This is a genomic window from Arthrobacter sp. YAF17 (assembly GCF_052113365.1).
GTDB lineage: Bacteria > Actinomycetota > Actinomycetes > Actinomycetales > Micrococcaceae > Arthrobacter.
Genome location: NZ_JBFRDB010000011.1, coordinates 1 through 57,671, shown reverse-complemented (window position 1 = coordinate 57,671; position 57,671 = coordinate 1). Strand labels below are relative to the sequence as shown.

Annotated in this window: 52 protein-coding genes, 1 pseudogene and 1 riboswitch (1 of these 54 running past the window's edge); of the genes and pseudogenes, 19 read left to right on the top strand and 34 right to left on the bottom strand. The window is 67.1% G+C overall.

The window, feature by feature from the left end:
• From AB4Y67_RS10710 to AB4Y67_RS10610, 21 genes are all read right to left on the bottom strand, one after another.
• Positions 1–1,146, bottom strand: partial view of an NAD(P)/FAD-dependent oxidoreductase gene (locus AB4Y67_RS10710; protein ID WP_441405753.1) — the 5' portion only. 324 nt of this gene lie to the left of the window's left edge; 1,146 of the gene's 1,470 nt are visible here — the first part of the coding sequence; it begins with the start codon at positions 1,144–1,146; its stop codon lies beyond the left edge, outside the window.
• Between the two features lie 38 nt (positions 1,147–1,184).
• On the bottom strand, positions 1,185–2,573 hold the full coding sequence (locus AB4Y67_RS10705) for a S8 family serine peptidase (protein WP_441405752.1): 1,389 nt from the start codon (positions 2,571–2,573) through the stop codon (positions 1,185–1,187).
• Positions 2,574–2,714: 141 nt separating this feature from the next.
• Positions 2,715–3,662, bottom strand: coding sequence for a Ppx/GppA phosphatase family protein (locus AB4Y67_RS10700; protein WP_441405751.1), 948 nt, complete (start codon positions 3,660–3,662; stop codon positions 2,715–2,717).
• On the bottom strand, positions 3,659–4,426 hold the full coding sequence (locus tag AB4Y67_RS10695; RefSeq protein WP_441405845.1) for a DUF501 domain-containing protein: 768 nt from the start codon (positions 4,424–4,426) through the stop codon (positions 3,659–3,661). Before AB4Y67_RS10695 ends, AB4Y67_RS10700 begins: the two co-directional genes overlap by 4 nt.
• Positions 4,427–4,521: 95 nt before the next feature.
• Positions 4,522–5,211, bottom strand: a complete 690-nt coding sequence (locus AB4Y67_RS10690) for a septum formation initiator family protein (protein ID WP_441405750.1) — start codon at positions 5,209–5,211, stop codon at positions 4,522–4,524.
• A 206-nt stretch (positions 5,212–5,417) separates the two neighbouring features.
• Entirely contained in the window at positions 5,418–6,698 is a 1,281-nt protein-coding gene (eno, locus tag AB4Y67_RS10685) for a phosphopyruvate hydratase (protein ID WP_441405749.1), read from the bottom strand.
• Positions 6,699–6,856: 158 nt separating this feature from the next.
• Positions 6,857–7,474, bottom strand: a complete 618-nt coding sequence (locus AB4Y67_RS10680) for a MazG nucleotide pyrophosphohydrolase domain-containing protein (RefSeq protein ID WP_441405844.1) — start codon at positions 7,472–7,474, stop codon at positions 6,857–6,859.
• Between the two features lie 67 nt (positions 7,475–7,541).
• The gene (locus tag AB4Y67_RS10675; protein ID WP_441405748.1) at positions 7,542–8,696 is read right to left on the bottom strand and encodes an adenosine deaminase; all 1,155 of its coding nucleotides are present in this window, start codon (positions 8,694–8,696) and stop codon (positions 7,542–7,544) included.
• Positions 8,697–8,810: 114 nt separating this feature from the next.
• Positions 8,811–9,566 carry a DedA family protein gene (locus AB4Y67_RS10670; RefSeq protein WP_441405747.1) on the bottom strand — a complete coding sequence of 252 codons (756 nt, stop codon included), beginning with the start codon at positions 9,564–9,566 and terminating at the stop codon, positions 8,811–8,813.
• 114 nt (positions 9,567–9,680) lie between these two features.
• Entirely contained in the window at positions 9,681–10,316 is a 636-nt protein-coding gene (locus AB4Y67_RS10665; protein WP_441405746.1) for a DedA family protein, read from the bottom strand.
• A 220-nt stretch (positions 10,317–10,536) separates the two neighbouring features.
• Positions 10,537–11,859 carry a thymidine phosphorylase gene (locus tag AB4Y67_RS10660; RefSeq protein WP_441405745.1) on the bottom strand — a complete coding sequence of 441 codons (1,323 nt, stop codon included), beginning with the start codon at positions 11,857–11,859 and terminating at the stop codon, positions 10,537–10,539.
• Positions 11,856–12,260: a cytidine deaminase gene (locus AB4Y67_RS10655; protein WP_441405744.1), complete on the bottom strand. Its 405-nt coding sequence runs from the start codon at positions 12,258–12,260 to the stop codon at positions 11,856–11,858. The genes AB4Y67_RS10660 and AB4Y67_RS10655 overlap by 4 nt, the downstream gene beginning before the upstream one ends.
• A 2-nt stretch (positions 12,261–12,262) precedes the next feature.
• Positions 12,263–13,588, bottom strand: coding sequence for an ABC transporter permease (locus AB4Y67_RS10650; protein WP_441405743.1), 1,326 nt, complete (start codon positions 13,586–13,588; stop codon positions 12,263–12,265).
• Positions 13,585–14,988, bottom strand: coding sequence for an ABC transporter permease (locus AB4Y67_RS10645; protein ID WP_441405742.1), 1,404 nt, complete (start codon positions 14,986–14,988; stop codon positions 13,585–13,587). Before AB4Y67_RS10645 ends, AB4Y67_RS10650 begins: the two co-directional genes overlap by 4 nt.
• Positions 14,981–16,660 (bottom strand): ABC transporter ATP-binding protein, encoded by a 1,680-nt coding sequence (locus tag AB4Y67_RS10640; RefSeq protein ID WP_441405741.1) that lies wholly within the window; start codon positions 16,658–16,660, stop codon positions 14,981–14,983. The genes AB4Y67_RS10645 and AB4Y67_RS10640 overlap by 8 nt, the downstream gene beginning before the upstream one ends.
• A 167-nt stretch (positions 16,661–16,827) precedes the next feature.
• Entirely contained in the window at positions 16,828–17,937 is a 1,110-nt protein-coding gene (locus tag AB4Y67_RS10635) for a BMP family lipoprotein (protein ID WP_441405740.1), read from the bottom strand.
• 269 nt (positions 17,938–18,206) lie between these two features.
• Positions 18,207–19,238 carry an NADP-dependent oxidoreductase gene (locus AB4Y67_RS10630; protein ID WP_441405739.1) on the bottom strand — a complete coding sequence of 344 codons (1,032 nt, stop codon included), beginning with the start codon at positions 19,236–19,238 and terminating at the stop codon, positions 18,207–18,209.
• The gene (locus AB4Y67_RS10625) at positions 19,235–19,666 is read right to left on the bottom strand and encodes an organic hydroperoxide resistance protein (RefSeq protein ID WP_441405738.1); all 432 of its coding nucleotides are present in this window, start codon (positions 19,664–19,666) and stop codon (positions 19,235–19,237) included. The genes AB4Y67_RS10630 and AB4Y67_RS10625 overlap by 4 nt, the downstream gene beginning before the upstream one ends.
• Positions 19,667–19,823: 157 nt before the next feature.
• Complete coding sequence (locus tag AB4Y67_RS10620; protein ID WP_441405737.1) at positions 19,824–20,288, bottom strand: MarR family winged helix-turn-helix transcriptional regulator; 465 nt, start codon at positions 20,286–20,288, stop codon at positions 19,824–19,826.
• A 307-nt stretch (positions 20,289–20,595) separates the two neighbouring features.
• The gene (locus tag AB4Y67_RS10615; RefSeq protein ID WP_441405736.1) at positions 20,596–21,795 is read right to left on the bottom strand and encodes an amidohydrolase; all 1,200 of its coding nucleotides are present in this window, start codon (positions 21,793–21,795) and stop codon (positions 20,596–20,598) included.
• Between the two features lie 134 nt (positions 21,796–21,929).
• Positions 21,930–23,087 carry a mannose-1-phosphate guanylyltransferase gene (locus tag AB4Y67_RS10610; protein WP_441405735.1) on the bottom strand — a complete coding sequence of 386 codons (1,158 nt, stop codon included), beginning with the start codon at positions 23,085–23,087 and terminating at the stop codon, positions 21,930–21,932.
• Positions 23,088–23,381: 294 nt separating this feature from the next.
• Here AB4Y67_RS10610 and sdhC point away from each other — a divergent pair, with 294 nt between their 5' ends.
• The 5 genes from sdhC (at position 23,382) to AB4Y67_RS10585 (ending at position 27,837) form a co-directional block, all read left to right on the top strand.
• Positions 23,382–23,762, top strand: coding sequence for a succinate dehydrogenase, cytochrome b556 subunit (sdhC, locus tag AB4Y67_RS10605; protein WP_082492811.1), 381 nt, complete (start codon positions 23,382–23,384; stop codon positions 23,760–23,762).
• Positions 23,763–23,764: 2 nt separating this feature from the next.
• On the top strand, positions 23,765–24,262 hold the full coding sequence (locus AB4Y67_RS10600) for a succinate dehydrogenase hydrophobic membrane anchor subunit (RefSeq protein WP_441405734.1): 498 nt from the start codon (positions 23,765–23,767) through the stop codon (positions 24,260–24,262).
• Between the two features lie 126 nt (positions 24,263–24,388).
• Positions 24,389–26,188 (top strand): succinate dehydrogenase flavoprotein subunit, encoded by a 1,800-nt coding sequence (sdhA, locus tag AB4Y67_RS10595; protein ID WP_441405733.1) that lies wholly within the window; start codon positions 24,389–24,391, stop codon positions 26,186–26,188.
• Between the two features lies 1 nt (position 26,189).
• Positions 26,190–26,972 carry a succinate dehydrogenase iron-sulfur subunit gene (locus AB4Y67_RS10590; protein ID WP_441405732.1) on the top strand — a complete coding sequence of 261 codons (783 nt, stop codon included), beginning with the start codon at positions 26,190–26,192 and terminating at the stop codon, positions 26,970–26,972.
• A gap of 100 nt (positions 26,973–27,072) precedes the next feature.
• The gene (locus AB4Y67_RS10585; protein ID WP_441405731.1) at positions 27,073–27,837 is read left to right on the top strand and encodes an alpha/beta hydrolase family protein; all 765 of its coding nucleotides are present in this window, start codon (positions 27,073–27,075) and stop codon (positions 27,835–27,837) included.
• Here AB4Y67_RS10585 and AB4Y67_RS10580 read toward each other — a convergent pair.
• The 11 genes from AB4Y67_RS10580 to glyA all read right to left on the bottom strand — a co-directional run bounded on the left by AB4Y67_RS10580 (position 27,800) and on the right by glyA (position 37,512).
• Complete coding sequence (locus AB4Y67_RS10580) at positions 27,800–28,966, bottom strand: YihY/virulence factor BrkB family protein (protein ID WP_441405730.1); 1,167 nt, start codon at positions 28,964–28,966, stop codon at positions 27,800–27,802. The genes AB4Y67_RS10585 and AB4Y67_RS10580 overlap by 38 nt on opposite strands.
• Positions 28,911–29,576: a 2'-5' RNA ligase family protein gene (locus tag AB4Y67_RS10575; RefSeq protein WP_441405729.1), complete on the bottom strand. Its 666-nt coding sequence runs from the start codon at positions 29,574–29,576 to the stop codon at positions 28,911–28,913. Before AB4Y67_RS10575 ends, AB4Y67_RS10580 begins: the two co-directional genes overlap by 56 nt.
• A 4-nt stretch (positions 29,577–29,580) precedes the next feature.
• Complete coding sequence (gene trpS / locus AB4Y67_RS10570) at positions 29,581–30,696, bottom strand: tryptophan--tRNA ligase (RefSeq protein WP_441405728.1); 1,116 nt, start codon at positions 30,694–30,696, stop codon at positions 29,581–29,583.
• A gap of 17 nt (positions 30,697–30,713) precedes the next feature.
• Complete coding sequence (locus tag AB4Y67_RS10565) at positions 30,714–31,547, bottom strand: exodeoxyribonuclease III (protein ID WP_441405727.1); 834 nt, start codon at positions 31,545–31,547, stop codon at positions 30,714–30,716.
• A gap of 10 nt (positions 31,548–31,557) precedes the next feature.
• Entirely contained in the window at positions 31,558–32,133 is a 576-nt protein-coding gene (locus AB4Y67_RS10560; protein WP_441405726.1) for a hypothetical protein, read from the bottom strand.
• Positions 32,134–32,246: 113 nt separating this feature from the next.
• Positions 32,247–32,390 carry a VOC family protein gene (locus AB4Y67_RS10555; RefSeq protein ID WP_441405725.1) on the bottom strand — a complete coding sequence of 48 codons (144 nt, stop codon included), beginning with the start codon at positions 32,388–32,390 and terminating at the stop codon, positions 32,247–32,249.
• 25 nt (positions 32,391–32,415) lie between these two features.
• Positions 32,416–33,249 (bottom strand): ABC transporter permease, encoded by an 834-nt coding sequence (locus tag AB4Y67_RS10550; protein WP_441405724.1) that lies wholly within the window; start codon positions 33,247–33,249, stop codon positions 32,416–32,418.
• Positions 33,246–34,109, bottom strand: coding sequence for an ABC transporter permease (locus AB4Y67_RS10545; protein ID WP_441405723.1), 864 nt, complete (start codon positions 34,107–34,109; stop codon positions 33,246–33,248). The genes AB4Y67_RS10550 and AB4Y67_RS10545 overlap by 4 nt, the downstream gene beginning before the upstream one ends.
• Positions 34,110–34,119: 10 nt before the next feature.
• Positions 34,120–35,070, bottom strand: coding sequence for an ABC transporter ATP-binding protein (locus AB4Y67_RS10540; protein ID WP_441405722.1), 951 nt, complete (start codon positions 35,068–35,070; stop codon positions 34,120–34,122).
• A gap of 224 nt (positions 35,071–35,294) precedes the next feature.
• Positions 35,295–36,206 carry a bifunctional methylenetetrahydrofolate dehydrogenase/methenyltetrahydrofolate cyclohydrolase gene (locus tag AB4Y67_RS10535; RefSeq protein WP_441405721.1) on the bottom strand — a complete coding sequence of 304 codons (912 nt, stop codon included), beginning with the start codon at positions 36,204–36,206 and terminating at the stop codon, positions 35,295–35,297.
• 4 nt (positions 36,207–36,210) lie between these two features.
• Positions 36,211–37,512, bottom strand: coding sequence for a serine hydroxymethyltransferase (glyA, locus tag AB4Y67_RS10530; RefSeq protein WP_441405720.1), 1,302 nt, complete (start codon positions 37,510–37,512; stop codon positions 36,211–36,213).
• A gap of 171 nt (positions 37,513–37,683) precedes the next feature.
• Positions 37,684–37,769: riboswitch (ZMP/ZTP riboswitch) on the bottom strand.
• Between the two features lie 98 nt (positions 37,770–37,867).
• On the opposite strand from glyA, the gene purU reads away from it, so the two are divergent.
• The 13 genes from purU (at position 37,868) to AB4Y67_RS10465 (ending at position 52,879) form a co-directional block, all read left to right on the top strand.
• Positions 37,868–38,728, top strand: coding sequence for a formyltetrahydrofolate deformylase (gene purU, locus AB4Y67_RS10525; RefSeq protein ID WP_441405719.1), 861 nt, complete (start codon positions 37,868–37,870; stop codon positions 38,726–38,728).
• Positions 38,729–38,787: 59 nt separating this feature from the next.
• The gene (locus AB4Y67_RS10520) at positions 38,788–39,201 is read left to right on the top strand and encodes a class I SAM-dependent methyltransferase (RefSeq protein ID WP_441405718.1); all 414 of its coding nucleotides are present in this window, start codon (positions 38,788–38,790) and stop codon (positions 39,199–39,201) included.
• A 139-nt stretch (positions 39,202–39,340) separates the two neighbouring features.
• The gene (locus AB4Y67_RS10515) at positions 39,341–39,859 is read left to right on the top strand and encodes a gamma carbonic anhydrase family protein (protein ID WP_441405717.1); all 519 of its coding nucleotides are present in this window, start codon (positions 39,341–39,343) and stop codon (positions 39,857–39,859) included.
• Between the two features lie 129 nt (positions 39,860–39,988).
• Positions 39,989–41,179 (top strand): ROK family transcriptional regulator, encoded by a 1,191-nt coding sequence (locus tag AB4Y67_RS10510; protein ID WP_441405716.1) that lies wholly within the window; start codon positions 39,989–39,991, stop codon positions 41,177–41,179.
• A 130-nt stretch (positions 41,180–41,309) separates the two neighbouring features.
• Entirely contained in the window at positions 41,310–42,866 is a 1,557-nt protein-coding gene (gene mmsA, locus AB4Y67_RS10505; RefSeq protein ID WP_441405715.1) for a multiple monosaccharide ABC transporter ATP-binding protein, read from the top strand.
• A 48-nt stretch (positions 42,867–42,914) separates the two neighbouring features.
• Positions 42,915–44,183 (top strand): multiple monosaccharide ABC transporter permease, encoded by a 1,269-nt coding sequence (gene mmsB / locus AB4Y67_RS10500; RefSeq protein ID WP_441405714.1) that lies wholly within the window; start codon positions 42,915–42,917, stop codon positions 44,181–44,183.
• Between the two features lie 60 nt (positions 44,184–44,243).
• Positions 44,244–45,347, top strand: coding sequence for a substrate-binding domain-containing protein (locus AB4Y67_RS10495; protein ID WP_441405713.1), 1,104 nt, complete (start codon positions 44,244–44,246; stop codon positions 45,345–45,347).
• Positions 45,348–45,535: 188 nt separating this feature from the next.
• On the top strand, positions 45,536–46,981 hold the full coding sequence (locus AB4Y67_RS10490; RefSeq protein ID WP_441405712.1) for an ABC transporter permease: 1,446 nt from the start codon (positions 45,536–45,538) through the stop codon (positions 46,979–46,981).
• 2 nt (positions 46,982–46,983) lie between these two features.
• Positions 46,984–47,691 (top strand): ABC transporter ATP-binding protein, encoded by a 708-nt coding sequence (locus AB4Y67_RS10485; protein ID WP_441405711.1) that lies wholly within the window; start codon positions 46,984–46,986, stop codon positions 47,689–47,691.
• A gap of 235 nt (positions 47,692–47,926) precedes the next feature.
• Positions 47,927–48,997, top strand: a complete 1,071-nt coding sequence (locus tag AB4Y67_RS10480; protein ID WP_441405710.1) for a Gfo/Idh/MocA family protein — start codon at positions 47,927–47,929, stop codon at positions 48,995–48,997.
• Positions 48,998–49,732: 735 nt separating this feature from the next.
• Entirely contained in the window at positions 49,733–50,467 is a 735-nt protein-coding gene (locus AB4Y67_RS10475) for a hypothetical protein (protein WP_441405709.1), read from the top strand.
• A gap of 622 nt (positions 50,468–51,089) precedes the next feature.
• Positions 51,090–52,358, top strand: a complete 1,269-nt coding sequence (locus tag AB4Y67_RS10470; protein WP_441405708.1) for a serine/threonine-protein kinase — start codon at positions 51,090–51,092, stop codon at positions 52,356–52,358.
• Positions 52,355–52,879: a mucin-associated surface protein gene (locus AB4Y67_RS10465; protein WP_441405707.1), complete on the top strand. Its 525-nt coding sequence runs from the start codon at positions 52,355–52,357 to the stop codon at positions 52,877–52,879. The genes AB4Y67_RS10470 and AB4Y67_RS10465 overlap by 4 nt, the downstream gene beginning before the upstream one ends.
• Before the next feature lie 93 nt (positions 52,880–52,972).
• Here AB4Y67_RS10465 and AB4Y67_RS10460 read toward each other — a convergent pair whose 3' ends face one another.
• A complete protein-coding gene (locus AB4Y67_RS10460) occupies positions 52,973–55,192 on the bottom strand; it encodes an NADP-dependent isocitrate dehydrogenase (protein ID WP_441405706.1) in 2,220 nt (739 codons plus the stop codon).
• A 246-nt stretch (positions 55,193–55,438) separates the two neighbouring features.
• Between AB4Y67_RS10460 and AB4Y67_RS10455 the strand changes: the two genes are divergently transcribed.
• Complete coding sequence (locus AB4Y67_RS10455) at positions 55,439–56,440, top strand: trypsin-like serine peptidase (RefSeq protein WP_441405705.1); 1,002 nt, start codon at positions 55,439–55,441, stop codon at positions 56,438–56,440.
• Between the two features lie 411 nt (positions 56,441–56,851).
• Here AB4Y67_RS10455 and purH read toward each other — a convergent pair.
• A pseudogene (purH, locus tag AB4Y67_RS10450) lies at positions 56,852–57,671 on the bottom strand (bifunctional phosphoribosylaminoimidazolecarboxamide formyltransferase/IMP cyclohydrolase); the annotation flags it as partial.

Genomic DNA, 57,671 nt, shown 5'->3' with positions numbered 1-57,671 from the left:
CCACTCGCCGAAGCCGGCGACGGCGCCCAGGTTCTTGTGCTTGTAGTCCTTGAGCGGCTTGTCCCAGCGGGAGGCCCACAGGTTCTTGGCGAGGCGCTTGGCCTGGCGCAGCGCGTGCTGGGCGTTCGGGACGCAGGTGCCGTCCGGCAGGCCGCTGCCCGTGAGGTCCGGCACGGCCGCAATGTCGCCGGCTGCCCAAGCGTTGTCGATGATGCCTTCGTCGCCTGCGATGCGCAAGTCCGGGAGGACGCGGACGCGGCCGCGGGGCTCCAGCGGGAAATCGGTGGAGCGGATCATCGGGTTGGCCTGCACGCCGGCAGTCCAGACCAGGGTGTCCGACTCGAATTCCTGCGCCGGCGTCTTGTCCGGGAGGTTGATGAGCTTCAGGGAGCCCTCGGCGTTGTCCAGCGAGGTGTTGAGCAGGACCTCGATGCCGCGGCTGCGGAGGTGTTCCACAACCCATTCGGCCTGGCTGGCCGTGACCTCGGGCATGATCCGACCCATCGCCTCGACCAGGACGAAGCGGACTTCCTCCTGCTTGATGCGCGGGTTGTTCTTGACCGCGGCGCGGGCCAGGTCTTCCATTTCGGTGATGCACTCGATGCCGGCGAAGCCGCCGCCGACGACGACGAAGGTCAGTGCGCGGGCGCGTTCCACCGGATCGGTCATGAGCGAGCCGGCTTCGATCCGCTCGAGCACGCCGTTGCGCAGTGCGACGGCTTCCTCGATGGTCTTCAGGCCGATGCCCTTGTCAGCGAGTCCCTTGATCGGGAACGTGCGGGTGATCGCGCCTGCGGCCACCACGACGTCGAAGTACGGAACCTCGAAGGTCGCGCCGCCGTCGGCCGGGGCAACCACGGCAGTGCGGTTGGCGTGGTCGATCGAGGTGACGCGGCCCTGGATGAGCTCGGTCTGCTTGAGGTGCCTGCGGTGCGAGACGACGGCGTGGCGTGCCTCGATGTTGCCGCCGGCAACCTCGGGAAGGAAGGGCTGGTAGGTCATGTAGGGCAGGGGATCAACGAGGGTGACGATGCCACCGGCGTTCGCGATCTTCTTCTGCAGTTTGAGGGCTACGTACAGGCCGACGTACCCGCCGCCGACGACGAGTACCCTGGGACGGTCCTGGAGCTGAGGGGAGGATGCCATGCCCCAAGAATACCGTACTTTGTGAAAAACTTCACTAACTACGGTTTCCGGGTGGAATCCACCGAATCGAGCACTCCGGTTTCCGGGTTTCCGGGCCCGTCGGGGCCTCCCTTGGGGCTCGTCCGCACTGCGCGGCGGAGCTGGAAGACCGCGGCTCCCACGATGCACAGGAACAGTCCGCCGAAGCCGAGCACCACCATGGCCGGCACGGCGCTGTCCAGCCCGGACGGGGGCTCCGCGACCGGGACAGTGGCCTCCGGCAGGGTGGGCGCCGCGCTGGACGGGACCGCCGACGTGGCGGGCGGCGTCGTGGCGGGGTTGCCCCGCCGGTGGACCCGGATCCAGTCCGAAATCGAACCCAGCGGATTGATCCGGGTTTCGGGGACGTCGGCCTTGAGCGCCGCCTCGGCGTTGAGGATCCCGAAGCCGTACAGCGGGTCCTTGCCCGGGGCGCCGGCGTCCTTCGCGGTGCTGACAATTCTGTTGATGACCTGGCTGGCCGTCATTTCAGGCCATTTGGAGCGGATCAGGGCGGCGACGCCGGCGACGATGGGGGTGGCGCCCGAGGTACCGGCCCATTCCGCGTAGCCGCCGCCGGGGAGCCCGCCTATCAGGTTCTCCGCCGGGGCCGCGACGCCGATGCTGATGCCCTGGGACGAGGAATCGATACTGGCGGTCCCTTTGCGGTCCAGCCCTGCGACGGTCAGCACGCCGGGAATGGTGGCGGGGGCCCCGACCTGGACGTTGCYGCCCCCGCGGTTGCCCGCGGCGGCGACGATCACAACGTCTTTCTGCTCGGCGTACAGGAACGCCGCGTCCCAGCTCTGCGGCCATTCCGGTGAGGTGCTGCCGAGCGAAATGTTGATGACGCGGGCGCCGTTGTCGACCGCCCAGCGGACAGCCTGGGGTATCTGGTCCTGGTCACTCTTGCCGCCGGGGTTCGGCGACCCGAGCCAGGTGGAGACGGACAACAGCTGCGCTTCGGGGGCGACGCCGACAATTCCGTCCGGCCCGACAGTCGGTCCGGCACTCGGGCTGGGCTTTGCCGTCGACCCCCCAGGCTGGTGCCCGCGGCCCGCCAGCATGGTGGCGACAAGGGTTCCGTGCTCGGGCTTTGCCCCGATGCTCTGCTGGCCGTCCGCGGTCCCTGCGCCGGAGACGTCGACGCCGCCGGTCAGCACGCCGGCAAGGTCCGGGTGCTTGCCGTCCACGCCGCTGTCGATCACGGCGACCTTGACGTTGGCGCCCTTGGAGACTTCCCAGGCCTTGGTGATGCCGGATTCGGCAAGCCAGTACTCCTTGTCCCGCCACTCGTCGGCGTGCGCAGCGGGGGCTCCGGTCAAAGCGGCCGTCAGGCTGCCGCCGGCAAGGGCCAAGGCCATCAACGCGGAGGCGGTCCGGCGGCGCCGGTCTGTTGCTCTGGTCATTCGGGTCCTATCGGCAGGACAGCTGGTGGCGCTGCGGAACGCGGAGGGATCTGGGCGGGGTTCTGGAATAGACGCTGGCTGGCCGGGCGTCCGCCGGGCACGCAGTCCAGCCGGCCTGAGGCCAAGCTGATGCCCTGCTGCCTAGCTGATACTCAGGGCAATTCCGTCAAGAATATCGTGTTCACTGGTGACCGCCGTAACGACCCTGCCGTCCGTGGCTTCGGCCAGCCGTTCCAGGACGCGCCGCCAGACGAGTGCGCCTGCCCCGATCACGTCCACCCGGCCGGGATGCATGTAGGGCAGCGCGGCACGTTCCGCGTGTGACATCGCGAGCAACTCGGAGCAGGCCCTGCTCACGTCGTCCAGCGAAAGTTCCGTGCCGTGGATGGCCTCAGCGGAGTATTCCGGCAGCCGCAGCGCGTGGGCTGTGATGGTGGTGATGGAACCGGCCACCCCGACGACGGCGGCGCTGCGGTCCAGCGGGACGGTCCGGGCCGCCTCATCAATGGCGGCGTCGACGTCGGCCTCCGCCGCGGCGATTTGTTCCGCCGTCGGCGGGTCGCTGCGCAGGTGGCGTTCCGTCATCCGGACACAGCCAATGTCGACGCTCCGGGCGGCGATGACGCCGTCGGCGTTACCCAGTACGAACTCCGTGCTGCCGCCGCCGAGATCGACCACGAGGACGGGATCCTCGCCCCGGGAGGGCAGGACGCTGCTGGCGCCGGCGAAGGACAGTGCGGCTTCCTCGTCCCCGGTGATGACTTCGGGTTCAACGCCGAGGATCTCGCGGATGCCGTCGACGAAAACCTGGCGGTTGCCGGCGTCGCGGGTGGCGGAGGTCGCGACGAAGCGCACGTTGGCGGCCCCGTGCCGGCGGATCTGCCCGGCGTAGTCCGCGGCGGCCGCGAACGTCCGGTCCAGGGCCTCCTGGGCGAGTTCGCCGGTGGCGTCCACACCCTGGCCGAGCCGGACGACGCGCATTTCGCGCACGACGTCGGCCAGCCGCGGCGTCGCGCCGTCCGTTTCCGCGTCGGCGATGAGCAGGCGGATCGAGTTGGTGCCGCAGTCGACGGCGGCCACCCGGGTCACTGACCGGCCCCGCTGCCGCCGTCGTCGGTGGTCCTGCCGGCGTCGGTGGTGCTGCCGGAGTCGGTGGTGCTGTCGGGGTCTACGGTGCGCGGTTTCCGGACCGGGGCCGGCCGGCCCACGATCTCCGGAAGACCCTGCGGGCCGTGCCTGCTGAGGTCCTGCGAGGGGGCTTCGCCGCCGGTGTCCCATGCGCCGTCGCAGTAGCACCTGTCCTGGGTCCACCACTCGCTGATTGCTGCGATGGCCTCGTCGCCGAGGGGGTTCACGCCCGGTCCGGCGGCGAGCGAATGGCCCACCAGGACGTGCAGGCATTTGACGCGCGTGGGCATTCCGCCGGCGGAGATGCCGTCAATTTCAGGCACGGCTCCGATCCCGGACCGGGCGCCGATCTCTGCGCGGGAAGCCAGGTAGGCCTCGTGGGCGGCGCGGTAATCCGCGGCCAGGTGGCCGTCTCCCCCGAGCCGTTCGTTCATCTCGTTCATCAGGCCCGCCGCCTCCAGCCGCGACACGGCCGAGGTGATGACGGGGTGCGTGAGGTAGAAGGTGGTGGGAAAAGGTGTGCCGTTGCTCAGCCGCGGGGAGGTGGCCGCCACGAGCGGATTGCCGCAGACGCAGCGGGCAGGGATCTCGACGACGTCGCGCACCGGGCGCCCCAGCTGCCGGCTCAGGACATCGAGGTCGCGGGACGAGGGCCTGCGGGATTCCCCCGGGGAGCGGGAGGGATCCGGGGTGCCGGGGGTCTCTGCGCTCGGGTCCACTGACATGGGGGTCTCGTCCACTCGGTTCTCGTCCACGGGGGCGGCACCTTCCTGCCCTGTCTGGTTTGTCCGGCGGACATTCCTGCGGCGGGCGCCGCTGCTTAGTCTGTTGCCGAGCGCCGGATGGATTCCCAAAGGGAGTCCACCCAGGGCAGCTCGGCCGGGTCTTGGGCTGATCCTGCACCGGCAGCGCCACCGGACGATCCGGCAGGTAGATCGCTGCCGAAAACCCAGTAGCCCGTTTCGCCGGGCATAACCATGTTAATGCGGTCGCGGGCCTGTTGCTTCACGTAGTTCGGATCCTGCCACCGGGAGACCTGCCGCCGGAGATCATCCTGCTGGGACTGTTTAGCGGCAATGTCCGCCTGAAGCGCGGCGATTTCGGCACGCTTCTCGAAGAAGATCTTGACCGTGGGCGCCAGCATGATGGTGATGGCAATCATGACGACGAGCAGCGCCAGCATGCGGCCCGAGAAGGCCTTGGCGGGAACGGGGTGCTCTTCGGCCGGCGCGGCGCTGTCCCCCGCGGCCGTGCTGTTCCTGGTCGGGTTTTGCTTTGCTTTCGCCTGCCCGGGACCGCCCGGCGGCGTTGCGGCGGACGTGGCCGTTGACTGACGGGAGGCGACGGTGTTGCCGGTCCGGGATTTTGGGGCTGCCCCACCGGCTGGTTCCTGCTGGATACCGCGGGAACTGCCGAAATCAGCCTGGATGACGTCGCCGCCGTCGCCGCTGTCCGGAGACTTCGGGGCGGCAGGCGTGGCCCGGGGAACCTTGGGTCGGCGGGTAGCCATGTCACTCCTGTAATGCCCGGTGCCCACCGGGCTGGCTTGCGGCTTGCTGGTTCAGTGCTGTTTGGTTCTGCTCAGTGTTGATCGGGGCTGCTCAGTGCTGGTCGCCGTGGCCCAGGCCGGGCACAGGCACGGAACGAGATCCCAAAAAAGAAACCGGCGGCCATGGTCTTTCAACCATAGCCACCGGTTCGCGGTTCGTGCGGTTACTAGCCGTTGAAACGCGGGAAGGCGCTGCGTCCGGCGTAGCGTGCGGCGTCGTCGAGTTCCTCTTCGATGCGCAGCAGCTGGTTGTACTTGGCRACGCGCTCGGAGCGGGCCGGKGCRCCGGTCTTGATCTGGCCSSMGTTGGTSGCMACGGMGAKGTCGGCGATGGTGRTGTCCTCGGTCTCGCCGGAGCGGTGCGAGGTGATGGTGGTGTAACCGGCGCGCTGGGCGAGGGAGACGGCATCCAGGGTTTCGGTCAGGGAACCGATCTGGTTGACCTTCACCAGCAGCGAGTTGGCGGTCTTCGAATCGATGCCGGTCTGCAGGCGTTCCGGGTTCGTGACGAAGAGATCGTCACCCACGATCTGGACCTTGTCGCCGATGGCGTCGGTGAGGGTCTTCCAGCCTTCCCAGTCGTTTTCGTCCAGCGGATCCTCGATGGAAACCAGCGGGTAGTCGGCAACGAGCTCGGCGTAGTAGGCACTCATCTCGGAGGAGCTGAGGGACTTGCCTTCGAACTGGTAGGCGCCGTCCTTGAAGAACTCGGAGGAGGCCACATCCAGGGCGAGGGCAATGTCCTGACCCGGGGTGTAGCCGGCGTTCCGGATGGCTTCCTGGATGAGGTCCAGGGCTGCGCGGTTGGACGGCAGGTTCGGCGCGAAGCCGCCTTCGTCGCCGAGGCCGGTGGACAGGCCCTTGGCCTGCAGGACAGCTTTGAGGGCGTGGTAGACCTCGACACCCCAGCGCAGGCCCTCGGAGAAGGTCTCGGCACCCAGCGGGACAACCATGAATTCCTGGATGTCGACGTCGGAGTCGGCGTGCGAGCCGCCGTTGAGGATGTTCATCAGCGGCACGGGCAGGACGTGCGCGTTCGGTCCGCCGAGGTACTTGTAGAGCGGCAGGTCGGCGGAGGCCGCGGCTGCGTTGGCGACGGCCAGGGATACGCCCAGGATGGCGTTGGCGCCGAGCTTGCTCTTGTTGGCGGTGCCGTCCAGGTCGATCATCGACTGGTCGATGCTGCGCTGGTCGGTGGCGTCGAAACCGATGAGGGCCGGGGCGATCTGGTCGATGACGGCGTCGACGGCCTTCTGGACGCCCTTGCCGAGGTAACGGCCCTTGTCGCCGTCGCGGAGCTCCACGGCCTCGTGCTCGCCGGTGGAGGCGCCGGAGGGAACTGCTGCGCGGCCGATCTGGCCGTCCGAAAGCAGGACTTCAACTTCTACGGTGGGGTTGCCACGGGAATCGAGGATCTCGCGGGCGTGGATGGCATCGATAAGCGCCATGGATAGGCTCCTTTGGGTGAAGCGATCTGCTGGGAATCTGATGGGAAATCAAGCTGGGAATCAAGCTGAAAAACCGACGTCCTCGTCGTTACACAGCCTAGTCGAGAGTGGCATAAGTTACAGAAACCTATCCATTCCCCGGACGTCATTTTGGCGGTCTACAGGGACGGTGGCGGTGGCCGGCTCGCCTGGAAGCGGCGGTTCGCGCCGCGGAGGGCGCGTTCGGCGTCGAACCCCCGGGCTCGCGCGCTGGCCGCGATGGCGAAGAGCAGGTCCCCGAGATCCTCCTCCGATGCCGGGACGTCAACCGGCGGCGTGGACGACGGGAGGCCAGTGCGCTCGGCGCGGTCCAGGAGTTTCTGCGCCCGGGCCAGCGCCGGCAGGGCACCGGGGACGCCGTCGAGGGGCCCGCGGGAGGGCCCCGCACCGGAGTGTGCGGACCCGGAGTGCAGGACCTGCTCCGAGCGTTTGACGGCGTCCCACGTCTGGACGATCTCCTCCACCGTCGCCGGGAAGGACTCCTGCAGGGATCCGTCAGGACGGAACACATGCGGGTTGCGCCGGATCATTTTGGCGGTGAGGCCGCGGGCGACGTCGTCGAGGTCGAAGGAGCCGCGTTCCTGCGCGAGCCGGGCGTGCAGGACCACCTGGAGCAGAACGTCGCCCAGTTCGGCTTTCAGCTCGGCGTCGCCGCCGTCCGTTTCGATGGTTTCCGCCACCTCGTAGGCCTCCTCGAGGAGGTACTCCACAAGGGATTCGTGGGTGAGGGCACCCATCCAGGGGCAGTGGGCGCGGAGTTCGGCGATGCAGCCGGCCAGCGCGCCCACCGCGGTGGATTTTTCGTTAGCCAAGGTCGGCGTAGGCCTCGTTGATGTATTCGACGAGGGCTTCCTTCTCTTCGAGCGGCAGGAATGCGGCCTCGGCTGCGTTCAGCGTCAGCTCCAGCAGGTCGTCAAGGTCGTAGTCGAAGGTCTCAACCAGCAGTTCGAACTCGTCCGTGAGGGTCACGCCGCTCATGAGCCGGTTGTCTGTGTTGATCGTGACGTTGAAGCCGAGCTGGTAGAGCATGTCCAGCGGGTGGCTCTCGATTCCCTCGCCGAAGCCGGCGATGGCGCCGGTCTGCAGGTTGGAGGACGGGCAGATCTCCAGCGCGATGCCGCGGTCGCGGACCCAGCTGGCGAGGTCACCGAGGGTGACCATGCCGATGTTGTCATCCTGCTCGTCGCTGCCGTCGGCGTCCTCGTCCGCTTCGAACTCAACGGTGACGTCCTCGGCGATGCGGACGCCGTGGCCCAGGCGCAGGGCGCGTCCGTCCACCAGGGCGGACTGGATGCTTTCGAGTCCGGCAGCTTCACCGGCGTGGACGGTGGCCGGGAAGTTGTGCTGGGCCAGGTAGGTGAAGGCGTCCTTGAAGCGGGACGGCAGGAAGCCGTCCTCGGCGCCGGCAATGTCGAAGCCGACGGCGCCGTTGTTGCGGTGGCGGACGGCGAGCTCGGCGATTTCCTGGCCGCGGTCGGCGTGGCGCATGGCGGTGATCAGCTGGCCGACCTGGATGTCGCGGCCGGTCTCGGCGACGGCGTCGACACCGGCGTCGAGGCCGGCCTGCACAGCCTCGACGACCTCGTCCAGGCTCAGGCCCTTCGCCAGGTGCTGTTCGGGTGCCCAGCGCACTTCACCGTAGACGACGCCGTCGTCGGCGAGGTCTTCGACGAATTCCTTGGCGACGCGGAAGAGGCCGTCCTTGGTCTGCATCACGGCAACGGTGTGGTCGAACGTCTCGAGGTAGCGGACCAGCGAGCCGGAGTCGGCGGATTCGCGGAACCACTCCCCCAGGGCGACGGGATCGGTGGAGGGCAGCGTGTGTCCCACGGCCTCGGCAAGTTCAATGATGGTGGCCGGACGGAGTCCGCCGTCCAGGTGGTCGTGAAGGGAAACCTTGGGGAGGCCCTTCAGGTCGAATTCGAGGTCAGGGGCAGCGTCAAGAATTATCTCAGTCACGTTCCAACCTTAGGGTCGGACGCCGGGCAACACCAGCCGGTGGGGCCGTGCGCGCGGCGAACCGTCAGCCGGCCGGGCAACCGGCGGGCCTTTGCCCGCGGCGGACCGCCGGAATCAGGCCTCGACGTCGGCCGGTGCCGCCAGCGGCGCGGGCGCAGCGGGTGCACTATGCGTGGTGTGCCCCGTCTTGGCGTGCGCCGTCTTGGTGTGCCCCGCCTTGGCGTCGGCTGCAAGGCTTGCGGCCCGGCTGGCCGCCGCGGCAGCACCCTTCGTGTCGCGCCAGCGGTGCAGCCAGGTCAGCAGGTGGTCGATCACGATGCCCAGCACGATGGCGAAGGCGATGGCGATCCCGACCCCCAGCAGCGGGTGTTCGTGGACCCAGTTGCCAGCAATGATGCCGATGCCCGCCGAGTAGGCCACCCACGTGATGGAGGCAAAGATGTCGAGGATGACGAAGCGTCGGCGGGGGTAGGCCGTGGTGCCGGCGATCCAGTTGACGGCCACGCGTCCCACCGGGATGTAGCGGGCGGTGAAGATCAGCATGGCGCCGCGCTTGTCGAGTTCATAGCGCGCCCAGGCAAGGGCGCGCTGGACCTTGGGTTTGCGCATCCAGCGAAAGCGCTCGACGCCGACATGGCGGCCGAGCAGATAGGCCATATTGTCGCCGGCGATGGCCCCCACGGCGGCCGCTGCCATAACCCACCACATATTCGGCTGGCCGGACGTGACAGAGAGGGCACCCAAGGCGACGATCAGGGTTTCACTCGGCAGAATCGGAACGAAACCGTCGATGAAGCAGAAGAGCGTAAGAATCGGGTAAATCCACCACTGTCCCGCGGCATGGAGTATAGCCTCATTGATAAATTCCACGCGGGCGTTGCTCCTAGGAAAGTGACGAAAAGCGCTCTTCAGTGTCCCATGGCCGGCAAGGATGCGCCATGTTTCGGCCTGGACAAATCTTCACAATTTCGGGCTTCGCGCCCTTTAGGGGTCTGCCGGAGGGACCGGCTGCCCGGTGTCCTCGGGAAGCGTCCCGCGCAGCCTGCTGATGACCAGGTCCACCAGGATCCCAAGGCCAATCGCGCAGATCACGGCGACAATGACCCCAAGCAAGTGGTTTTCTTCAAACCATTGGCCGAAGAAGAGTCCGATGGCGACGGAATACGAGGCCCAGAGCACCGCGGAGAGCACCGTCAGCCCGACGAAGCGTGACCGCGGGAAGTGGGTGGCGCCGGCCGTCAGGTTGACGGCGACGCGGCCGATCGGCACGAAGCGTGCCACGAGGATCAGGGAGCCGGGCCGTTTGCGCAACTCCGTGCCGGCCCACCGGAATGCCCTCTGCATCCGGGGGCCGCGCATCCAGGCCCAGCGCTGCGTTCCGGTCCGGCGTCCGATCAGGTAGGCGATGTTGTCGCCGAGAAAGGCGCCGGCGGCGGCTGTCGCGGCCAGGAACGCCGGGTTGGGGACGTCGGCGGTGGCGGCCACCGCGGCGAGCCCCACGACGACCGATTCGCTCGGAATGGGTGGGAAGAAGCCGTCGATCACACAGCACGCGAACACGAGGAAGAGCACCCAGGGTTGCCCCGCGGCGGCCAGGATGAAGTCGTTAATTGCCTGCACAGTTTCCTAACGCCCGGMGGGGCCAGATAGGTCCGTCGAGTAGAGATACTTCAAGCGCAGGCTCGGCCGGAGCCGGGCCTGCGCTTCAAGGGTACTGCCGTGGGGTTAGTGTACCGCCGGCCCCCTGTTGCCCTACGGACACGCCGTTGCCCTGTCACGTCTGGCGGCCAAAACCGGGGTTTGGAGACCACAAGTGACAGGGCAACGGGGTGGGCGGGCGTTACGCGATGCGGTCGATGATGAGCTTCTGCGCGGGCCGGGAGCCCTCCGGCGCGATCACCGCGGCGTGTTCGAGTGCTTCCTTGGCGCGCTCGAACTTCTCCGGGGTGTCTGTCAGAAGCGTCATGAGCGGTTCCCCCGCCTTGACCGTGGCGCCGGGCTTGGCGTGCATCCGCACCCCGGCCCCGGCCTGGACCTGGTCCTCCTTGCGGGCGCGTCCGGCACCGAGGCGCCAGGCAGCGACACCGACGGCCATTGCGTCGAGCTCCACCAGGACGCCGTCGGCCGCGGCGTAGATGACCTCGGATTCCTTGGCGACCGGAAGCTTGGCCCGCGGGTCGCCGCCCTGCGCCTCGATCATCCGGTTCCAGACGTCCATGGCCCGGCCGTCGCGCAGGGCAGCCCGGGGATCGGCGTCATGGACGCCGGCGCACGCCAGCATCTCCTCCGCGAGCCGGACCGTAAGTTCGACGACGTCTTCCGGACCGCCGCCGGCCAGGACCTCGACCGATTCCTGAACTTCGATCGCGTTACCCGCTGTGAGGCCCAGGGGCGTGTTCATGTTGGTCAGCAGGGCCACGGTGTTGACGCCGGCGTCCTTGCCCAGGGCCACCATGGTCTCGGCCAGTTCCCGGGCGCGCGCCTCGTCCTTCATAAAGGCTCCGCTGCCGACCTTGACGTCCAGCACCAGCGAGCCGGTGCCTTCGGCGATCTTCTTGCTCATGATCGAGGACGCGATCAGCGGGATCGCCTCCACGGTTCCGGTGACGTCGCGGAGCGCGTAGAGCTTCTTGTCCGCCGGGGCCAGTCCCGCGCCGGCCGCGCAGATGACCGCGCCGACGTCCTGGAGCTGGGCCATCATTTCCTCGTTGCTGAGGTCCGCACGCCAGCCCGGGATGGCTTCGAGCTTGTCCAGGGTGCCGCCGGTGTGGCCCAGGCCGCGGCCCGAGAGCTGCGGCACGGCCACGCCGAAGACCGCGACCAGGGGTGCCAGCGGCAGGGTGATCTTGTCCCCGACACCTCCCGTGGAGTGCTTGTCCGACGTCGCCTTCATGCCGCCGTCGGGCCGCCGCAGGCCGGAGAAGTCCATCCGCTCGCCGGAGGCGATCATGGCCGCCGTCCAGCGGGAGATCTCGGCCCGGTCCATGCCGTTGAGCAGGATGGCCATGTTCAGGGCGGCCATCTGCTCGTCGGCGATGGCGCCACGGGTGTACGCGTCGATCGTCCAGTCGATCTGGGCGGGGCTGAGCACACCCTTGTCCCGCTTAATGCGGATGATGTCGACGGCGTCGAAAGCTTCAGTCGTGTTGGGATTTGGTGTCACCGGGGTTCCTCCAAGTGTTGGGGGCCAAAGGCATCGGGAAGGACCTGGTCCATGGTCTTGATTCCCTGGGTGGTCATGAGCTCCATGTCGGGAGCCCGGAATTCGTAGAGCAGCTGCCGGCAGCGTCCGCAGGGCATAAGGACGTTGCCGCCGGCATCCACGCAGTAGAAGGCGCGGAGCAGGCCGCCTCCGGTCATGTGCAGATTGCCCACGAGAGCGCATTCGGCGCACAGGGTCAGTCCGTAGCTGGCGTTTTCGACGTTGCAGCCGCTGACGATCCGGCCGTCCGCGGTGAGGGCTGCTGCCCCCACCGCGAACTTCGAATACGGCGCATAGGCGTTCTCCATGGCGGCGACCGCGGCGGCCTCGAGTGCCGCCCAGTCGACGTTGGCGCTGTCCATGGTCAACCCTTGACGTACGGTATGCCGCTCGCGGCCGGCGGCCGTGACCGGCCCACGAGGCCGGCGACGGCGAACACGGTGACGAGGTACGGCAGCATGGCCATGAACTGGCTCGGCACGGGAGTGCCGATGATCGTCACGATGCTTTGCAGGTTGTCGGCGAAGCCGAACAGCAGCGCGGCGAAGAACGCCCCGATCGGGTTCCAGCGGCCCAGGATCATCGCGGCGAGGGCGATGAAGCCGCGGCCGCCCGAAATCTCCTTCGTGAAGCTGTCGATCGCCACGAGGGTGAAGAACGATCCGCCGATTCCGGCGACGGCGCCGCCGAGCGTGACGTTCCAGAAGCGGGTGGCGTTGACTTTGATGCCCAGCGTGTCGGCGGCCTGCGGGTGTTCGCCGACGGAGCGGACCCGGAGGCCCCACTTCGTCTTGAACAGCCCGATCCACACGACAATGACGGCCACGTACATCAGGTAGCCMACGACGGACTGCTTGAAGAGGATCGGGCCGAGGACCGGGATGCTGGACAGGACCGGGATCTCGATGATGGGAAGCCGGCCGGGCGAGTTGAACATTTCCTTGTTCGCTTGCATCACGGTGCTGAACAGGAAGCCGGTGAGGCCCGAGATCAGCACGTTGAGCACCACACCGACGATGATCTGGTTGACCACGTACTTGATGCTGAAGACCGCCAGGACCATCGACACGAGCGCGCCGGCCACGGCCGCGGCAAGCAGGCCCAGGTAGGGATTGTCGGTCAGGCTGGCGACGATCGCGGCCGTGAAGGCACCGCCCAGGAGCTGGCCTTCGATGGCGATGTTCACGACGCCGGCGCGTTCGCACAGGACACCGGAGAGGGAACCGAAGACAATCGGCACGGCGAGGGTCACGGACCCGGCGATGAGGCCGGCCAGCGAGATGCTGGGAGTCCTTGCGCCGCCGACGACCCAGATCAGGAAGGCAACGACGAAGACGACGGTGAAGACGACCGGCAGCCAGCGGGGCGGCCGCTGGTTCCTTTTCGCCTTCAGGACCAGGGCGTAGCCCGCGAGGCCCAGCAGGATCACGGAGAGCACAATGCCGCTGAGGAATGCCGGAACTTCGATCGCTGGGAGCTGGAAGAAGTCGCCCCCGGAGGAAACCCCGAACTTAGCGGTTTTTTGCGGGCCCATCAGGCCAAAGAAGATGAAGGCGACGGTGGCCAGCGCCGCTAGCGTCACCGGCAGCTTCCAGGTCACGGGCTTGCCGGACGTTGTCTGCTTGCGTTCCTTTGCCTCCGGTTTTCCCTGCGGGCCACCCGGTACGGGCGCTGTGGCTGTTGTGCTCATGCTGCACCTCCGGTGGTTGCTGCCTTCTGGGTCTTGCCGGCGGTTGCGGCCTTCTTCTTGCGCGGGTTCATTCCGAAGATCGCCCGGATCAGGGGCGGCGCCGCGATGAACAGCACGATCAGCGACTGGACCACCAGGACAATGTCGATCGGGGTGCCGGTCTGGATCTGCATCTGGACCGCACCGGCGCGGAAGGCGCCGAACAGGATGCCGGCGGCGAACGTGCCCCACGGCGTCGAACGTCCGAGCAGTGCGACGGTGATGGCATCAAAGCCGTACGTTGCCGCAACACCGTCGGTCAGGACTTTTTCGGTGCCCGCCACCTGCGCGACGCCGGCCAGTCCGGCCAGGCCACCGGCCAGGGTCATCACCAGGATGGTGGCGCGGGGGACGTTGATTCCGGCGGTCAGTGCCGCCTTGGGGTTGGCGCCGACGGCGCGGAATTCGAAGCCGATCGTTGACCGGTTCAGCAGCCACGAGACGAACACTGTGGCCGCGATGGCCAGCAGGAAGCCGAGGTGCAGCCGGTACTGGGTGCCGAAGATCTGCGGGTAAACCGCCGACGGGTCCAGGATCGGGGAAATCGGCGTGGTCTCGCCAGGCCGCTGGAACAGGTCCGTGTCCAGCAGGTAGCGCAGGAAGTAGAGGGCGATGTAGTTGAACATGATGGTCACAATGACCTCATGGGCTCCGGTTCTCGCTTTGAGCACACCGACGAGTCCGCCCCAGATGGCACCGCCGATGACGCCGGCGAGCAGGACGAGCAGCAGGTGCAGCCCCACCGGCAGGTGCAGCGCGAAGCCCACCCAGGCGGCGAGGATGCCGGCCATGATGATCTGGCCTTGGGCACCGATGTTGAACAGGCCCGCACGGAAGGCCAGGGCGACGCCGAGGCCGGCGGTAATCAGCGGGGTGGCGATGGTGAGGGTCTCCATCAGCGGAGCGAACTGTCCGCCGACGCCGCTCCCCCGCGGGTTGAACACCGAGCCCTGGAAAAGCGCGACATAGGAGCCGGTGGCGGCAGACCAGACGGCCGCCAGGAAGTCGGTGGGCCGGGCAAAGAAGTACGACGACGTGGCCGCCACGACCTTGTCCGTGCTGGCAATGAGCAGTCCGCCGAGGATCAGGGCCAGGAGGACGGCCAGGATGGTCACAATGCCGTTGCCGGTGAAGATCTTGCGCAGCACCGAGTCCGGTTCTTCCGCGCCCGGCAGCGTTCCGCTCTGGGCAGAGACCGGGACAGCCGACGGCCGCATCGCGCCGCCGGCGGTGTCCAGCGTGGTGACGAAATCGGCGTCGTCCTCCAGGGGGTCCTGGGGCTCCCCGGCCGGGGACTGGGTTTTGGGAATCCGGTCCGGATCCGGTTCAGCCGAGTGTCGCGGCTCGTTGTTCTCACTCATGGTCGTCTCCTACGGCGCCGGAGCGGGGCTCCTGCACGGGCTGGGCGGCGGGCGCCTGGTTCGTTGCTTCGGGGTCGGCGGCGGGGTCGGCGGCATTTTCGGCCGGATGCCCAGGGGGCACTTCCCCGGGATGGGAGGCTGCCTGCTTGCTCGCGGCGTCCGCGAGGGCGTCCTGCGGGGACAGGCCCGCCATCATCAGGCCGAGGACGTCGCGCCCGGTGCCGGCCGGAACGATCCCGACCAGCTTGCCCTTGTAGAGCACTGCGATCCGGTCGGCGAGTTCGATCACCTCGTCCAGTTCGGTGGACACGATCATCACAGGGGTGCCGTGGTCACGCTCGGCGACGATGCGCTTGTGCAGGAACTCGATGGATCCGACGTCCACGCCGCGGGTGGGCTGGGAGGCGATGAAGAGCCGAAGTGGCCGGGAGAGCTCCCGGGCCATCACAACCTTCTGCTGGTTGCCGCCGGAGAGGGTGCCGGCCGCCAGCGAACCCGACGGCGTGCGCACGTCGAACTCGTCGATCCGGGTCTTGGCGTTCTCCAGGACCTTGGCCGGGCTCATGCTGATGCCCTTGGCGAATGGAGCCTTGTCGTAGCGGTCCAGAATCAGGTTTTCGGCGATCGAGAAGGTGCCGATCAGGCCGTCGACCGAGCGGTCTTCGGGCACGAAGCCGACGCCGGAGTTCAGTACGTCCTTAACGCTGCGGCCCAGCAGTTCCTCGCCGTCCAGCAGGATGGAACCCTGCGCGCGTTCCTGGAGGCCCAGGATGGCCTCGGTCAGTTCGGTCTGGCCGTTGCCCTGGACGCCGGCGACGGCGAGGATCTCGCCGCGTGCGATTTCGAAGCTGATGCCGTCCACAACATGCTGGCCGCTGGGGGCGATCACGGTGAGGTCCTTGACCTGGAAGGTGGTTTCCTGCGGCTTGGCGGGGGCCTTGTCCAGTGTCAGGCTCACGGCGCGGCCCACCATCAGCGAGGCCAGTTCCGTCGTCGAGGCGCCGGGGTCGGCACTGCCGACCACCTTGCCGCGCCGGATCACCGTGATGGTGTCGGAGACGGCCTTGACCTCGCGAAGCTTGTGCGAAATGAAGACGATCGAGGTGCCGTGGCTCTTGAGCTGGCGCATGATGTCCAGCAGTTCATCGGTGTCCTGCGGGGTCAGCACGGCAGTGGGCTCATCGAGGATGAGCACCTTGGCGTCGCGGACCAGCGCCTTGATGATTTCCACGCGCTGCTGCACGCCGACGGGGAGGTCCTCGATCATCGCGTCGGGATCGACGTCGAAGCCGTACCGGTCGGAGATCTCCTTGATCTTCCGGCGGGTGTCATCCAGGTCCAGGAATCCGCCGGCCTTGGTGTTCTCCGCCCCCAGGGCGACGTTTTCGGCAACCGTGAAGACCGGGACCAGCATGAAGTGCTGGTGCACCATGCCGATACCCGCGGCCATGGCGTCGCCCGGGCCGCGGAAAGTGACGGGTTTGTCGTCGATGAGGATCTGGCCCTCAGTGGGCTCGTACAGTCCATACAGGACGTTCATCAGCGTGGACTTACCCGCGCCGTTCTCGCCGAGCAGACAGTGAATCTGCCCGGGTTCAACAACCACATCAATGTGATCGTTGGCTACCAGGGAGCCGAAGCGTTTGGTGATCCCCTTGAGTTCAAGTTTCAAAACTCTGACCAATCTCGAAGTGTCCGGCGATTGTGGCCCGGACGGATGATGGGGCTGCAGAACCAGCGTAGTGCCTGCAGCCGGAAGCGGAGCCGGTCCGCTCAACGAAAAGCGCCACAGCCCGTGCGGTGGTGACCGTACGGGCCGTGGCGCTTAGCGAAAGGAAGTTAGACCTTCGGGCTGGCTGCGGATTCAACCTTCAGCTTGCCGGAGGCGATGTCCTTCTTGATCTGGTCCAGGTCAGACTTGAGCTGGGCCGGGACCTGGGAGTCCAGGTCGTGGAACGGAGCCAGCTGCACGCCGTCGTTCGCGAGGGTGCCAACGTACGGGGTGTTGGAGAACTTGCCTTCCGTGTCTTCCTTCACAACGGTCTCGACGGCCTCGCCCATCAGCTTCATGACGGAGGAGAGCATGATGTCCTTGTAATCCGGTGCCGTGAGGAAGCCGTCGGAGTCAACCCAGATGAGCTTGACGTCCTTGCCTGCCGCCTTGGCTTCCTTCAGGGCCGCGCCCGCGCCCTTGCCGACCGGACCGGCAACGGGCATCACGATGTCCGCGCCCTGGTCCAGGAAGTTCTGGGTGAACTGCTTGCCCTTGTCCTGCTTTTCGAAGTCACCGGTGAAGGAGCCGTCCTGCTTGGCCTTGTCCCAGCCAAGAACCTTGACGTCCTTGTTGTTCTTCTCGTTGTAGTACTTGACACCGTCGGCGTAGCCGTCCATGAAGATGGTGACGGTGGGGATCTTGATGCCGCCGAAGGTGGCGACCGTTCCGGTCTTGGTGGTGCCTGCCGCGAGGTAGCCCGCGAGGAAGGCGGCCTGGGCCGTGTCGTAGATGATCGGCTTGACGTTGCTGATCGGGGTCTCGTAGCCGAAGTCGATGATGGCGAAGTGGCTGTTCGGGTTGGCCGTGGCCTGGGCCTTGGTGGCGTCGCCGAGCAGGAAGCCGACCGTGACGGTCAGGTTGCAGCCGGCGGTGACCATGGCGCGGAGGTTCGGCTCGAAGTCGTTGTTGGTCTTGGACTCGGCCTGGTTGACCTTGATGCCCAGGTCCTTCTCCGCCTTCTTCAGCCCTTCGTAGGAGGACTGGTTGAACGACTGGTCGTCGAATCCACCAGAGTCGGAGACGATGCAGCCTGTGTAGTTGCTGGCCGTGGCAGTCGCGGTGCTGCTGGCCGTCGGGGCGGCGCCGCAACCGGTCAGCAGAAGTGCAGCCGCGCCGGCGGTGGCGACTCCGGCCATTGAACCGCGCTTAAAGGTTGCACGCAGAGAGTTCTTCAATTTTCCTCCAGGAAGAAAGAGTAGGCGCTACGACGGGAGCTCAATGAGTGTCTGTTGGCGGGATTGCCGCTGAAACGCTGTTTTCACTGATGGATTTCGCAGCACTGCGCCGAGGCGCACTGATGCAAGCCACTTTAGTGTCCTGTGACACGTCGAGGTAGCACAGTTCACAGTGATTCCCCAGATTGTTGAGAACTTGTTACCAAGCAGTACAGACAGCAAAGCCCGCACCGGCAATTCCGGTGCGGGCTTTCCAGCGTGCGGAAAGGCTAGAGGCGGACCAGCATCTTGCCGGTGTTGGCGCCGTCGAGGAGATCCATGAAGGCCTGCGGTGCGTTTTCCAGTCCGTCCACGATGGTCTCGTCGTAGCGCACGGTGCCGTCGGCGAGCCAGCCGGACATGGTCCCGACGAACTCGGCCATGTGCTGCCAGTAGCCGCCGACCAGGAATCCCTTGAGGGTCAGCTGCTTGCCGATCGCCTGCATGAGGTTCCGCGGAGCCGGTGTGGGCTCGGTCGAGTTGTACTGCGAAATGGCGCCGCACATGGCCACACGGCCGCCGACAGTGAGTGCCGACAGTGCGGCTTCGAGGTGTTCCCCGCCGACGTTGTCGAAGTACACGTCGATCCCGCGTTCGCCGGCGGCCTCGGCCAGCTGCTCGGCCACCGGACCGTCGTGGTAGTTGAAGGCCGCGTCGAAGCCGAGCTCCAGCAGCCGTGCCACCTTTTCCGGGGAGCCTGCGCTGCCGATGACACGGGACGCCCCCATTGCCTTGGCGATCTGCCCCACCAGCGAGCCGACCGCACCGGCAGCGCCGGAGACGAAGACGACTTCGCCGGCCTTGAACTCCGCCACCTTCAGGAGGCCCGCGTAGGCGGTCAGGCCGGTCATGCCCAGTGCGCCCAGGAAGGCCTGCGCGGGGGCCAGGTCGGTGCGGGCGGGAGTGGTTGCTCCGGCGTCGAGCACGGCGTAGTCGCGCCAGCCCAGGGAATGGACGACGACGTCGCCCACCTTACGGTCGGCGGACCGGGACGCGATGACCTCGCCGACGGCGCCGCCGTCGAGTGCGGTGTCCAGGGCAAACGGCTGCGAGTAGGACTTGACGTCGTTCATCCGGCCGCGCATGTAGGGATCCACGGACATAAAGAGGTTGCGGACCAGGACCTGGCCGTCCTGGAGTTCGGGCAGCGCGGTCTCGGCAAGGCGGAAGTTCTCCGGCACGGGGCGGCCGTGCGGGCGGGACGCCAGCTGGATTTCGCGGGTGGCGGCGGGAAGGGTGGTGGTTTCGGTGCTGGCGCTCATGCGGCGACCTCCAGGATCTTGATGTCGACAGTGATGTTGCCTCGGGTGGCGTTGGAATAGGGGCAGACTTCGTGCGCCCTGGCCACGAGGGCCTCCGCCGTCTTCCGGTCCACGGCGGGCAGGGCGATTTCGAGTTCCGCGGCGATGCCGTAGCCGGATCCGTCGCCGAGGGCGCCGAGGTGGATCCGGGCGGCGACGGCGGAATCCGTCAGATCGGCCTTCGCCTGGCGTCCGACCAGGCGCAGGGCAGAGTGGAAACAGGCCGCGTACCCGGCGGCGAAGAGCTGCTCCGGGTTGGTGCCTTCGCCGTTGCCGCCGAGTTCCACCGGGCTGGCCAGGGCCACGTTGAGCTTGCCGTCCTTGGTGACGGCGGTGCCGTCGCGGCCGTCGCCCGAGGCCAGGGCCTCGGCTGTGTAGAGAGTCTTCATGGGGATCCAATCTGTTGGGAAAATCTGGTGGCCGGCGGCGAACTCGCCGGAAGCCTGCGCGGGCGCCGTAAACTTCCGGCGAGCTGGCGCGCCTCCGGCGATTTCGACGTCGGCGGCTTCTGCGGCGCAGGGAGCGGGCGGCGCGAGGGCTTGGGCTCTAGCGGGGGGCGTGCAGCGCGGCGGCGAGCCGGCCAAGGGTCTCGCGGAGCTGGTCCAGCTCTGCGGGGGAAAGCCCGGCGGCATCGGCGAGCCGTTGCGGGATGCCGGTGGCCCGTGCGCTCAGCGCTGTCCCGGCCTCGGTGAGGGAGACCTCCACCCGGCGCTCGTCCGCCACGGACCGGCGGCGTTCCACGAGGCCCAGGGCCTCCAGCCGCTTGAGCAGCGGGGAGAGCGTGCCGGAGTCCAGCCCCAGCTCCTCCCCCAGTTCGCGGACGCTCCGCGGGTCCTCCTCCCAGAGCACCAGCATCACCAGGTACTGCGGGTAGGTCAGGCCCAGTTCGTCAAGCATCGGCCGGTAGGCGGCGGTGGCCGCCCGCGAGGCCGAGTACATGGCAAAGCACAGTTGCCTGTTCAAGCGAGGGGCATCGGTGCGGGAAGCGCTGGCTCCTTCTTGCGTGGTCATGGCTCCAGCATACCGCACAACTAAACTGTGCACAATTCAGTTGTGCGCAACCTAATAGCGCAGGCGGTAACCGTACCTCCGCCGTGCAAGGGGCTGCTGCTGCAGGCCGCCGCCGGATTTCCCCAGGTTCGCAAGGCGCCGACGGCGTGTCCGCCGACACCGCCGGTGCGTCCCGGCGTCGTGCCGGCAAAGATGGGGAAATTCAGCGCGGCGGCCAGCCCCCGGGCAGAGGAGGGAGCAGAAGGAACACCCGGGGGCCGATGCATCGGCGGCCCGCGGAGGCCAGAGTCGCGGGTAGCTGCAGGAGCTAGAGGTCGCGGATGGTGCGAAGGGCTGCGGCGGTGAGGACCTGGATGCCGAGGCCCAGGGCGCGTTCGTCCAGGATGTAGTCGCCGCGGTGCAGGTCGTACTCCTCGCCGCCGGGGGTCTTGGTGCCGAGGCGCATCATGGCGCCGGGGAGGTCCGCAAGGAACCAGGCGAAGTCCTCGCCGCCCATGGACTGCGGCGTCAGGACCACGGAACTCTCGCCGATTTCGGCGCGGGCTGCGGCTTCGATCAGGGCGGTCTCGTGTTCTGAGTTCACCACGGGAGGCACGCCCCGGGTGTGTTCCAGGTGCACGTCGACGCCGTAGGGTGCCGCGATCTGCTGCACCACCTCGTCGAGGATCTTGCCGGCGCTGTGCCAGGCGTCGCGGTCCAGGCAGCGCATGGTCCCGGCCATGTAGCCGCTGGCCGGGATGGCGTTGGGGGCGGAGCCGGCGGAGATGTGGCCCCAGACCACCGAGACGCCGCTGCGGACGTCAACGCGGCGGGACAGTACCGCCGGAACGTTGACAGCGATCTGCGCCAGGGCGAAGACGAGCTCTTCGGTCAGGTGGGGGCGCGAAGTGTGGCCGCCGCGGCCGGACAGTTCGATCTTGATGGTGTCCGACGCCGAGGTGATGGCACCGATCCGGGTGCCGATCTTGCCCACCTCGATCCGGGGGTCGCAGTGCAGTGCCAGGATCCGGGGAACACCCTCAAGGACGCCCTGCTCGATGCAGCTCTGGGCTCCGCCGGGCATGGTTTCCTCTGCCGGCTGGAAAATAATCCGGACGGAACCGCGCAGCGGCGACACCTCGTGCATCTTCTGCAGGACCAGGGCGGCGCCGAGCATGGTCGCCGTGTGCACGTCATGGCCGCAGGCATGGGTGACACCGTGGTTCTTCGAGGCGAACGGCAGGCCGGTTTCCTCGATGATGGGCAGGGCGTCAATATCGCCGCGCAGGGCGGTGGCGATCGGACCATCCCCGATGTCGACCGTCAGGCCGGTCCCCTCGAGGCGCCGGGGTTTGAGGCCCGCGTCCTCAAGGCGCTTTGCGAGTTTGTCCGTGGTCCGGAATTCCTTGAAGGAGAGTTCCGGGTGTGCGTGCAGGTCCCGCCGGAAAGCGATCAGCTCCGGCAGCAGGGGCTCGAGCCACGGTCCCACCAGCGTGGTGGGCTCAGCTTCAGTTGAGTAGTTGCGCACAGAATAACTCTAGCGAGCGCAGAAAGAATAGCGGCATCGCGTACGGCGCGTTACGGATCGGGAAACACTTCCGGCGCCCCCGGTAGGGCCGAAGGGCCCGGAGGACGCCGGAAATCCAGAGGACGTCAAAATAACTAGAGGACGTCTGTGTCGCCGCTGGCCTTCAGCGCGTCAACGGCCTGCTTCACGCGCTGGGAGTGTTCCTTGTGCATCACGAGCAAGGCGTCGGGAGTGTCTACCACAACGACGTCTTTGATCCCGATCAGCGCAATCACGCGCTTGGTGTCGGAGACCACCACGCCGCTGGCGTCCTCGGTGAAGACGCGGGCGCCGTCGCCGATCACGGTGACGTCCTTGACTTCCTTGGCGCTGTTGAGCCGGCCTACCGACGCAAAGTCCCCGACGTCGTCCCAGCGGAAGGTGCCGGGCACGACGGCGACGTCGCCGGCGGCGGCGGCGGGTTCGGCCACGGCGTAGTCAATCGCGATCTTGGGCAGGGTGGGCCAGACGCGGGCCTTGACCTCGTCGCGCTGCGGGGTGTCCCAGGCCCGGGCGATCTCCTGGACCCCGGCGAAGAGCTCGGGCTGGTTGGCTTCGAGGTGCTTGAGCATCAGCGAGACGGGAGCCACGAACATGCCGGCGTTCCAGACGTATTCGCCGCTGTCGAGGTACTCCTGGGCGACCTCTTCGCTGGGCTTCTCCACGAATTCGACGACGGCCTGGGCGCTGGGCGCTCCGCCCACGCCGAGGTTCTTCCCGGCCCGGATGTAGCCGAAGCCGGTGGAGGGGTGCGTGGGCTTGATGCCGATCGTGACGATCTTGCCGGCCGCGGCCGCGTGGATGGCCTCCCGGACGGCGTCATGGAACAGCCCGTCGGGGCTGATCACCTGGTCTGCCGCGAAGGAGCCCATGATGGTGTCCGGATCGCGCTCGTGCAGGATGGCCGCGGCCAAACCGATGGCCGCGCCGGAGTCCTTGGGCTCGCTCTCCAGCACCAGGTCCGCGTCGTCAATCTCCGGGAGCTGGCGGCAGACCGCATCGCGGTGGGCCATGCCCGTCACGACAAGCATGTGCTTGCCGGCGAGCGGCTCGAGCCGGTCGTAGGTGGATCTCAGCAGCGTGCTGCCCGAGCCCGTGAGGTCGTGAAGGAACTTGGGGGCTGCTGCCCGCGACAGAGGCCAAAGGCGGGTCCCCACACCGCCGGCCGGAATCACCGCAATAAATCGGTCCAGAGCCGAGCCTTGGGCCGAATGCTGCGGAGAGTCCTGGCGTGTCACTTTGTCTGTAGTCATCACCGCTACTTTAGCTGAACGTGGTGCGAGCGGGCCTGATCCGGTGGCGGACGCGACACTTGGCCGGCGCACCGCGGAGCCGTCGAGGCGCTCCCGCGCAGTCAACGGAATGTGGCGTTCGTCTCAAAACTAGGGGAAAACCCCGCCGGGGCGCCGTCACCGACCGGTGGCTGAATTGAATAAGCTGTGAGCGAAGCCTAGATTTAGGCTTGAGCTTACGAGTGCTCTCGCAGCAGGCGTTCCCCCCGCGTGGATCCCATGCCAGCGCCGCTGTGTTGCAGGGAGGTTTATTCAGTGCCGACAAAACCAGCAGGCACCTTGTACCGCGGCCGTGAAGGCATGTGGTCTTGGGTTGGACACCGCATTACCGGTGTAGTGATCTTTTTCTTCTTGTTGGTCCACGTGCTGGACACCTCATTGGTGCGTGTGTCCCCCGAGGCCTACACCGCCGTGATCGGTGCCTACAAGAACCCCCTGATGGCCCTGGGTGAAACGGGCCTTGTCGCAGCGATCGTGTTCCACGCCTTCAACGGGCTGCGGATCATCGCCGTCGACTTCTGGAAGAAGGGCGCGAAGTACCAGCGCCAGATGCTGTGGACGGTGCTGATTCTCTGGGCAGTCGTCATGGTGGGCTTCTCCATCCGCCACCTTTCCCTCGCCCTTGGAGGTCACTAGCCATGAGTGCAACTGAGATTCAGAGCCCGCGCAGTCCGAAGGCGCCCAGTGCAAAGGTCGGAAGCAATCGGATTGCACCGCAGTACCGCCGCAACGGCAGTTCAAAAGGGAACTTCGAAATGCTTGCATGGCTCTTCATGCGGCTTTCCGGCGTCGTCCTCGTGGTCCTTATCTTCGGACACCTCACCGTCAACCTGCTGGTGGGCGAAGGGATCCACGCGATCGACTTCGGTTTCGTGGCCGGCAAGTGGGCCGACCCGTTCTGGCAGATCTGGGACCTGGCCATGCTGTGGCTCGCAATGCTGCACGGCACCAACGGTGTCCGCACCATCATCAACGACTACGCCGAAAAGGACGCCACGCGTCTGTGGCTGAAGATCGTGCTCTACGCGGCCACCACCGTCATCATCATCCTCGGCACCCTGGTCATCTTCACCTTTGACCCGTGCCCCGTGGTCAACGGCGTCCAGCTGCCCGGCGGGTTCTGCCCCGCGCCGTAGCGGCGCAGCCCTTGCGGCAACCGATCCCTGCCTGCCCCGTGCAGGCCACGGATTTCCACGAGATTTCACCGGGCAGGCTCCGCCTGCCGGTGCTGTTAGCGAATTTTGAGAGAAAGAGCGTCTGGTATGCAGGTCCATAAGTACGACGTCGTCATCGTCGGTGCCGGTGGCGCCGGGATGCGCGCGGCGATCGAATCCGGTCAGCGCGCCCGAACAGCAGTACTGACCAAGCTGTACCCCACCCGCTCCCACACCGGCGCGGCGCAGGGCGGCATGTGTGCGGCCCTGGCCAACGTCGAGGAAGACAACTGGGAGTGGCACACCTTCGACACCATCAAGGGCGGCGACTACCTGGTTGACCAGGACGCAGCCGAGGTCATGGCGAAGGAAGCGATCGACGCCGTCCTGGACCTGGAGAAGATGGGCCTGCCGTTCAACCGCACGCCCGAGGGCCGGATCGACCAGCGCCGCTTCGGCGGCCACACCCGCGACCACGGCAAGGCCCCCGTCCGCCGTGCCTGCTACGCTGCGGACCGCACCGGCCACATGATCCTGCAGACCCTGTACCAGAACTGCGTCAAGCACAACGTCGAGTTCTACAACGAGTACTACGTCCTTGACCTGCTGACCGTCGAGGAAGACGCGGTCCGCGAGGACGGCACCCCGTACAAGCAGAAGCGCGTTGCCGGCGTCGTGTCCTACGACCTCGCCTCCGGCGAGCTGCACGTCTTCCAGGCCAAGTCCGTGGTGTTCGCCTCCGGCGGCGCCGGCAAGGTCTTCAAGACGACGTCGAACGCCCACACCCTGACCGGTGACGGCATGGGCATCGCGTTCCGCCGCGGCATCCCGCTGGAGGACATGGAGTTCTTCCAGTTCCACCCGACAGGCCTCGCCGGCCTGGGCATCCTCCTCTCCGAGGCTGCCCGCGGCGAAGGCGCGATCCTGCGCAACTCCGAGGGTGAGCGCTTCATGGAGCGCTACGCCCCAACCATCAAGGACCTCGCCCCCCGCGACATCGTGGCCCGCTCCATGGCCAACGAAGTCCGTGAGGGACGCGGCTGCGGCCCGAACAAGGACTACGTCCTCCTGGACCTGACGCACCTGGAGCCGGCGCACATCGACGCCAAGCTGCCGGACATCACCGAGTTCGCCCGCACCTACCTGGGTGTCGAGCCGTACACGGAGCCGGTTCCCGTCTTCCCGACGGCGCACTACGCCATGGGCGGCATTCCCACCAACATCAGCGCCGAGGTGCTCCAGGACAACGACACCGTCGTCCCGGGCCTCTACGCCGCCGGTGAGGTTGCCTGCGTCTCCGTGCACGGCTCCAACCGCCTGGGCACCAACTCGCTGCTGGACATCAACGTCTTCGGCAAGCGCGCCGGCATCGCCGCCGCGGAGTACGCCAAGACCGCAGACTTCGTGGAACTCCCCGGTGACCCGGAGGCCTACACGCTGGACCTGCTGAACCACGTCCGCACCTCTGACGGCACCGAGAAGGTCGCTGCAATCCGCAAGGAACTGCAGGACACCATGGACGCCAACATGCAGGTGTTCCGCACCGCCGAGACGCTGAACCAGGTCCTGACGGACATCGCCTCCTTCGAGGAGCGGTACCAGCGCATCAGCGTCCAGGACAAGGGCAAGCGCTTCAACCTGGACCTGCTCGAGGCCGTGGAGCTGGGCTTCCTGCTGGAGCTCGCCAAGGTCATGACCGTGGCGGCCCTGCACCGTGAGGAATCCCGCGGCGGCCACTTCCGCGAGGACTTCCCCGAGCGTGACGACGAAAAATTCATGAAGCACTCCATGGCGTACAAGGATGAGCATGCTCCGGCGGATGGCTCCGCGGAGGCCATTGCCGGCATCCGGCTTGCCACCAAACCGGTGGTCTTTACGCGTTACGAGCCGATGGTGAGGAAGTACTAAGATGACCGCTGAACTCGCTGAGCCAGCCTCCAAGATCGAACTGCCCGCCCACATCGGTGGCGGCGGGGAGATCCCGTCCTTCGACGTCACGCTGCGCGTGCGCCGCTACAACCCCGAGGTTTCCGAGGACGCCACGTGGGATGACTTCAAGGTCACCATGTACGGCACCGACCGTGTCCTCGACGCCCTGCACAAGATCAAGTGGGAGTTGGACGGCAGCGTCTCCTTCCGCCGTTCCTGTGCGCACGGCGTCTGCGGCTCCGATGCCATGCGCATCAACGGCCGCAATCGCCTCGCCTGCAAGACCCTGCTGAAGGACCTGGACACGTCCAAGCCCATCACGGTCGAGCCGATCAAGGGCCTCCCGGTGGAGAAGGACCTGATCGTGGACATGGAGCCGTTCTTCCAGTCCTTCCGTGAGGTCATGCCCTTCCTCATCAACCGCGGCCACGAGCCCACCAAGGAACGCCTGCAGTCCGCTGAGGACCGCGAACGGTTCGACGACACCACCAAGTGCATCCTCTGCGCCGCGTGCACCTCGTCCTGCCCGGTGTTCTGGACCGACGGCCAGTACTTCGGCCCGGCCGCGATCGTCAACGCGCACCGCTTCATCTTCGATTCCCGCGACGATGCCGGCGACATGCGCCTGGAGATCCTCAACGACAAGGAAGGCGTGTGGCGCTGCCGCACCACCTTCAACTGCACCGAGGCATGCCCCCGCGGCATCCAGGTCACCCAGGCAATCGCCGAGGTCAAGCAGGCCATCCTGTCCCGCAAGATCTAGCGTTCAGCTCTCCGTAAACCAAAAGGCAACAGACGACGGCGCCTCTCACCTCAGGGTGGGGGCGCCGTCGTCGTTCCCCCACTCAACGAAAGGGGACACCGTGTCCCGCTCCGAAAAAGTCTCGTTCCAGGGTTCCACCGGCGAACTGCTCTCCGGCGTCGTCGACGTTCCCGAGGGCCCCGTGAAGGGCTGGGGCGTCTTCTCGCACGGCTTCACCCTGGGCAAGGACAGCCCCTCGGCGTCGCGGATGTGCAAGGCCCTGGCCGACAACGGGGTGGGCATGCTCCGCTTCGACAACCTGGGCCTCGGCGAATCCGCGGGCCTGTGGTCCGAGGGGTCCTTCAGCCACAAGGTGGCCGACACCGTCAAGGCGGCCGAATTCATGCGCGACTCGGGCAGGGCGGTCTCCCTGCTTGTGGGTCACTCCTTCGGCGGAGCTGCGGTCCTGGCGGCCGCACGCGAGATCCCGGAGCTCGACGCCGTCGCTACGGTAGGGGCGCCGTTCTCGCCGAAGCACGTGGCGCACGTCTTCGACGCCGCCCTGGACAGGATCCTCAGGGAGGGAAGCGCGGAAGTGGACCTGGGCGGCAAAAGGGTGGAGATCCGCCGGCACTTCGTCGAGGACCTCGAGAATGCCGACCTCACGGACTGCATCCGGCGGCTGCACAAGCCGCTCCTGGTGCTGCACTCCCCCACGGACAACACCGTGGGCATCGAGAACGCCAGCACCATTTTCCAGACCGCACGGCATCCGCGCAGCTTCGTGTCCCTCGAGGGCAGCGACCACCTGCTGACGGCCAAGGGCCAGGCGGCCCGGGCCGCGAAGATTATTTCGGCGTGGGCCGACCAGTACCTCGACGCCTGAACGCGGCGGACCAGGACGTCCGGCGGGGCCGGGGCTCCGACGGCGTTTTGCCGGGCTGGACGCGCCGGGCCCCCCAGCCGGTGGTCGTGGCGGCAGGTTCCATGGCGAGGTCCTGCTCCCTGATGGCCACCCAGGCGGCGCAGATCACGTAGACCTGGCTGACCAGGTTGAACCAGATCAGCAGGCCGATAATGATGGCGAAGGGCGCCAGGATGGGGTTCTTCCCGGCACTGGCCAGCAGCTGGGTGCTGAAGATCTGCAGCACCGTGGTGCCGACTGCTGCGAGGATGGTGCCTTCCAGCAGGGAGCGCCGGGCCGGCTTTATCCCCGCCGCAACCCGGAACATGATCACAGCGGTGCCCCAGCCCAGCAGCAGGGGCACCAGGACGGTCACGGAGGTCGTCAGAGGCCCGGCCAGCGCTGGATCGAGGCTAAGCTGCGCCGTCACCCAGTCCGCCGCCGTGCCGAAGATCAGGGAGGCTGCCGAGCTGATCACCAGCGCCACTCCCAGCAGTACCAGTGCGCCGACGTCGAGCAGTATCTGCAGGACCGGATTCATGTTTTTTGGGCCGAGCTGCATCATGCCGCGCACGCCGTCGCGGATGCCGCTGATCCAGCCCAAGGACGTAAACACTGTCACGACGGCGGCGATCACGGCCGCCCAGCCCAGGCTGGAAGGGTTCAGCAGCGCATACGGGTCAACCAGTCCCTCGCTGCCGTCGACCTGCAGCAGGCCGGGCGCGGTCATGGCGACGCTCTTGATGATCTGGTCCAGCAGCGCAGGCTGTCCGCTGAGGAAGAGGCCGGCCAAGGAGAAACCCGTGGCCAGGAGGCCGGTGACGGAGAAGAACATCCTGAACCCGATGCCCGCGCTCATCAGCGGACCGTGCTGGCGGCCGTAGTGCGCGAAGGCGCGGGCTGGCAACAGTGTGTTGACCCGGGCGAGCAGCCACGCCACCATCGCCATCATCGACGCCAGGCCCCCGCCGCCGGCGCGTCGGGCTTTGCCCCAGTCGACCCGTTTCCGGATGACTTCCAGTTTCAGCCCGGCCAGGTCGGTGGGAAGGGGCGGCTTAGCCGGCGTCCGCGGCGCCGTCCTGGCCTCCGTCGTGGTGAGGTTTGGTCCCAAAATCAAGCTCTTCCCGTAGCTGCCAAATGCCGTTGTCGTCGTGCTCGTAGAGTCCCATGCTAGCCACGGGGAACGTGGCCCTGTAATCCTTGAGCACCGATTCGGCCTCGTCGAGGCTCTCCGGGGCGACGTCGTGGGCCACCGTGACGTGCGGGTGGTAGTCGAACGGCAGCTCCCGCTCCAGCGGCCCGGACTGCAGTTGGCGGTGGAGGCTCACGCAGTCGCCGAAGCCGTCCTCGACGTTCAGGAACACCACCGGGGAGACCGGCCGGAAAGACCCGGTCCCGGCGATGGTCACGTTGAAAGGCTCCTGCCGTCCCGCGATCTCACGCACATGGCTGCGGGTCGCTTCCCAGTCCTGCGTCATGGTGGTGGTCACCAGCGTGATGTGCGCCGGGATGACTCCCGCCATGGGATCACCGAAAGAGGCACGCCAGCGCTGGAGCTCCTCGGCGATCTCCGCCGGGAACCCCAGGATCACACCGATGCTGATGCCTTCGCTGCCGTGTCCGTTGTCCTGCGTGTCCTGGGCGTCCGGGGCAGCGCTGCCGGGGGCACGCGGGTTGGCGCGTTTCGGCTCGTTAGCGGTGACTTTGCTGACGGAGGACATTGGCCTAGCGGACTCCGTTCGTTCCGGCGTAGGGCAGGAACCCTACCTTGGAGTACACGTCCTGCAGCGTGACCGAGGCAATCTCCCGCGCCTTGTCCGCGCCGAGGGCCAGCAGCCGGTCAAGCTCCGCGGGGTCGTTCAGCAGTTCGTTGGCCCGGTCCCGGATGGGGGTGAGGCGTTCCGCCACTACCTCGGCCAGATCCACCTTGAGGTGGCCGTACATTTTGCCCTGGTAGGCGGCGACGAGGGCCTCCACGCTTTGCCCTGTGATGGCCGAGTAGATGGTCAGGAGGTTGGAGACCCCGGGCTTGGCCTCGCGATCGAAACGGATGTCCGTCTCGGCATCCGTCACCGCGGACTTGATCCGTTTGGCGATGACCTTGGGATCATCCAGCAGGTTGATCAGGCCGGCCGGTGATTCCGCCGACTTGGACATTTTGGCGGTGGGGTTCTGCAGGTCGTAAATCTTCGCCGATTCCTTCTGGATGAAGGGCGCCGGCACGTTGAACGTCTCACCGAAGCGCGAGTTGAAGCGCTGGGCCAGGTCGCGGCTGAGTTCCACGTGCTGCCGCTGATCCTCGCCCACCGGCACTCCGTGCGGCTGGTAGAGGAGGATGTCCGCGGCCTGCAGGATGGGATAGGTGAACAGGCCGACGCTGGCCTGGTCCGAGCCGTGCCTCGAGGCCTTGTCCTTGAATTGGGTCATCCGGGAGGCCTCGCCGAAGCCGGTGATGCAGTTCAGCACCCATGCCAGCTGGGCGTGCTCGGGGACCTGCGACTGGACGAAGAGCGTGCACTTTTCCACGTCCACGCCGCCAGCAATGTACTGCGCAGCCGTGACCCGGGTGCGGTGGGCCAGTTCGGCGGGGTCCTGCGGAACGGTGATCGCGTGCAGGTCCGGAATGAAGAAGACCGCGTCGTACTCGTCCTGCATCCGGACCCAGTTCACCAAGGCGCCGAGGTAGTTGCCCAGGTGGAGGGAATCCGCCGAGGGCTGCATGCCGGAGAGGATGCGCTGGCGGATTCCCGACGGGACGGCGGCGGAAACGGCAGCGGCGGTTTCGGCGGCCGGGGCAGCGTCGGCGTCGTTCACGGGGGTCACAGTGGAAGGAGAGATCATTCGCGGAAGCCTTAAGACTAGAGCCGGTAGTCCACTACCAGCGGGGCATGGTCGGAGAAGCGGGTGTCCCAGGACGGCGCCCGGTCAACAACTGCAGACACCGCAGCGGCGGCGAGTACGGGCGTGGCCATGTGGTAATCGATGCGCCAGCCGGTGTCGTTGTCGAAGGCCTGTCCCCTCTGCGACCACCAGGTGTAGGGGCCGTCGACGTTGCCCGCCAGGCCCCTGTGAACATCCTTCCAGCCAATCTCCTCGCCAAAGAAGCGGTCAAAGTAGGCACGCTCCTCGGGCAGGAAACCGGCACGTTTGACGTTGCCCTTCCAGTTCCTGATGTCCAGCTCCGTGTGGCCGACGTTGAGGTCACCCACCACCAGGGCGTGGTCGCTGTGTTTGGCCAGTGCGGGGAGCCGGCCGGCCATGGCGTCGAGGAAGCGGAACTTGTCGTCCTGCTTCGGGGTGCCCGCCTCGCCGGAGTGCACGTAGGCGCTGACGACGGTCAGCTGGGAGGCTTCCCCTTCCGCGTTGCGGACGATGAAGTCGGCCTCGACCCAGCGGCCCGAGGTGGCGAAGTAGTCGTCGTCGATGCCGACGCGGGTCTGCACTGGTTCGGTGCGGGAGGCGATGGCGACGCCGGCGCGGCCCTTGGCCTCGGCTTCAGCGTGCAGGATGTACCAGCCCTCGCCGAGCAGCTCGTGGACGATCGCGTCGGGCGCGCGGACCTCCTGCAGGCAGAGGATGTCCACTTCGCGGGGCTCAAGCCATTCCGCCATGCCCTTCTTGTAGGCAGCGCGAAGGCCGTTGACGTTGACTGACGCGATGCGAAGGTTGTCCTTCTTCAATGCCGAACTCACCCGATCCACTCTAGTCGACAATGGTTCCGGAGACGGGCTCGTCCGTGCCGCCGGAGGACTTGATCATGTCCCGGGCGTTCGTGGCGGTAATCTCGATGGTCTCCAGTGCCCGGTGGATGGTGTCCTGGTCCGCGGCGGCGCCCTTCGCCCGCTCCTGCTCGACGACGCGGACCTGCACCTGCACGATCTTGAACGAGTGGTCCAGCTTCATGTTCCGGACTTCGTCCGCTTCCCGGCGGACGTCCACGAGGCGGGTGCTGCCGTGGTCAACACTGCCCGACGACGGCGCCCGGCCGGCGGCCGCGTTGAAGGCGTTCTGCGCTTCCGTGAGCTTGGCGCCGGCCTTCTTGGCCGCCTTCTGGATGCTGAAGACCACGAAGGAGGCCAAGGCGAGCCAGAAGCCGGCGATGATCGCCACGAGCCAGCCGACGACGTCGTTCTGGTTCGCGGCAAAGATGACCGCGACGACGAAGGCGATGATGAATACCATCATCCCGGGTCCGCTGATGCGGAACATGGAGAACTTGCCGGAGGCGGAGTTGTACGCGGACGGCTTGGAAGACTCGGAGTTGCCCAGAGATTGCATGTGCCTATTATCGCAAACCGCCGGGACRCCCCTGGCCGCTTCCACCCGGGGCGAACGGTGCCTTGAAGAAGGCAGGTTTTACGACAACACGGGTTTCAGGAAAACACTGCGCCCTACGACAAGACCAGGCAGAAAGGATGGCCGCTGGGGTCCGTGAAGACCCGGAAGGCCTCCGTGCCGGCGTCGAGGCTTGTGGCGCCGGCACGGAGGACCGCCGCCTCGCCGCCGTCGAGGTCCTCCCGCAGTTTTCCGATCACGGGGTTCTCCTTTTGTGAAGGAATGCTATTTGAGGAACAGCTTGCGCAGCCGGCCGGTGGTGAGCAGCACGCCCAGCACGATCATGACGAGGTAGTAGCCGATGTGGACGGCCGTGGCCGGGGTGAAGACGCCCACGCTGATCTGCCGCAGCAGCTCCACTCCGTGCCACAGCGGCATGGCCTGGATGAGCCACTGGATGTACTGCGGGTAGACGCTCAGCGGGTAGAAGGTGGCGCTGAACAGGAACATCGGCAGCATCACGAAGTTGATCCAGTCCATCTGCTGAAAGGTCTTCATGAAGCTCGTGATGCCCATGCCGAAGCTCGCGAAGCCGAAGGCGATCAGCACCGCGGCAGGGATCATCAGGATGGCCCACGGGGTTGTGATCAGCCCCATCAGGCCCATCACCGCGGTGAACCCGGTGGCGTACATCAGGCCGCGGAGCAGGGCCAGGAAAATCTCGCCCATGGCAACGTCCAGCGGCCCCAGGGAGGTGTACAGCATGCCCTGGTACAGCTTGGCGAAGTTCATCTTGAAGAACACGTTCCAGGTGGAATCGTAGACGGCACCGTTCATCGCGGACACGGCCAGCAGCGCCGGGGCGATGTACGCGGCGTAGGAGATTTCCCCGCCTCCAGGCCCCTGCACCGAACCGACGATCGCGCCCAGGCCCACGCCCATCGAGATCAGGTACAGCACCGGCTCGAAGAAGCCCGAGAGCATGACCATCCAGTTGCTGCTCTTGGTGGCCATCAGCCCGCGGGCGACGACGGCGCGGACGTTGCGGGAGTAGAGCGACCCGAAGTGCCGGTCGCGGGCCGCCTCGGTGACGCTGTGGCTGGTAATGACGGCGCTCATCCGCCCATCCTCTTCACGAACTGGCGTTTCGTCAGGACCCAGCCGACGACGCACAGCGCCAGCAGGAACACGACATGCGCGATGGTCAGCAGCGGGGGTTCCTGGTAGCCGTAGCTGAGCACGCGGCCCAGCTCCGTGCCGTGCCAGATCGGGGAGATCCAGCCGATCCAGCGCACTGCAAGGGGCAGGGTGTCCAGCGGGAAGAACGTCCCGGAAAACAGGAACAGCGGCATCACGATAAAGCGCATCACCATGGCGAACTGGCCCTTATCTTCCTTGATGGAAGCCGCGTAGGCCATCAGCGGCAGGCCGAAGGAGAGCCCGGCGAGGGTGGCGACGAGGATCGAGGCCCAACCCCAGGCCCCCGGCGAGGCCCCGAACAACGCGACCACGCCGAAGTAGATGGCCGACTGCAGCAGCAGGCGCACCGTGACGGCGATGATCTGTCCGAGCGCAATCTGCTCCGGCGTCAGCGGCGAGGCGTGCGGTCCGTAGTAGACCCGGCGCCATTTGAAGCCGTCCATCACCGGGAAGGTGAACTCGTTCGCGGCGGTCATGACGGCTGCCGAGATCAACAGGGCCGGGGCTATGAACACCAGGTAGCTGACCCCGCCGAAGGGCGCCGCGCTGTTGGTGTCCACCAGGGTGGCGAGGCCGACGCCCATCGCAAAGAGGTAGGCGACGGGCTGCCCGACGCCGTACATCACGATCGTCCAGCCGTAGCCCTTCATCACCCGCAGGACCTGCTCGGCGTAGTAAAAGGCGCCCCACTTCCGGGCTTTGGCCGCGGAGATCTCCGGCGAATGCGCGCGCAGCGCGGGGGCCGCCGTCGTTTTGGCCGCCTGAGTTGGTTTGGTCAACTCTGCTTTCTTAGTCAACGAGGCTCCTGCCCGTCAGGCGCAGGAAGACATCCTCGAGCGAAGACCTGCGCACCAGCGAGGTCACCGGGCGGAGCCCGCGGGCGGAGACCTCTTCGAGGGCGGCCTCGCCGTCGTGTGCGTAGATCAGGACGCGGTCCGGCAAGGTTTCCACCCGTTCGCCGATGCCCTCAAGTTCGGTGCCGACCGTGGCGTTGCGTTCCGAGCCGAAGCGCAGTTCCAGGACCTCGCGGGTGGAATACTCGCGGATCAGGCTGGCGGGCGAGCCCTCGGCCATGATCCTGCCTTTGTCCACCACGATCAGCCGGTCGCAGAGCTGCTCGGCCTCGTCCATGTAGTGGGTGGTGAGGATCAGGGTGACGCCCTGCTCCTTGAGCCGGAACAGCCGGTCCCAGAGGATGTGCCGGGCCTGCGGGTCCAGCCCGGTGGTGGGTTCGTCCAGCAGCAGGATCCGGGGTTCGTTGATGAGGGAGCGCGCGATCGTGAGCCGCCGCTTCATGCCGCCGGAGAGCGCATCGACCTTGGATTTAGCCTTGTCAGTGAGCTGGGCGAACTCCAGCAGTTCGTCGGCCTTGGGCTTGAGGTAGCTCATGGGCAGGCCGAAGTACCGGCCGTAGACCAGCAGGTTGTCCCGGACCTTGAGTTCCTCGTCCAAGTTGTCCTGCTGCGGGACGACGCCCAGGTGCGCGCGGACTTCCGGGCCGTTCTGGTCTGGATCCAGGCCCATGATGCTGAGGCTTCCGGAGGTCCGCTGGGACACCCCGCCGATCATCTTCATGGTGGTGGACTTGCCGGCGCCGTTGGGGCCGAGCAGGCCGAACGCCTCACCGGCGGGCACCGAGAAGGAGATGCCGTCGACGGCGACGACATCGCCGTAGCGCTTGGTCAGGTTTTCGGCAGTGATGACGTACTGCGGAGCGCCGGTAGTAGAGGAGCTGCTCAATGGGGCGTCCTTTGAGGAGGCTTCCGTGGGTGAGGTTTGCTTCGAGACGAGTTCAGGCACCCGAACACGGTAATGGAAACGGCCGAACTATGAAAGAGTCTTTTCGTAAAAAATCCAGACGTTTGCCGTTCTGTTACCTTCGGTGCCCAGACGACGCAGGGCGCCACCTCCGCCAAAGGAGGTGGCGCCCTGCGGTCCACGCTGTTCAGGTTCCGGGACTAGGCCTAAGCGGCCGCGTGGCGTTCCGCGGTTTCCACCACGTTGGCCAGCAGCATGGCGCGCGTCATGGGGCCCACCCCCCCGGGGTTCGGGGAGAGCCAGGCGGCGACGTCGGCCGCGGCGGGGTCCACGTCTCCGGTGACCACAGCCTTGCCGGTACCGTCGTCGACGCGGCTGACGCCGACGTCGAGCACAATCGCGCCGGGCTTGAGGTCCGCCGCCTTGATCATGTGCGGCTGGCCGGCCGCGGCGATCACGACGTCGGCCTGCCGGAGTTCCGCGGGCAGGTCCACGGTGCCGGTGTGGGCCAGGATGACCGTGGCGTTGACGTCCTTGCGGGTCAGCAGCAGCCCCACGGGCCGGCCGATCGTGACGCCGCGGCCCACCACGAGGACACGCTTGCCCTTGAGGTTGATGCCGTGCCGGGTGAGCAGCTCCACGCAGCCCTTGGGCGTGCACGGCAGCGGGGACTTCATGGGTCCGCTGACGTTGGCCACGAGCCGGCCCAGGTTCATCGGGTGCAGGCCGTCGGCGTCCTTGTCGGGATCCATGGCCTCCAGGATGACGTCCTGGTCGATGTGCGCCGGAAGCGGGAGCTGGACGATGTAGCCGGTGCACTCCGGGTTCTCGTTGAGCTCCCGGACCACGGCCAGGAGCTCCTCTTGGGTGGTGTCCTCCGGCAGGTCGCGCCGGATGGACGTGATGCCCACCTCGGCGCAGTCCTTGTGCTTGCCGCCGACGTACCAGGTGCTGCCCGGGTCGGACCCCACCAGGATGGTGCCCAGGCCCGGGACGATGCCCTTGGTTTTCAGGACGGCGACGCGTTCGGTCAGTTCGGCCTTGATCGTGGCGGCGGTGGCTTTGCCGTCAAGGATGCGGGCGGTGTTGGCAGGGATGCTGGCGGTCTCCGTCGTCATCCGCTTACCACTGCTCGTGCTGCGGGTACAGCGGGAAGTCTGCGGCGAGCTTGTCCACGCGGGACTGGAGCGCCTCCACGTCCGTGGCGGAGCCGGCCTTCAGTGCGGTGGCGATGATCTCGGCGACCTCGGTGAACTCTTCGGCGCCGAAGCCCCGGGTGGCCAGGGCGGGCGTGCCGATGCGCAGGCCGGAGGTGACCATCGGCGGGCGCGGGTCGAACGGGACGGCGTTGCGGTTGACCGTGATGCCCACCGAGTGCAGGAGGTCTTCGGCCTGTTGGCCGTCCAGCTGGGAGTTGCGGAGGTCCACCAGGACCAAGTGCACGTCGGTGCCGCCGGTGAGGACGGAGACGCCGGCGTCGGACACGTCGGCCTGGTTCAGGCGGTCGGCGATGATCCGGGCGCCTTCCAGGACGCGCTCCTGGCGTTCCTTGAATTCTGCCGTGCCGGCGATCTTGAACGCGACGGCCTTGGCGGCGATGACGTGCATGAGCGGTCCGCCCTGCTGGCCCGGGAAGACGTTGGAGTTGATCTTCTTGGCCCACTCCTTCTTGGCCAGGATCACGCCCGAGCGGGGCCCGGCGAGGGTCTTGTGCACCGTGGAGGTGACGACGTCGGAGTGCGGGACCGGGCTCGGGTGCAGTCCGGCGGCGACGAGTCCGGCGAAATGCGCCATGTCGGTCCACAGGAGGGCGCCCACCTCGTCGGCGATGGAGCGGAAGGCCGCGAAGTCGAGGTGGCGCGGGTAGGCGGACCAGCCGGCGATGATCACCTGCGGCTTTTCGGCGATGGCCTGCGCACGGAGCTTATCCATGTCGATACGGAAGTTGTCTTCCTCGACCTGGTACGCGGCCACGTCGTACAGCTTGCCGGAGAAGTTCAGTTTCATGCCGTGCGTCAGGTGGCCGCCGTGGGCCAGGGACAGGCCAAGGATCTTGTCGCCCGGTGTGATCATGGCCGAGAGGGCCGCGGCGTTGGCCTGGGCACCGGAGTGCGGCTGGACGTTGGCGTACTCGGCGCCGAACAGGTCCTTCACGCGGTCGATCGCGAGCTGCTCGGCGATGTCGACGTATTCGCAGCCGCCGTAGTAGCGGCGGCCGGGGTAGCCCTCGGCGTACTTGTTGGTCAGGACTGAGCCCTGGGCTTCCATCACTGCGCGCGGGGCGAAGTTCTCGGAGGCGATCATTTCCAGGGTGCCTCGCTGGCGGCCGAGCTCCTGGGCGAGGACGGCGGCGATTTCGGGATCGAGGTCAGCCAGCGGCTGATTGCTCACTGCGGCTGAAGAAAGGCTAAGGGAGGTGGTCACGGGGAACTCCTGGCTAGGCAACGGGCACTGCTTAAGGTCAGGTTACCGGCTGGCCCGCGGCGGCGCCCCTAAATTACGGCCCCGGATAACGGGGACGTGCCAAGGGACCGGACCCCGAAAGCGGGGTGCCGATGCGGGCTGGCAGCGGGATGCTGCCAACCGGAAAACATGACCCTCGGCCCAGGCGTACGATCCGTGGTCTTCGTGAATGCCGCTCCCTGGTGGTTAGCCACCCAACGCCAGTTGCGACCCGACCAGACTACCCCAGAGCGGCGCCCCGGCCACAGTCGTTGCGCACAGTCACTGCGCGCAATCGTGCGTCAGCCCTTGCGCCGCCGCGGGTAGGCTAATCCCCGTGACTGACGACCAGCTGACTGCTTCCTACATCCTGACCCTCTCCTGCCCGGACCGCCCCGGAATCGTGCACGCCGTCGCCGGCGCCCTGCTCGTCGCGGGCGGCAATATTGCGGACTCGCAGCAGTACGGCAGCCAGGCTACCGGCACCTTCTTTATGCGCGTCGAGGCAACGACGGCGGCCTCCCAGCTGGAGCTTCAGGCCGCCCTGGAACCTGTCGCCCAGGCCTTCGGCATGCAGTGGAGCCTGAACCCGGCCGGCCGCAAGGTCCGCACCCTGCTCATGGCCAGCACGTCGGCGCACTGCCTCAATGACCTGCTGTTCCTGCAGCGCTCCGGCACCCTGCCGATCGAGATCCCGGCCATCGTCTCCAACCACCGCGACCTCGCGGGCCTGGCCGAGTTCTACGGCATCCCCTTCCACCACATCCCGGTCACTCCGGCCACCAAGGTCCAGGCCGAGGATGAACTGCGGGCCCTGATGGCCGAGCACGACGTCGAACTCACGGTCCTTGCCCGCTACATGCAAATCATCTCCGACGAACTGTGCCAGGAGCTGACCGGCAAGGCCATCAACATCCACCACTCCTTCCTGCCCTCCTTCAAGGGCGCCAAGCCCTACCACCAGGCGCATGCCCGCGGCGTGAAGCTCATCGGGGCCACCGCGCACTACGTGACGGCCGCCCTGGACGAGGGCCCGATCATCGAGCAGGAAGTCATCCGCGTGGACCACCGGCGCACGGCCGAGCAGTTCGTCCAGATGGGTCGCGACGTGGAAGGCCGCACCCTGGCCCAGGCGGTGCAGTGGCATGCCGAGCACCGGGTCCTGCTGGACGGCAACCGGACAGTTGTCTTCAACTGACCCGGCTGTATTCACCTGACCCCGTTGTTTTCGGCTGACGGCGGTCATTGAATAGGGGTATGGCACTTTCCGCGGAGGACCCGCTCTCGGAATTCGTGACCCTGCTCAAGGCCGAGGGCCGCAGGGGCGTGCTGGGCCTCGACTGCGGCCAAGGCACGGACGGGCTGCGCTTTGTCCAGTCCGGCATCCATTTCACCGGCGTCGACCCGTCCGAGGACAACATCCATTCCGCGCGCGCCCGCGGGCTGGAAGCCTCGGTGGCGGGGGCCGGCTCCCTGCCGTTCGCAGACGCGGCCTTCCCCTCGGTCTGGGCGGTCGACGCACTGGCGGGCCTGCCGCCGGAGGAATGGGACGACGTCGTCCGCGAACTCGGCCGGGTGACGGCGCCAGGCGCCCCGATCGCCGTCGTCCTCCCGGAACCCGACCCGGGCGGCGAGGGCGGGGGTTTCACCGTCCTGCGCTCCCCCGACTGAAACCCACGTTGACCTGTCAGTTGTTGTCGTTCTCAGCGCTGAAAACGACAACAACTGATAGCTCAACGGGAGGAGCGGGGCTGAGGGGCGGCGCTGGTTCTACCCGTTCGCGGCCGGGTGCGTGTCCTAGGCTGGAGGAATGGCTCCCATCTACGCATTCGCCGGCGACACCCCGGCTGTCCATGAATCCGCCTTCGTCGCCCCGAGCGCCTCCGTGATCGGCAAGGCAACGCTCGCCGAGGATTCCAGCGCCTTCTACGGCGTCTCCGTCCGGGCCGACACCGCCGCGATCACCGTCGGCGCCGGCACCAACCTCCAGGACAACGTCGTCCTGCATGCGGACCCGGGCTTCCCCTGCACCGTCGGCGCCCGGGTCAGCGTCGGCCACAGCGCCGTCGTGCACGGCTGCACGGTCGAGGACGACTGCCTGATCGGCATGAGCGCCACCATCCTCAACGGCGCGGTGATCGGCGCCGGTTCCCTCATCGCGGCCGGCGCCGTGGTGCTGGAAGGAACCGTCATCCCGCCCCGCTCGCTGGTCGCAGGGGTACCGGCCAAGGTCCGGCGCGAGCTCAGCGACGAGGAGTTCGCCGGGGTCCAGCAGAACGCCGCACACTACCGGGAGCTGGCCCGGGCGCACCGGGAACTGCACTCCTGACCTCCGGGACCGGCTCGTTCACCGGTCGGCGGCGGCGCCGGCGGCACCCCGCCGCCGCCGGCGCGACACGTGGTGGCCAGTTGCGTTAACTTCTTGACTACAAGACGTGGATGAGGCAATCTTCATTGCATGCCCTCACCAACGCGCTCAACGAGGAGCCGAACCAAGAACCCTGGATCGCAGTCCGCCCTCCGGCATCTGAACCAGCAACGGATCATCGAATGCCTTCTCGCCGGACCTTCCACGCAGGCGGAACTCGCACGGCAGACCGGCCTCTCCACCGCCACGATCTCCAACATCGTCAAGATCATGCAGGACGCCGGGCTGGCCTCCACCGAACCGATTACCAGCTCCGGCCGGCGGGCGCTGAACGTCCGGCTCAACAGCAATGGGGCTGTCGCCGTCGGAATCGACTTCGGCCGCCGGCACCTGCGCGTCGTCCTGGCCTCCCTGAGCTATCACGTGATTGCCGAGGAATCGGTCCTGCTCCCCCTGGGCCACCAAGCCGAGGAAGGCATCACCGCCGCCGTCGGACTGCTGGACCGGCTCCTGGCCAACAGCGGCGTGGAACGCAGCGCCGTCGTCGGAGCAGGAGTCGGCATCCCCGGCCCCATCGACCGCCGCACGGGGACGGTGGCGCAGGGCGCCATCCTGCCCGAATGGGTGGGCATCAACATCCTGCGGCGCCTTGAGGACGCCCTGAATCTTCCGGTATTCGTGGACAATGACGCCAATCTGGGCGCCCTGTCCGAGGTCACGTGGGGCCCCCACACCGGCATCAGCAACCTGATGTTCCTGAAGATCGGATCCGGCATCGGCGCGGGGCTGATCCTGAACGGGATGCCCTACTACGGCAACGTGGGAATCACCGGCGAAATCGGCCACGCCACCATCCATGAACACGGGCTGGTCTGCCGCTGCGGGAACCGCGGCTGCCTGGAAACCATCGCCTCGACCACCACCATGATCGAGCTCCTGGGCCGCGGCGAGGACGCTCCGCTCACCCCGGAGGACATCGTCCGCAAGGCCCTCGCCCGGGACTCCGCCACCCTGCGCGTGGTGGACGACGCCGGGCTCGCCGTCGGCCGCGCCCTGGGCAATGTGGCCAACCTGATCAACCCCGAAGTGATCGTGGTCGGCGGCCCGCTGGCAGGGCTCGGAGAGCTGCTGCTGGATCCGATCCGGCGAGGCCTGGTCCGGCACGCAGTGCCTGTGATTGGCGAGACGACGGCCCTCACGATGTCCTCGCTCGGGGACCGAGCCGAGGCCCTCGGGGCCACCGCTTTGGTCTTCCAGCACGCCGGAATCCGGCGAAACTAAGTTTTCGTTACCGGGCCGTTGCGTTAAAGACTTGACGACAATGCCTGTGATCCAGTTTACTTTTCCATCAGACGGCCCTGCGATTTGCAGGGGCGGACAACGAAGTCATGCATTGGAGGCGTAAGGGCAAATGACGTCCCTCAACACGCACAGCGATCCGATAATTCTCGAGATGCGCTCCATCACCAAAGAGTTCCCCGGCGTTAAAGCATTGGCCGAGGTGAACCTGCGGGTGAAGGCCGGTGAGATCCACGCCATTTGCGGTGAAAACGGCGCAGGCAAGTCCACCCTCATGAAGGTGCTCTCCGGGGTGTACCCCTACGGCAGCTACGACGGCGACATCGTCTACCAGAGCGAAGTCCAGCAGTTCAAGGACATCCGGGCCAGCGAGCACGCCGGCATCGTGATCATCCACCAGGAACTCGCGCTGATTCCCGAGCTGTCCATCATGGAAAACATCTTCCTGGGCAACGAGCCCACCAAGCGCGGGGTGATCGACTGGGCCGAGGCCCGGACCCGCTCCACCGAGCTGCTCGCCCGGGTCGGGCTCCGGGAGGATCCGGAAACCCCGATCAAGGAGATCGGCGTCGGCAAGCAGCAGCTCGTCGAAATCGCCAAGGCCCTGAACAAATCGGTGAAGCTGCTCATCCTCGACGAGCCCACGGCCGCGCTGAACGAGTCCGACTCCCAGCACCTGCTGGACCTGATGCTGGGCCTGAAGGGCCGCGGCATCACGTCGATCATCATTTCCCACAAGCTGAACGAGATCGAGCAGATCGCGGATTCCATCACCATCATCCGTGACGGCAAATCGATCGAGACGCTGAACGTCAAGGCCGACGGCGTCGACGAGGACCGCATCATCAAGGGCATGGTGGGCCGGACGCTGGAGTCCCGTTTCCCGGACCACGAGCCGAAGATCGGCGAGGTTTTCTTCGAGGTGAAGAACTGGAACGTGGGCCACCCGCAGGTCGCGGACCGCATGGTCTGCAAGAACTCCAACTTCTTCGTCCGCCGGGGCGAGATCGTCGGCTTCGCCGGGCTGATGGGCGCGGGGCGCACCGAGCTTGCCCGCTCCGTCTTTGGCCGCTCCTACGGCCGCTTCCTCTCCGGGCATGTCTACGTGGACGGCAAGGAAGTTGAACTTAAGACCGTCCGCCAGGCGATCGACGCGGGACTGGGCTACGTCACCGAGGACCGCAAGTCCCTGGGGCTGAACCTGCTGGACGACATTAAAGAAACCACGGTCTCGGCCAACCTGCGCAAAGTCAGCAAACGCAACGTCATTGACGCCAACAAGGTGTTCACCGTCGCCGAGCAGTACCGCAAATCGCTGCGGACCAAGGCGCCCTCCGTGGAGGAGGGGGTGGCCAAACTTTCCGGCGGCAACCAACAGAAGGTGGTGCTCGCGAAATGGATGTTCACCGACCCCGAGCTGCTGATCCTCGACGAGCCCACCCGCGGGATCGACGTCGGCGCCAAGTACGAGATTTACGGCATCATCCAGCAGCTGGCCAACCAGGGCAAAGGCGTGATCGTGATCTCCTCGGAGCTGCCCGAGCTGCTGGGCCTCTCGGACCGCATCTACACCATCTTCGAAGGCGCCATCACGGGTGTAGTCGACAAGGACGAAGCCAGCCAGGAAAACCTCATGAAACTCATGACCTCCGCCCGCAAGACCGCCTGACCGCCGTGGCCAACTGCTCCGCACACTCCGGAAACAAGGACTGAAACAATGAACGCGCTCAAGAAGCTCTTTGGCGGCAACACCCGCCAATTCGGCATGATCTTCGCCCTGGTGGCGCTGATCATCTTCTTCCAGATTGCCACCGATGGCCGCACGCTCACCCCGGGCAACGTCATCAACCTCTTCAACGGCAACTCCTACATCCTGATCCTTGCCATCGGCATGGTCCTGGTGATCATCGCCGGCCATATCGACCTCTCCGTGGGTTCGGTCGCGGCGTTCGTTGGCGTCTGCGTGGCCCTCTTCATCCGCGACTGGGGCATCCCCTGGTACCTCGGCATCCTGATGGGGCTGGGGCTGGGCGTCCTGATCGGTGCCTGGCAGGGGTTCTGGGTGGCCTACGTCGGCATCCCGGCGTTCATTGTGACGCTGTCCGGCATGCTGATCTTCCGCGGCGCCAACCAGTACGTTGGCAAGTCCAACACCATCCCGGTGCCCAGCGACTTCCAGAAGATCGGCTCCGGCTACCTGCCCGAAATCGGACCGAGCACCGGCTACAACAACCTCACACTGCTGCTGGGCCTGGCCGCCGTCGCGTTCGTGATCTTCAGCGAGATCCGTTCCCGCCGCAGCGCCAAGGCCCTCGGCGCCGAGGTCCCCGAAGCCTGGGTCAGCATCACCAAAATGGTCCTGATCAACGGCGCCATCCTCTACGCAACCTACTTGTTCGCGACCGGCCGGCCGGGCACATCCTTCCCGATCCCGGGCCTGATCCTGGCAGCGCTCGTCATCATCTACGGGTTCATCTCCTCCAAGACCGTCATCGGCCGCCACATCTACGCAGTCGGCGGCAACCGGCACGCCGCCGAGCTCTCTGGCGTCCAGTCCAAGAAGGTCAACTTCCTGGTGATGATGAACATGTCCCTCCTCGCCGGCCTCGCCGGCATGATCTTCGTCGGCCGCTCCACCGCCTCCGGCCCGTTCGACGGCGTCGGCTGGGAACTGGACGCCATCGCAGCCGTCTTCATCGGCGGCGCCGCGGTCACTGGCGGCGTCGGCACCGTGATCGGCTCGATCGTCGGCGGCCTGGTGATGGCCGTCCTGAACAACGGCCTGCAGCTCCTCGGCGTCGGCGCCGACCTGACCCAGATCATCAAGGGCCTCGTGCTCCTGATCGCCGTCGCGTTCGATGTCTACAACAAGTCCCAGGGTAAGAAATCCATCATCGGCATGCTGATGAAGAACTTCGGCCGCAGCAGCGAGATCAAGGCCGACGAGACCACCTCCACCAAAGAGGTCATCTCAAGGGGCATCTAATCCGGCCCCTGGACAGCTTCAAAATTCTCCGCACACCATCTAAAGAAAGTGAACCAAGCAATGCGACTGATTGGTAAAGCAGGAAAGGCAGCAGCGATCGCTGCTATTGCGGCACTGGCGCTGACGGCCTGCGGCCGCACGGACTCCGGGACCACCGGCGGGTCCACCACCGGTGGTGAAGCGTTCCCGAAAGACTCCCTGATCGGCGTCGCGCTCCCCCAGAAGACCAGTGAAAACTGGGTCCTGGCGGAGACGCTCTTTAACGACGGCCTCACCGCCGCCGGTTTCAAGCCGGACGTGCAGTTCGCCAACGGCGGCGTGTCGGAACAGCAGAACCAGATCAGTGCCATGATCACCAAGGGCGCCAAAGTCATCATCGTCGGTGCCATCGACGGTGCGCAGCTGGGCACCCAGCTCCAGCAGGCCAAGGAATCCGGCGCCACGATCATTGCCTATGACCGTCTGCTCCTGAACACGGCCAACGTGGACTACTACGTGGCCTACGACAACTTCAAGGTCGGTGAACTCCAGGGCCAGGCGCTGCTGGAGGGCATGAAGGCCAAGAAGCCGGAAGGCCCGTACAACATCGAGCTCTTCGCCGGCTCCCCGGATGACGCCAACGCGAAGGTCTTCTTCGACGGCGCCATGAGCGTCCTGAAGCCGAAGATCGATGATGGCACCCTCAAGGTGCTGTCCGGCCAGACGTCCTTCGAGCAGGCTGTGACCCAGGGCTGGAAGGCAGAGAACGCCCAGCGGCGCATGGACACCCTGCTCGCCGGAACCTACAGCAGTGCATCTCTCGACGGCGTGCTGTCCCCGAACGACACGCTGGCCCGCGCGATCATCACCTCGGTCAAGGCTGCCGGCAAGCCCATTCCGGTGGTTACGGGCCAGGACTCCGAAGTTGAGTCCGTGAAGTCCATCATGGCCGGAGAGCAGTACTCCACCATCAACAAGGACACCAGCAAGCTCGTCGAGCATGCCATCACCATGGTCAAGGACCTCCAGGCCGGCAAGACGCCTGAGATCAACGATGACAAGTCGTACAACAACACTGTCAAGGTTGTTCCGGCATACCTGCTGGAGCCGGTCATCGTGACCTCGGAGAACGTCCACACGGCCTATGTCAACGATCCGGTACTCGGACCGCTGACCAAGCAGTAGTTCGTTCACTGCACCACAAGGGCCCCGGCTCCGCCTCCTGGCGGACCGGGGCTTTTTGCTGCCCGTCCCTCCAACGCAGCCCTTCACAGCGGATCCATAGCTCCGGACGGCCATCCGCACAGCAGCCCGTACCAGTGTGGGATCAGCCGCCGGCCCTTTCCGGCCGGCCTGAGATCCCTAGGAGTCACGTGAGCGTCCTTGCCCGGAGTATCGGCAACGCCTTTCGAAACAAGGTCCGAACAGCGGCCGTGGTGGCCGTGCTGGCGGTTGCCATCGGCCTCGCCCTCGCCATGCTGGTGGCCAACCAGGCTGTCGCCGGGAAGGTCGCGGAGCTGAACGGCTCGGTGGGCACCGTGCTGACCGTCAATCCCGCCGGCGGACAGGGCTTCGAAGGCGGCGGCGAGCCGCTGACCGCGGAACAGGCAACGACGGCGGCCTCCGTGCCGAATGTGAGCACGGTCGTCGGCACCAAGGCGCTGCGGCTGCGCAACGTCGACGCGGCTTCCGCAGGGGCCGCCGGGCAGGGAGGGCCAGGCGGGCAGGGCGGCCCTGGCGGCCAGTCCGCCACCACCGTGACCACCAGCCTCACTGCCGCCGTCGACGCCGGAACGCTCGGCTCGCGCAACCAGGCGGCCACCGGCAGCACAGGAACCGGCACGTCCGGCGGTGTAACCGCGCCGGCGTTCTCCGTGCCCATCACGGCCACCGGCATCGGCGCCGAGGTGGACACCACGGGCAAGGAGCTGGAGCTGACACAGGGCACCGGACTGGGCGACTACACCGCCGAGTCCACCGGTGCCTTGCTGGGCACCACCATCGCCGAGAAGAACGGCCTCACCGTCGGTTCCACGTTCACCATCAAGGACCATACCTTCACCGTGGCGGGCTTGTTCGACGCGGGCACGGCCTTCGGCAACAACGCCCTGTACCTTACGCTCCCGGCGGCCCAGGCACTTGCGGAACTCCCCGGGGAACTGTCCACGATGATCGTCACCGTCGATTCGATGGAAAATGTCGACGCCGCCAAATCGGCGCTGCAGGATGCGCTCGGCACCGGCACGGCTGACGTCAGCCAGGGCCAGCGCAACCTGGAAACGGCGGTCAGCTCGCTCGGCAGCGTCAAGAACATCTCCTTCACCGCGTTCGTGGCGGCACTCGCCACCGCAGGCCTGATCATCCTGCTGATCATGGTCATGCTGGTCCGCGAGCGCCGCCGGGAAATCGGTGTGCTGAAGGCGATCGGCGCCCGGAACCGCACCATCGGCCTGCAGTTCGTGCTGGAGGCGCTGGTCCTCGTGGCCCTGGGCAGCGCGGTGGGTGCCGCCGTCGCGTCCTTTGCCAGCGGCGGCATCGCCTCCGCGCTGATCAGCTCAAACACCGCCACCGCCACCACCACCGTTGCCGGCCAGCGCGGGGTCCCCGGTGCCGGCATGGCAGGCGGCTTCCCCGGCGCTCCCGGCGGGAACCCCCTCGGCGGGGCCAGCCAGCTGCTGACCTCCGTCACCGCGAGCGCCTCCCCCGGCGTGATTGCCGCCGGGATTGCCGCGGTGTTTGGCGTCGCCGTCGTCGGGGCCCTGGTTCCGGCCCTTCTCACCGCACGCATCCGTCCCATCGAAGTCCTCCGAGGAGAGTAGCCATGATCGAAGTCATGAACCTGGTCCGCACCTTCAAGTCCGGCGACCGCACCATCAAGCCGGTCAACGATGTCAGCTTCGAGCTCGAGCAGGGCACCCTGGCCTCGATCGTCGGGAAGAGCGGCAGCGGCAAAAGCACCCTCTTGTCCCTCCTCGGAGCCCTCGACAAGCCAACGAGCGGGGACGTCCTCGTCAATGGCGTGAGCCTGGCCGGCATGCCGGACAGCAAGCTCACCGATTACCGCAGGCGGGACATCGGCTTCGTGTTCCAGCAGTTCAACCTGATCCCGAACCTGTCCGCTGTGGACAACGTGATGCTGCCGATGGAGTTTGCCGGGATCCGGAAGGCTGCCCGTCTGGAGCGTGCCCGGGCGCTGCTGGAGCAGGTGCAGCTCGATCCGGACAAGCATGTGCTGCGCATCAACAGGCTCTCCGGCGGCGAGCAGCAACGGGTGGCAATCGCCCGGGCACTGGCCAACTCCCCGAAGCTGATCCTCGCGGACGAGCCGACGGGCAACCTGGACGAACAGACCGGCGAGCACATCATCGAGCTCCTCAGTTCGCTGAGCCGGGACCACAACACCACCATCCTCGTGGTCACCCACGACCGTTCGCTGGCCAACAAAACCGACCGCCGGTTCCGCCTCCAGCAGGGCCGGCTGACGGAGGAGTCCGCACGCACCCGGGTTCCGGCAGGGTCCCCCGCCTGACGCCCGCCCCCACAGACGCCGCGGAAGCCGGGGGCTCCCCCCTCAACCAGCCCCCAGCTTCCGCGGCCACCCCACCGACGCTCACCCAGCTTCCGCGGCCAACTCCCAAACGGGCCATCAGCTTCCGCGGCCAACTCCCAAACGCCGCGTCAGCTAAGGCGGCCAACTCCCAAACGCTCCCTCAGGTATGGCGTGCTCCCCCGGTCCCCTCTCCCCCGGGTGAGAAGATGACTCCATGACCGCCCTCATCGCTAAGCCCTGGCTTTTCAGCCAGCCGGACCCCGATCCCCGCACGGCCACCGGCGCCAGGCTGCGCTGGGGCGTCATCGCCACGGGAGGCATTGCGGCGTCCGTGACCCGCGATCTGGAACTCCTTGCCGACGCCGAGCTTTACGCGGTCAGTTCGCGCACCCAGGCGGCGGCGGATGCCTTCGCCGCCGATTTCGGCTTCGCCCGGGCCTACGGAAACCAGGATGGGCAGACCGGTTATGAACGGCTGCTCGCCAACGACGCAGTCGACGTCGTGTACGTCGCCACACCGCACGCCCACCACCACGAAATCGCGATGGCGGCCCTGACGGCGGGCAAGCACGTGCTCTGCGAGAAAGCGCTCACCGTCAACGCCCGGGAAGCCTCCGAGCTGGTGTCCCTGGCCCGCGCCAACGGCCTGTTCCTGATGGAAGCCATGTGGAGCCGCTTCCTGCCGGGCATGCAGCGGGCCTTCGAGATCGCCGCCTCCGGCGAAATCGGGGAGGTCAAGTGGGTGGGAGCGGACCTGGGCTTCCCGGCGCCGTACTCGCCCACCTCGCGCCTCTGGGCACCGAAGGATGGCGGCGGCGCACTGCTGGACCTCACCGTCTACCCGCTGCTCTGGGCCCTGGGCACCCTAGGCTTCCCGCAGACCGTCACTGCCACCGGCTGGCTGAACGACGACGGCGTCGACGCCCAGAACGCGCTGACGCTGGGCTACCACCACGGCGCCCAGGCGCAATTGACCTCCTCCCTGCTGGCGCACGGCCCCCGAACCGCCACAGTGGCCGGCAGCCGCGGCTTCCTGCAGTCTGTCGGCTCGATTAATAATCCCAAGGAACTCCTCGTCCAGGTGGGCTTCGACGGTCCCCGCAGTGAGTCTTTCGACGTCGTCGGGCGAGGCTACAGCTACGAACTGCGCGAAGTCACCCGCTGCATCCAGCAAGGGCTCACCGAAAGCCCCGTGATGCTGCTCGAGGACTCCCTCAACACCATGCGGCTGTTCGACGGGGTACGCGCCCAACTGGGAGTGAGCTACCCGAACGACGCCCGGTGACGGCAATTTGTGGGGCGCCTGAGCCGTCAAGTTACTTTTGACTCTGGACTCGCCGCCGCGTGCGGACTTACCCTATATGCAACCATCGAGCTCTCGGGGAAATGGGGTGTGCGCGTGGACCCAGCATCAATCCCGTTGCGCGCGCGCCGTACCCTCCGAACGGTGCTTCTGGGCGGCGTCGCCGGGATCGCCTGGCTGGCACTCTCAACGAACCCAGTCATTGCTGACGATGGGGCCACTCCCTCGCCGACGGCGGGCGGCACGTCCGCAACGGTCATGATGCTCCCCGACGGAGCCACCTCCGCAGAATCAGTTCCGGTGCCGACATTTTCGGCGGCAGTTCAGCGCATGGCAACGGCCGTGCCCACGCCCACGGGTACACCCTGGGCCGCTGTTCCCGTCTCCACCGGGGATCCGGCGCCTGCCCCTTCCGCTTCGGCCGTTCCGGTCCCGTCCGAGTCCGCAGTGCCCGCGCCCGCGCCCGCTCCGGACCCGGCACCTGCTCCCGACCCCGCTCCGCCACCCGCACCCGCTCCCGCTCCGGACCCCGCCCCTGCTCCGGACCCTGCCCCTGAACCCACGGCCGCGCCGACCTCCCCGCCCACGGCGGAACCTGCGCCGGCCCCGTCCCCGTCCCCGACGACACCGACGCCGACACCAACCACCCCCACGCCAACGCCATCGCCATCGCCAAGCGGTTCGGGCCCGACACCGACGCCGGCCCCGGACCCGGACGTGACGTACCCGGCTCCCACACCGACTCCCACCACTCCAGTGGCCACTCCCGATCCAACGCCTCCGGTGACCGCCCCGGCCACGGATCCCACACTGGCGTCCACCGATCCGACGACCCCCGCGGCCGAGCCTGTCCCGGAGCCCACGGTCCCGGCAGTGACCGACCCCCTGCCGGCAGAGCCCGTTACAGTCCCGGCACCGTCCACTGATCCGACAGGTCTGGATCTGGCGCTCCTGGACGTGGCAGTCCCGGCTCCCGCTCCCGCTGACACCCCCGTCGCCCCGGATTCCGGAGCCCCTGCAGACTGCCAGGACAGCACCTCAGCCCTGCCCGAACTGCACGAGGCGACGTCGGCGCCCGACTACTTGGCCTATGGAAGTACCCCGTACCTCTCTGCGCTGAAGGCTGACACCTGGCTCACAGGGGACGGCCAGCAAACCAGTGCGCCCCCGGCAGGCTCTGCCCCTGGAGGCACTGCGCCGCCGGCGCCTGGCGGCAACGACCACCCGGGACCGTGGCCCCAGGGGACAGGTCTGCCCGCTCCCAATGCGCTGCCCGCAGCTCCCGGCTCCGGATCCGGATCGGCGTTCTCGTCCGGTGGCCCCGGAAGTGCGGCCGCCTGGCTTCCCAGCCAGTACCTGGTGATTCCCACTGCTGGCGCGGAACCTATCCGTGGCCCGCTGCAGCACGTCCACTCAGCCGTCGCCGCTGACCCCGGCTCTTCTCCTGACTAGTTAGCCGTCTCTGCCTCCACAGAGCACGGCCAATCGGGCTGCCGTTGAGCGCCCGCCACCAGTCATTCAGGAGACCCCCCCGATGGACGCCAACGTCCGCTGCCGGTATTCCGGCACCCCTTATGCCATTTTCACCGCTTCAGCCGCGGGACCGACGTCGTCAGCGCCCGTAGGGCTGCACCCCGGGCCGAGCGCGCCCGAAGGACCGCCGGCGCGACTCAAACCGGCACCGCACTACAAGGAACGCCCGCCGTAAGCCGCCCCGCTTCCGCTAGGTCTCGTGAGACCGGAGCGATGCCGTTGGGTCCGCTGGGGGACTCAACGACCTCACAGGCTCCGGCAAGGGCATTCCGTCGTTGGGTCCGCTGGGGGACYCAACGGCAACACGAACCGGCAAAGCATTCCGTCGTTGGGTCCGCTGGGGGACCCAACGGCAACACGAACCGGCAAAGCATTCCGTCGTTGGGTCCGCTGGGGGGACCCAACGGCAACAGGATGCGGAAGCATCTGTCCCGCACAGCGGCCGTCGGTCCGCGGCCGCCGTGCGGGGAGCCAATACCCGTCCCGGTATCATTCTTGAGGGGCGCCGCCGTGGCGCACGGGAATAAGGACGGGGATAAGCGTGGACAGTTCGCCCGAAATCGTCACGGCAGTACTCCTGGGCGGCCGCTACCGGCTGGGGGAAATGATCGGCAGGGGCGGCATGGCCTCCGTGTACACCGCCAAGGACATGAACCTGGGCCGCGACGTCGCGCTCAAGCTCTTTGCACCCCAGTCCGCCGACCCCGACGAACTCCGGCGCCAGGAAGCCGAGATTGAACTGCTGGCAACCCTGAACCATCCGAGCCTGGTCACCCTCTTCGACGCCGGCACCGACACGCGGATCCCCGAGGAACCCCGACCCTTCCTGACCATGGAACTGGTGGACGGGCAGGACCTCCGGGCCCGGATCCGGCACAGCCCGCTGCCGCTGGATGAGATCGCAGTCATCGGAGCCGGCGTGTCGGACGCCCTGGCCTATGTCCACTCGCTCGGCATCATCCACCGGGACATCAAACCGGCCAACATCCTGCTGGTTCCGGTCCGTCCCGGGGAACCGCTGCGGCCAAAGCTCACCGACTTCGGGATTGCCCGCATCATGGACGGGACCCGGCTGACCGCCACGGGCACCATGGTGGGCACCGCAGCGTACTTGAGCCCGGAACAGTCCCGGGGCGCGGACCTGGGCCCGGCAAGCGACATCTATTCGCTGGGGCTGGTCCTGCTCGAATGCATCAAGGGCGAGGTCGAATATCCCGGCAGCGCCGTGGAATCCGCCGTCGCCAGGCTGCACAGGGCGCCCGACATCCCCGATGCCGTCCCCACCGAATGGGCCGATCTGATCCGCTCCATGACCGCGCTGGATCCCCTGGACCGGCCGTCCGCAGCGGACCTCGAAGTTGCGCTGCGGCATGCCCTGGTCTCCCCCGAATCGCGTCCCGGCCCGCTCGCGGAAGAGCGCACCCGGGTGCTGCCCGCACCGCCAGCCCGGCCCCCGCGGATACCATCCGCCAGACCGGCGACAGGCCTTGGCACTACTACCGCGCCGATCGCCGCCACGAGAATCGGCGGCGGAGGCACCCCGGCCACGCACCTGCTGGACCCGGACGCGGTCACGAGTCCGGAAGCCCGCCGCGGATCCTTGGCATCCCGGACCGCCTCCCGCTTCCGGCTGGCCCGCCGCCGTACGCAGCTCCTGCTGTCCATTGCGTTGTTGGCGCTCGTTACCGGTGCCGTGGCTGCCGCCGTCGCCTTCGCTGCGCCCGAGCCGCCCGCCGTCGTCCCCTATCCGGCAGTGACCGGGGACCTCGGCCAGCACCTGCAGGAACTGCAGAAGAGTGTGGAACCATGAAACTGACAACCCGGCATTCCCGTGCCCCCCGGCCCCGCAGCTCCCGTCCGCACCTGACCGCCTGGGTCCTCAGCGCGGCGCTGCTTACCGGCACGTTGGCTGGCTGCGCGCCGGCGGCCGAGCTGGACCGCGACGCCGCCAAGCAGCTTCAATCCGCGGTGCTGGCCGTCACCGAGGCCGCCGCGGCCAACGATCCGGCAGCGTCGCTGAAGCACCTCGACGAACTCGTCCTGAAGCTGGACGAGGCGGCCGCCCGTGGCGAGGTGTCCTTCAAGCGCCACCAGGGCATCCGGAAGTCCGTCGATACCGTCCGCGCGGACATCACCGCCCGGCAGGCCGAAGCCGCCCGGGTTGCCGCCGAACAGGAAGCGGCGGCGCAGGCCGCCGCTGCAGCCGCCGCCCAGGCTGAAGCCGATGCCGCAGCGGCGGCTGCGGCAGCACAGGCTCCCCCGCCCGCCGTCGCGCCCGTGCCACCGGTCAACAATGGCAAGGGAAAAGGCAAGGGCAAAGACAAAGACTAGACCCTGCCAATCGGCCGGGAGTACACAAAAGAGGGAGGAGCCCGCGGGCTCCTCCCTCTTTATCACTGCCGGCTGGCCGCCGGCGCAGCGGATCTAGCTGAGCATCGACAGCACTTCGCTGAACTTAGCCGAGGGCCGCATGGCTGCGGTGGCCTTGGCGGCGTCGGGGTGGAAGTAGCCGCCGAGGTCCACCGGGGAGCCCTGGACGGCCAGAAGCTCGCCGACGATGGTTTCCTCGCCGGAATCCAGCGCACCGGAGACTGCGGCGAACGCCGTCGCCAGCTCGGCGTCGTCGGTCTGGCGCGCCAGCTCCTGGGCCCAGAACTTGGCCAGGTAGAAGTGGCTGCCGCGGTTGTCGAGTTCGCCGGCCTTGCGCTTCGGGGACTTGTCCTCCAGCAGGAAGGTGCCGGTGGCGCGGTCCAGGGTGTCGGCGAGGACCTGCGCGCGGGCGTTGCCCGTGGACGTGGCGAGGTGCTCGAAGCTGACGGCGAGGGCCAGGAACTCACCCAGGCTGTCCCAGCGCAGGTGGTTTTCCTTGAGCAGCTGCTGGACGTGCTTCGGAGCGGAGCCGCCGGCGCCGGTCTCGAAGAGGCCGCCACCGTTGATCAGCGGCACCACGGAGAGCATCTTGGCGCTGGTGCCCAGTTCCAGGATGGGGAAAAGGTCCGTGAGGTAGTCGCGGAGCACGTTGCCGGTTACCGAGATGGTGTCCTCGCCCTTGCGGATCCGCTCGAGCGTAAAGGCCGTAGCCTCCACCGGGGACATGATGGCGATCTGCAGGCCCTCGGTGTCGTGCTCCTTGAGGTACTCCTCAACCTTCGCGATCATCCGGGCGTCGTGCGCGCGGCCCTTGTCCAGCCAGAAGATGGCCGGGGTGGCGGACGCGCGGGCGCGAGTGACAGCCAGCTTGACCCAGTCGCGGATCGGCACGTCCTTGGTCTGGCAGGCGCGCCAGATGTCACCCGGGGCGACCTGGTGCTCGATCAGCACCGTGCCGGCGTCGTCGACCAGCTGCACCGTTCCGGCGGACTGGATCTCGAACGTCTTGTCGTGGCTGCCGTATTCCTCGGCGGCCTGGGCCATCAGGCCGACGTTCGGGACGGTACCCATGGTGGTCGGGTCAAAGGCGCCGTTGGCGCGGCAGTCGTCGATGACCACCTGGTAGATGCCGGCGTAGCTGCTGTCCGGGAGGACGGCGAGCGTGTCGGCTTCGTGGCCGTCGCGGCCCCACATGTGGCCGGAGCTGCGGATCATGGCAGGCATAGAGGCGTCCACGATCACGTCGGAGGGGACGTGCAGGTTGGTGATGCCCTTGTCGGAATCGACCATGGCCAGCTCGGGGCCGTCGTTCAGGCCCTTCTGAATGCCCGCTTCGACGTCGGCGCGGATCTCTTCGGGGAGGTCCGCGAGACCGTTGAGGATGGAGGCGAGGCCGTTGTTCGGGCTGAGGCCGGCGGCCGCGATCTGGGCGCCGTATGTGTCGAACAGTTCAGCGAAGTACGCCTTGACGACGTGGCCGAAGATGATCGGGTCCGAGACCTTCATCATGGTGGCCTTGAGGTGGGCGGAGAACAGCACGCCCTCTTCCTTGGCGCGGGCAACCTGGGCGGCGAGGAACGTATCCAGCGCGGCGGCGCGCATCGCGGTGCCGTCGATGACCTCGCCGGCGAGGACGGGGAAGGCACGCTTGAGGACCTTGACCGTGCCGTCTTCCTTGACCAGCTGGATCTTGAGGTTGGTGTCCGCCTCGATGACCACGGACTTCTCGTTGGAGCGGAAGTCATCGGCGTCCATCGTGGCAACGTTGGTCTTGGACTCCGGGGTCCACGCGCCCATGCTGTGCGGGTTCTGGCGGGCGTAATTCTTGACGGAGAGCGGCGCACGGCGGTCCGAGTTGCCTTCACGGAGCACCGGGTTGACGGCGGAACCCTTGATCTTGTCGTACCGGGAGCGGATGTCCGTCTCCTCGTCCGAGGACGGGTTGTCCGGGTAGTCCGGCAGGGCGTAGCCCTGGCCCTGGAGTTCCGCGATGGCGGCCTTCAGCTGCGGCACGGAGGCGCTGATGTTCGGCAGCTTGATGATATTGGCTTCCGGCGTCTTGGCGAGGGCGCCGAGTTCGGCCAGGGCGTCACTGACGCGCTGCTCTTCGGTGAGGTAGTCGCCAAACGCTGCGATGATGCGGCCGGCCAGCGAAATGTCGCGGGTCTCCACTTCCACACCGGCCGTCGAAGCGAAGGCTTCAACAATCGGCAAGAACGAATAGGTAGCCAACATCGGCGCTTCGTCGGTGTGGGTATAGATAATCTTTGCCATTGCTCGGGCGTCTCCCTGAAGGTCTGGGTATTTCCGGAATCTTGTGTTATCTCAACACCCCTAACTTACCCGAGGGAGCCGGGTTGCCGCCTACCGGCGTCGGACGACCCGTACTCCGTGACGGCCGAAACCGGCTTTGACAAGAATTGACAATCGACTTTACAGATTCGTCAAAGTCCCGTAGTTTCGTTCCATCACAGCGGCCACCACCAGCGGCCGCCCCGCTTTCCACCGGTTAGGACACCCATGAGAACACGCAAAACTCTGGCCACCAGCCTCCTCAGCCTCTCGGCAGCGGCACTGTTGGCGCTGAGCGCCGCGGGCGCCGCGAGCGCGGCCCCGGCACCCGGCAAAGCCCCGACAGAGACGTCGGGCGTCACCAGCCACACCGTCGTCGAGACTGGCGGAGCGGAATACTGGACGGCGGAGAAGATGCGCAACGCCATCCCGGGCGACGTGCTGGCTGAGAGGGCCAAACAGCGGAGCGCCAACTCGAAGGCCGCCGTGAAGCGGCCCGCGGAAGCCGGAGCGCCGAGCACCGTCGAGGCCCAGTCCCCGAGCCTGCAGGCCAAGGCAGTGACGCCCAAGGCGAACGCCAGCGAGTCCCCGGTCAAGCACATCGGCAAGGTCTTCTTCACCCTGGGCGGCGCCAACTACGTCTGCTCCGCCAACTCGGTGTCCTCCGCGAACAAGAGCACCGTCTCCACGGCCGGCCACTGCCTCAACGAGGGCCCGGGCGCCTTCGCCACCAAGTTCACGTTCGTCCCGGCCTACCTCAACGGCTCCGCCCCCTACGGCATGTGGACGGCCAAGGCCCTCTACGCCCCGACCCAGTGGAGCTCCGGCGGCGACATGACCTACGACACGGGCTTCGCTGTCATGAACACCCTCAACGGCCAGAAGCTCGCCGACGTCGTCGGCGCCTCCGGCGTGCAGTTCAACGCCGCACGCGGCCTCAGCTACAAGGCGTTCGGCTACCCCGCGGCGGCGCCGTTCAACGGCGAGTCCCTCAAGAGCTGCAGCGGCACCGCCTCCAACGACCCGAACAACCCGCAGTTCAACACCCAGGGCATCTCCTGCAACATGACCGGCGGTTCCTCCGGCGGCCCCTGGTTCATCGGCTCCAGCTCGTCCGGCTACCAGAACTCGGTCAACAGCTACGGCTACGGCACCAACTCCACCAAGATGTACGGCCCGTACTGGGGCTCCGTCATCCAGCAGGCCTACAGCAGCGCGGCAGCCGCCTAGGCCCGCTGCCAGCCACACAAACACCAGCGCGGGGTCACTCGAGGCCCATCTCCAGCAGCGGGGATGGGCCCAGGTGGCCCCGCGTTGGCGTGTCGTCCCGGCGCTGGGGGCGGGTTACTGGCGCTGGCCGCGGACATGCCCTCCCCTGGAGCCCGGGACTGGACACAACCCTCTTCTGCCCAGTTTCCGGCGCGAACAATGGGCATGTCCCCCGACGCGCGCCTGCCCGCAATCCACTCCGCACCACCCAGCCGCAGGGACATGCCCTCCCCCGGGACTCAGGCCTGGACATATCCCCCATATGCCCGCCCGTAGCCACGAAAAATGGACATGCCCTCCGCAAAGGGAGGACATGTCCATTCTTGGTGCCGCCTGGGGCCGAGGAATTGGCGCCGACCCGGGCGCGGCCCTTTAGTGGAAGAAGTGCCGGGCGCCGGTGAAGTACATCGTGATGCCCGCGGCGTTGGCTGCGGCGATGACTTCATCGTCCCGGACCGAGCCGCCGGGCTGGACGACGGCGCGGACACCGGCGTCGATCAGGATCTGCAGGCCGTCGGCGAACGGGAAGAACGCGTCCGACGCCGCCACCGCACCACGGGCGCGCTCGGGGGCGCCGCTGGCATCAGCGTTCGAGGCACCGCCGGCACCGTCAACCTCGGACTCCACCGAAACACCCAGCGAGTTGGCGCGCTCGACGGCGAGCTTGCAGGAATCGAGCCGGTTGACCTGTCCCATGCCGATGCCCACGGCGGCGCCATCCGAAGCCAGCAGGATGGCGTTGGACTTGGCTGCGCGGCAGGCGGTCCAGGCAAAGGCGAGGTCAGCCAGGGTGTCGGCGTCGGCGGCAGCACCAGCGGCGAGGGTCCAGTTGGCCGGGTTGTCGCCGTCGGCGTCCACCCGGTCCGACATCTGCACCAGCAYGCCGCCGGAGACCTGGCGGAWYTCGGWSGGGTAKCGGCCGTAKCCSTCSGGSAGGGCSAGGAGGCGGATGTTCTTCTTCTTGGACAGGATCTCTACCGCCTCGTCCTCGAAGCCGGGCGCGATGACGACCTCGGTGAAGATGCCGGCGACGGTCCGGGCCATGCCCGCGGTGACCGTGCGGTTGGCCGCGATCACGCCGCCGAACGCGGAGACCGGGTCGCAGGCGTGCGCCTTGGCGTGCGCGTCGGCAATCGGGTCCGCCGCGGAGGCCGAACCCACGGCCACGCCGCAGGGGTTGGCGTGCTTGATG

Bases quoted from the DNA above. Each gene is read 5' to 3' on its own strand.
- AB4Y67_RS10690 (WP_441405750.1), bottom strand. From the start codon at position 5,211: ATGGCTACCCGCCGACCCAAGGTTCCCCGGGCCACGCCTGCCGCCCCG.
- AB4Y67_RS10550 (WP_441405724.1), bottom strand. From the start codon at position 33,249: ATGAGCGCCGTCATTACCAGCCACAGCGTCACCGAGGCGGCCCGCGAC.
- AB4Y67_RS10680 (WP_441405844.1), bottom strand. From the start codon at position 7,474: ATGGGTGCCCTCACCCACGAATCCCTTGTGGAGTACCTCCTCGAGGAG.
- AB4Y67_RS10575 (WP_441405729.1), bottom strand. From the start codon at position 29,576: ATGTCCTCCGTCAGCAAAGTCACCGCTAACGAGCCGAAACGCGCCAAC.
- AB4Y67_RS10460 (WP_441405706.1), bottom strand. From the start codon at position 55,192: ATGGCAAAGATTATCTATACCCACACCGACGAAGCGCCGATGTTGGCT.
- AB4Y67_RS10535 (WP_441405721.1), bottom strand. From the start codon at position 36,206: ATGACGACGGAGACCGCCAGCATCCCTGCCAACACCGCCCGCATCCTT.
- AB4Y67_RS10495 (WP_441405713.1), top strand. From the start codon at position 44,244: ATGCGACTGATTGGTAAAGCAGGAAAGGCAGCAGCGATCGCTGCTATT.
- mmsB (WP_441405714.1), top strand. From the start codon at position 42,915: ATGAACGCGCTCAAGAAGCTCTTTGGCGGCAACACCCGCCAATTCGGC.
- mmsA (WP_441405715.1), top strand. From the start codon at position 41,310: ATGACGTCCCTCAACACGCACAGCGATCCGATAATTCTCGAGATGCGC.
- AB4Y67_RS10455 (WP_441405705.1), top strand. From the start codon at position 55,439: ATGAGAACACGCAAAACTCTGGCCACCAGCCTCCTCAGCCTCTCGGCA.
- AB4Y67_RS10610 (WP_441405735.1), bottom strand. From the start codon at position 23,087: ATGACTACAGACAAAGTGACACGCCAGGACTCTCCGCAGCATTCGGCC.
- AB4Y67_RS10560 (WP_441405726.1), bottom strand. From the start codon at position 32,133: ATGCAATCTCTGGGCAACTCCGAGTCTTCCAAGCCGTCCGCGTACAAC.
- sdhA (WP_441405733.1), top strand. From the start codon at position 24,389: ATGCAGGTCCATAAGTACGACGTCGTCATCGTCGGTGCCGGTGGCGCC.
- AB4Y67_RS10645 (WP_441405742.1), bottom strand. From the start codon at position 14,988: ATGAGTGAGAACAACGAGCCGCGACACTCGGCTGAACCGGATCCGGAC.
- AB4Y67_RS10630 (WP_441405739.1), bottom strand. From the start codon at position 19,238: ATGAGCGCCAGCACCGAAACCACCACCCTTCCCGCCGCCACCCGCGAA.
- AB4Y67_RS10695 (WP_441405845.1), bottom strand. From the start codon at position 4,426: ATGTCAGTGGACCCGAGCGCAGAGACCCCCGGCACCCCGGATCCCTCC.
- AB4Y67_RS10655 (WP_441405744.1), bottom strand. From the start codon at position 12,260: ATGGACAGCGCCAACGTCGACTGGGCGGCACTCGAGGCCGCCGCGGTC.
- AB4Y67_RS10465 (WP_441405707.1), top strand. From the start codon at position 52,355: ATGAAACTGACAACCCGGCATTCCCGTGCCCCCCGGCCCCGCAGCTCC.
- AB4Y67_RS10520 (WP_441405718.1), top strand. From the start codon at position 38,788: ATGGCACTTTCCGCGGAGGACCCGCTCTCGGAATTCGTGACCCTGCTC.
- AB4Y67_RS10515 (WP_441405717.1), top strand. From the start codon at position 39,341: ATGGCTCCCATCTACGCATTCGCCGGCGACACCCCGGCTGTCCATGAA.
- AB4Y67_RS10600 (WP_441405734.1), top strand. From the start codon at position 23,765: ATGAGTGCAACTGAGATTCAGAGCCCGCGCAGTCCGAAGGCGCCCAGT.
- trpS (WP_441405728.1), bottom strand. From the start codon at position 30,696: ATGATCTCTCCTTCCACTGTGACCCCCGTGAACGACGCCGACGCTGCC.
- AB4Y67_RS10485 (WP_441405711.1), top strand. From the start codon at position 46,984: ATGATCGAAGTCATGAACCTGGTCCGCACCTTCAAGTCCGGCGACCGC.
- AB4Y67_RS10590 (WP_441405732.1), top strand. From the start codon at position 26,190: ATGACCGCTGAACTCGCTGAGCCAGCCTCCAAGATCGAACTGCCCGCC.
- AB4Y67_RS10480 (WP_441405710.1), top strand. From the start codon at position 47,927: ATGACCGCCCTCATCGCTAAGCCCTGGCTTTTCAGCCAGCCGGACCCC.
- AB4Y67_RS10510 (WP_441405716.1), top strand. From the start codon at position 39,989: ATGCCCTCACCAACGCGCTCAACGAGGAGCCGAACCAAGAACCCTGGA.
- AB4Y67_RS10620 (WP_441405737.1), bottom strand. From the start codon at position 20,288: ATGACCACGCAAGAAGGAGCCAGCGCTTCCCGCACCGATGCCCCTCGC.
- AB4Y67_RS10625 (WP_441405738.1), bottom strand. From the start codon at position 19,666: ATGAAGACTCTCTACACAGCCGAGGCCCTGGCCTCGGGCGACGGCCGC.